Raw genomic sequence first — 57,671 nt, forward strand, 5'->3', positions numbered from 1 at the left:
TGTTACAGCATTAGCTTTTTTGTTAGTAGCATTAATGTCTCCAATTTTGTCTGGGATAGCCGATTATGTTGGAAATAAACTAGCTTTTCTTCGCTTTTTTTGTTATTTGGGAGGGTTGTCTTGTATTAGTTTATATTGGTTTAATGTTGACAATTTCTTTTTAAGTTATACCGCATATCTGTTAGGTCTGATAGGTTTTTGGGGAAGCCTTGTTTTTTATAATTCATACCTTCCGGATATAGCTTATCCAGAACAGCAGGATAAGGTAAGTGCTCGTGGATTTTCTATGGGGTACATTGGAAGTACGATCTTACTAATTTTAAATCTGGCTATGGTAATGTTGGTGCCGGATGAAGAGAAAATAGAAATGATGCGATACTCCTTTGTAATGGTGGGTATTTGGTGGATAGGTTTCAGTCATGTTACGTATCATTATTTGCCTAAGGGAGTAGCTACCGGTCATAAAGTAACCAGAGCCGTGGTATTGGATGGTTATCACGAGTTAATCAAAGTATGGAAAGAAGTGAGGCAAAATTTGGTTTTAAAAAGATATTTGGCAAGTTATTTTGTTTTTATCATGGCGGTACAAACAGTAATGCTTATTGCCACTTATTTTGGAGCCGAAGAAATTGCATGGGAAACGGAGAGTCAAAAAACCACAGGTTTAATTATAAGTATTTTAGTAATTCAAATAGTTGCTGTTTTGGGAGCTTTTTTAACTTCACGAGCTTCCGGTAAATTTGGAAATTTGAGAGTACTTATTTTTTTAAACATGTTCTGGGCTGCCCTATGTGGTTTTGCTTTTTTCGTAGAAACGCCCAATGAATTTTATGCCACAGCAGGTTTTGTTGGATTAGTCATGGGAGGGATTCAGTCCTTGGCGCGTTCTACTTATTCTAAGTATTTGCCTGAGACTCCAGATACAGCGTCTTATTTCAGCTTTTATGACGTTACAGAAAAAATAGGAATCGTAATAGGGATGTCTGTTTATGGGATTATAGATCAGGTTACAGATTCTATGAGAAATTCAATTGTTTTTCTGGGAGTATTTTTTGTGATAGGAGTACTCTTATTACTGAGAGTTCCTGGTAGAAAGCAATAAAATTCAATTCAAACAAATTTTAAATCAAAATAAATGAAAACTAAATTAACTAAACTAGCTTTTGCTTTTTTTTCCGTGTCATTTTTATTCTTGACCTCATGTAGTAATGATGATGCAAATAATGGAACTTCAACCGGAAATTATTTGCCTATGGCAATTAACAATAAATGGTCATATCTGGATCAGAATGATCAAATCGATGAGATGCACATCATTGAGAAAGAAAATTTAAATAATAAAACATACTATAAAATAGACACTCAAAAAGAGTCTGAAGAGTTGGGCTATCCTGTTGAATCGTGGTTTGCTAAATCAGGGGCAAAATATTTTACAAGAACGGCTTTTGAAATGCCAATTTACAATGCAGAGGTTTCCCCCATGGAAGTAATTATTCTGCAAGATGATTTAGAGGTAAATCAAACTTGGACACAAAATTTTAAATTAACAATTAAGGTTTATGGTCAAGGATCTCAATCTTTACCCGTTACAGTTACTGGAAAAATAATTGAAAAAGGAGTTTCGGTAAATGTACAAGATGTGAATTATGATGAGGTAATCCAAACAAATGTCAAAATTGATATTAATGGAACCAAAACAGAAACTAACTATTGGTTTGCTAAAGACGTTGGGGTTGTAAAATCAATAACGACAATAGACGGAACTATCAGCACCAGTGAATTAATTAATTATACATTAAACTAAATTCACAAACGCAATCATTAAAAATTCCGATTAACCTCGGAATTTTTTTATGGCATAGAACTTGACTAATCTTTAATGCTGAAAAACTGCAATGGTTTCATTGCTCTTGATTTTCAGTAGAATGGCTGGTTTTATTGCTCCATTGTTTTAACTAAACCAGTTAATGTTTAATGACAAAATGACTTAAATTATACTATGTCTCAACAAAAAATACATACGCTTGACAGTTTGTCACTTCAAGAGTTAGATCATGAAGCAGATTTAATTCCTCTACTCACTCCAGAAGATGAGGAGGAAATGAATAACGAAAAATTACCGGTTGATTTACCTATTCTTCCATTGCGAAATACGGTTTTGTTTCCTGGTGTTGTAATTCCTATTACGGCAGGAAGAGATAAATCTATTAAATTGATTAACGATGCAAGTAATTCGGATAAAATTATTGGTGTTGTTTCTCAAAAGAATGAAGAAGATGAGGATCCAAACGAAAGTCAAATCCACAAAGTGGGTACGGTGGCACGAATTCTTCGCGTTTTAAAAATGCCTGATGGAAACGTAACGGTTATTCTTCAAGGTAAAAAGCGTTTCGAAATAGATACAGTTACCACAACAGAGCCTTACATCAGAGCGACGATAAAAGAAGTGGAGGAGCTAAGACCTAAGAAAAACGATAAAGAATTTCAAGCTATTATCGATTCGGTTCGTGAATTGGCTATTCAAATTATCAAGGAAAGTCCAAATATTCCAACAGAGGCTACATTTGCTATTAAAAACATAGAAAGCAATCCTTTCCTAGTAAACTTTGTGTCATCTAATATGAATCTTTCAGCAACAGAAAAACAAGCGTTGTTGGAAGAAAATGATTTAAAGGAAAGAGCGCTAAGTGCCTTGAAATTCATGAATATCGAGTTACAGAAATTAGAATTGAAGAACGATATTCAATCAAAAGTACGTTTCGATTTAGATCAGCAGCAACGTGAATATTTCTTGCAACAGCAAATGAAAACCATTCAGGAAGAGTTGGGAGGTGTTTCACATGAAGCTGAAATTGAAGAAATGCGTAAAAAAGCATCCGAAATGGATTGGGATGCTAAAACAAGAAAACATTTCGATAAAGAAATTTCAAAATTGCAACGTACCAACCCTAATTCTCCGGATTTTGGTATTCAACGCAACTATTTAGAATTGTTTTTAGAGTTACCATGGAATAAGTATTCTAAAGATAATTTCGATCTAAAACGTGCACAACAAATTCTAGATAGAGACCATTTTGGTTTAGAAGATGTAAAGAAAAGAGTAATAGAGCATTTGGCGGTTCTAAAACTTCGAAACGATATGAAATCTCCTATTTTATGTTTTACAGGACCTCCGGGAGTGGGTAAAACATCAATAGGAAAATCTATAGCCGAAGCTTTAGATCGTGAATATGTTCGTATGTCTTTAGGTGGTTTGCGCGATGAAGCTGAAATCAGAGGACATCGTAAAACCTATATCGGTGCTATGCCGGGAAGAATTATACAAAGTCTAAAGAAAGCTGGAACATCAAACCCTGTATTTATTTTAGATGAGATAGATAAGTTATCGGTAAGTCATCAAGGAGATCCGTCTTCGGCATTATTAGAAGTACTTGATCCTGAACAAAACAAAGAGTTTTACGACAATTTCCTAGAAATGGGTTACGATTTGTCGAAAGTTCTATTCATAGCAACTTCTAATAACATTGCTAATGTTCAGCCCGCTTTGCGTGACCGTATGGAGATTATCACCATGACAGGTTATACCATCGAGGAAAAAATAGAAATTGCCAAACAACATTTGGTTCCTAAACAGATCAAAGAACACGGATTAACGTCTAAACAATTGTCTATCGGGAAAAAACAAATCGAGAAAATTGTAGAAGGATATACCCGTGAATCAGGAGTTCGTGGTTTAGAGAAAAAGATTGCCCAAGTCGTACGTCATGCCGCTAAGTCTATCGCGTTGGAAGAAGAGTACAACGTAAAATTAACGGATCAAGATATTGTAACGATTCTAGGTGCTCCAAAATTAGAAAGAGACAAGTACGAAAATAACGAAACGGCTGGAGTAGTTACCGGATTGGCTTGGACAAGTGTTGGAGGAGATATTTTATTCATCGAATCTATTATATCCGAAGGTAAAGGTTCTTTGACTTTTACCGGAAATATGGGAACGGTGATGAAAGAATCCATTACCATTGCTATGGAATACGTAAAAGCAAATGCCGAGAGATTAGGTATTAATCCTGAAATTTTTGCGAAACATAATATCCACGTCCATATTCCGGAAGGGGCAACGCCTAAGGATGGTCCAAGTGCAGGTATTGCAATGTTAACGTCGTTGGTATCATTGTTGACGCAACGAAAAGTGAAAAAACATTTGGCCATGACTGGAGAAATCACCCTTAGAGGAAAAGTGTTGCCAGTAGGAGGAATCAAAGAAAAAATCTTAGCAGCCAAAAGAGCTAAAATCAAAGAGATCATTCTGTGTATTGAAAATAAGCGAGATATCGATGAAATTAAACCGGAATATATAGAAGGTTTGACCTTTCATTATGTGAATGAAATGACCGAAGTTCTCGAAATTGCCATAACAAAAGACAAAGTCAAGAACGCAAAAAAATTATAAAAGAGGAAACGGCTAATTTTTTAGCCGTTTTTTTTATAAAAAATAATATCTTCGCCATTGCGTTATCAATAATCATTTGTCAGTAATTCATGCAAAAGAAAATTTATATTCTCTTATTCTTTGCAATATATCATTCGACTTTTGCACAAGTAGGTGGAAAAAGCGTTTTTCAATTTTTGAACAATGCTTCTTCACCAAGACAAGCGGCACTAGGAGGAAAGACTATTACTAATTACGATTACGACGTTAATCAGCCATTGTTTAATCCAGCAACGATAAATGATGAAATGCATGGTAAGTTAGGATTAAATTATGTAAATTATCTTGCAGATATAAGTTACGGCTCGGCTGCCTACGCTTATACTTACGATAGGCACTTGCAAACTTTTCATGCTGGAATAACTTATATTAATTACGGAAAATTTGATGGAAGAGATGAAATGGGTAATTCCACCGGAAGTTTTTCAGGTAGCGAAGTAGCCTTATCTCTTGGCTATGCTTACAATGTTCCGTATACCGATTTATATCTTGGTGCCAATGCTAAATTTATTTCTTCCACTTTAGAAACCTATAATTCTTTGGGCATCGCTACCGATTTGGGCGCAATTTTCAAAGACGAAAAAACCAATACCAATTATGGATTGGTAATACGTAATCTCGGTACACAAATCACAACCTACAACGGAATGCGAGAAAAACTCCCTTTAGAAATTATTGCTGGAGTTTCTCAAGAACTCGAAAATGTACCCATTCGCTGGCATTTAACCTTAGAAAATTTACAACAATGGAAAGTAGCTTTCTCTAATCCGGCGCGAGAGGAAGAAACTATAGACGGAGGAGTTCAGGAAGAAAAAGTTACTTTTTTAGGAAATACATTTCGTCACGTGATTCTTGGAGCAGAAATATTACCTACAAAAGGAATTAATTTTCGTTTGAGTTATAATTTTAGACGTGCTGCCGAATTGAAATTGGTAGAACAAAGAACATTTGCGGGAATTTCTGCCGGTTTCGGACTTCGTTTCAGTAAATTCAGATTCGATTATTCGTATTCAAGATACACTTTGGCTTCTAGTACCAGTCAGTTCGGATTAATGATTAATTTGTAGCCAAACCATAGAAAAAAAATAATTGTAGTTCCCGCTGTTCGTGCTACGAGGTAGCTTACTTCCATCGGGGCTATTGTCAAACTTTTAGGCATTTTTTAAATGAAAAAAATTACTATAGCTATCGATGGATTTTCATCGACAGGAAAAAGCACTTTAGCCAAACAAATTGCTAAAACTTTAGGATACGCTTATGTAGACACGGGAGCTATGTATAGGGCTGTAACGTTATATGCAATGCAAAATGGTTTTATAGACGAATTCGAATTCAATAAAACAGCGCTGATCAATAATTTATCAGAGATTCATCTACAATTTCAATTCAATCCAGCATTGGGTTTTGCAGAAATCTACCTAAATGGGGTTAATGTCGAAAAGCAAATACGCTCTTTAGAAGTTTCTAATTTTGTAAGTCAAGTAGCTGAGGTTTCCGAAGTACGCGCGATGTTGGTGAGACAACAACAACAAATGGGTAAAGACAAAGGGGTAGTTATGGACGGGCGCGATATCGGAACTGTGGTTTTTCCGGATGCGGAACTAAAGGTGTTTATGACGGCCAGCCCAGACGTAAGAGCGCAACGTCGTTTTGACGAATTAACCGAAAAAGGACAATTGGTTTCCTATGATCGCGTATTGGAAAACGTTTTGCAAAGAGATTACATTGATACGCACCGTGAAGATTCTCCTTTGGTAAAAGCACAAGATGCTATAGAAATTGACAATTCGCAGTTAACCAGAGAGCAACAATTTCAAAAAGTATTGGATTTGGTTAATAATATTTAACCTTATTTTCTTGGTAGGTTTAATTTTATTATTAGATTTACGCCCCTTTTAAAAATCAAACAAAAACCAAAAACAAAATTATGAATATTAAACTTAGACTAACCTTAATGAGTTTCCTTCAGTTTTTCGTGTGGGGAGCTTGGTTAATTACTATTGCGAATTTCTGGTTTGGAACAAAACAATGGGAAGGTACTCAATTTGGACTCGTATTTGGGACAATGGGTATCGCTTCACTTTTTATGCCTACCATTACCGGTATTATTGCGGATCGTTGGGTTAATGCGGAAAAACTTTATGGAATATTGCATATCTTGTATGCTGCAGTATTGTTTTATCTTCCACAAGTAGCAACGCCAACCACATTTATATATGTCATGTTGCTAGCTATGTGTTTTTATATGCCAACCATTGCGTTGTCTAATTCAATTTCATACACGGCTTTAAAAAATAGTCCAGATACTGATGTGGTAAAAGATTTCCCGCCTATTAGAGTTTGGGGTACAGTTGGTTTTATTGCAGCGATGTGGTTGACCAACCTTACAGGGAATAAAGCGACAGCATATCAATTTTACATAGCGGGAATTGCAGCTCTTTTATTAGGGTTGTATGCTTTTTCTTTGCCAAAATGTAAACCACAACATTTGAAAGAGGATAGCGATTCATTAATTAAATCATTAGGATTAGAGTCTTTCAAATTATTCGCGAACTATAAAATGGCGTTGTTTTTTATTTTTTCTATGTTCCTAGGAGGTGCATTGCAGTTGACTAACGCTTATGGAGATGTATTCTTGGATGAATTCAAAAAGGTGCCAGAATATTCGGATTCGATTGTAGTGAAGTATTCTACCATCATTATGTCGATTTCTCAAGTATCTGAAACGCTTTTCATTTTAGCAATTCCTTTTTTCCTAAAACGTTTTGGGATTAAACAAGTAATGTTGATTTCGATGTTGGCTTGGGTATTGCGCTTCGGATTGTTTGCTTACGGTGATCCGGCGGGAGGATTATGGATGATTATTTTATCGTGTATTGTTTACGGTATGGCGTTCGATTTCTTTAATATTTCTGGATCTTTGTTTGTAGAAACGACTACCAATCCTAAGATTCGTTCCTCTGCCCAAGGATTGTTTATGATGATGACCAACGGATTTGGAGCAGTATTGGGAAGTTTTACCTCAGGTTGGGCTATAGAAAAATATTTTACGCTTAATGGTGAAAGACAATGGCATGATATCTGGTTGGCTTTCGCGGCTTATGCCTTAATTATTGCAATTGCGTTTGCGATTTTGTTTAAACACAAACATAATCCTAACGATGTGAAAAACATTGCTCATTAATATAGAAAGCCCGATCATTGCATCGGGTTTTTTGTTGGCAAAAATTCAATACAATACCCCATTAGCCCCGATGGGAGCTAGCTACCTTGTAGCGCGGACAGCGGGAACAAGGTTGGCAAAAATAACCGAACCATTCGCTCCTTAAAGAAAAAGCTAACAACTGATTACTAAAAGCATATTGCTAAAATTTTGGTAGTTAAATAATTATTCTTAATTTTGCACACCTTTTGGCGAGTAGGGTTTCCTTAAGGTAATCAAATACTTATATGTAAAACGCTTCTGTTTTTTCTATTGCATCATGAAACCCAAGAAAATCAGAATACAAATTATTTATCAGACATGTCTGAATTAAACAAAACACAAGAACAATTTTTAGCTGACTTTAACTGGCATAACTATGCTGAAGGTATTGATGCAGTTGATGCTAAAAATTTACAGGAATTTGAAGATTTAGTAGCAAAAACTTTCATCTCTACAGATGCAGAAGAGGTTGTTGAAGGAGTTGTAGTGAGAATTACTGAAAGAGATGCTATTGTTGATATCAATGCAAAATCTGAAGGTGTTATTTCATTAAACGAGTTCCGTTACAATCCAAACTTAAAAGTAGGGGACAAAGTTGAAGTATTAATCGACATCCGTGAGGACAGAACTGGACAATTAGTTTTATCTCACAAAAAAGCGAGAACTATCAAAGCTTGGGATAGAGTTATTGCTGCTAATGAAACTGGAGAAATCGTTAATGGTTTCGTAAAATGTCGTACTAAAGGAGGTATGATCGTTGATGTATTTGGTATTGAAGCTTTCTTACCAGGTTCTCAAATCGACGTTAAACCAATCCGTGACTACGATCAGTATGTAAACAAGATGATGGAATTCAAAGTGGTTAAAATCAACCATGAATTCAAAAACGTTGTTGTTTCTCACAAAGCGCTTATCGAAGCAGATATCGAAGTACAGAAAAAAGAAATCATTGGTCAATTAGAAAAAGGACAAGTTTTAGAAGGTGTGGTTAAAAACATCACTTCTTACGGTGTATTTATTGACTTAGGAGGTGTTGACGGATTAATCCACATCACTGACTTATCTTGGTCAAGAATCAATCACCCAAGTGAAGTTCTTGAATTAGACCAAAAATTAAACGTGGTAATCCTTGATTTCGATGATGAGAAAACAAGAATCCAATTAGGTTTAAAACAATTACACCCTCACCCATGGGATGCTTTAGATCCAAACTTAAAAGTGGGTGACAAAGTGAAAGGTAAAGTAGTAGTTTTAGCTGATTACGGTGCTTTCATTGAAGTTGCAGAAGGAGTAGAAGGTTTAATCCACGTTTCTGAAATGTCATGGTCTACACACTTACGTTCAGCACAAGATTTCGTGAAAATCGGTGATGAGGTAGAAGCGGTTATCTTGACTTTAGACAGAGAAGAAAGAAAAATGTCTTTAGGTATCAAGCAAATGACGCAAGATCCTTGGACAGATATTACGGCTAAATATCCAGTAGGTTCTAAACATACAGGAACCGTAAGAAACTTTACTAACTTTGGTATTTTCGTTGAATTAGAAGAAGGTATTGATGGTTTAGTATACATTTCTGACTTATCTTGGACTAAAAAAATCAAACATCCATCTGAATTCATCAATGTAGGTGAAAAATTAGATGTAGTAGTATTAGAGTTAGACGTTGAGGCTCGTAAATTGTCTTTAGGTCACAAACAAACTACTGCTAATCCTTGGGACAAACATGAAGGTGCTTTCGCGGTTGGAACTATTCACAACGGAACAATTTCTGAAATCGTTGACAAAGGAGCTACTGTTGATTTCGGTGATGATGTAGTTGCTTTCATTCCAACTCGTCACTTAGAAAAAGAAGATGGTAAAAAATTGAAAAAAGGAGATACTGCTGACTTCAAAGTAATTGAATTCAACAAAGAATTCAAAAGAGTTGTAGCTTCTCACACTGCAATTTTCCGTGAGGAAGAAGAAAAAGTAGTTAAAGAAGCTGCTAGCTCTTCGACTTCTACACAAGCTGAGAAATCAACTTTAGGAGATATCGATGCTTTAGCAGAATTAAAAGCTAAAATGGAAAAAGGAGAAAAATAATTTTCTTTTTTGAATAATTAAAAGAGGCTGTCTCAAAAGGACAGCCTCTTTCTATATAGTTTAAAATATATCGATTTTAATTATATTTGTTTATCATACAAATTTAGAAAATGACAAAACTTGAAAAGAAAATAACAGTCATCAGCAACTGGTTTTTATCGAGACCTAAAACAACGGGAGTGATGGTGTTTTCTGTTTTTTTTGTCATTTTAAATTTAAGTATTTTTTTTAAATATCAGATTTCGAAAGAAAATGAAGAGCATGAAATGGTAAATCTGCTCCACGTGGTTAAAAAAAATATAGAACAGGCTTTCAAAAATAATTATGCAGCCTTAATCACTTTGGCTTTATCGATAGATGATTCAGGAGAACCCAAAAATTTTGAGAAGATCTCCGAAGAATTACTGAATAAATACGAAAATATAGACTTACTTCAATTGGTTCCTGATGGTGTGATTAAATATACTTATCCGTTAAAAGGAAATGAAGCGGTTATCAATTTTAATATTTTAAATGATTCTCTAAACAGAGAAGCTGCTCTAAAAGCTATTAAATCTAAAACAGTTTTCTTTTCAGGTCCCTTGAAACTCAGACAAGGAGGATTGGGGATTGTGGGAAGATTGCCTATTTTTAAAAAAGGAAAGTTTTGGGGTTTTTCTGCCGTGGTATTAAAATATGACAACTTTATTAAATCAACTGGAATAGCAAATTTCAAAAGTGATAAATACTATCTGCAATTGTCCAAAGTAAATCCTTTGACACGCAAAACTGAATTTTTTCTAGAAAACAAATCCGATTTTTCGAATAAGAAATTCAAAGAGGTTTATTTGCCAGAAGGGAATTGGAAGTTATATGTAATTTCAAAAAATAACTCTGATTTACATGAAATTATACCTTTAATTATTTTGGCTTTCTTGTTTAGTTTGCTTTCGGGTTTATTAACGAATACATTGTTGAAAAGACCTGCAGAATTGCAACGTTTACTATTAGCTCAAAAAACAAAAATTGAGGAAAGTGAATTATTATTCAAATCTATTTTTGAACATGCAGGTTTAGGAATTGTACATACTAATTCTAGCAATGGTAAATTTTTATATGGTAATGATAAGTTTTGTGAATTGATTGGATATAATCATGACGAAATAAAGGATTTAGATTTTATGCGCCTTACTCATCCAGAAGATTTACCGAATGATTTGTATTATTTGGAAGAACTTCGAAAAGGAAACATAGCGCAATATTCCTTAGAAAAAAGATTTTATCATAAAAGTGGGAAACAAGTTTGGGTAAGAATAACTATTTCTCGTTTGTCAGTCATAGATCAAAATCTAGTGAGTCATATTGCAATTATCGAAGATATTTCTTGTAGGAAAGAGGCCGAATTTGAGAGTTTAAAATCCAAGAAAAAAATCAATGACATTATTGATAGTATTGATGGTGTGGTTTGGGAAGGTAATTTAGAAAAACCAGGTGTGAGCTTTGTTAGTAAAAAATCAGAAATTATTCTGGGTTATACTCCCGAAGAATGGTTGAATAATCCTTTGCTGTGGAGAAAAATACTTCACCCCGAAGATAAAGAGTGGGTGATTGCCTTCACTGATCAGAACGCTAAGAGCTTAAAGCCAATTGATTTTGAATATCGATTGATCCATAAAAACGGCAATGTTGTTTGGGTTCGAGATATTGTTAGTGTTTATCATGAAGAAGAGAATATAAAAAAGTTCAGAGGAATTTTAATCGATATTACTAAGTCAAAACAATTCGAATTAGACTTGAACAATTCGCTTCAATTGGTGACTGAACAAAACAAAAGATTGCTCAACTTTTCACATATTGTATCGCATAATCTCCGTTCTCATACTAGTAATATAGAATCATTGATCGATTTAATAGAAATTACGGAAGAAGAACAGGAACGAAAAGAATTGATGGAATTATTGAAATCCGTTTCAAAGACCTTGAATCAAACCATGGATAACCTTAATCAGGTGGTTTCAATCCAAACGGATATGAATACTGTTTTAGAAAAGTTAAATCTGAATCAATATATCAAAAAAACCATAGAAGTTCTTCGTCATAAGATTATTAAAAATGACGTTTCGATAATAAATAACGTTTCAAATGAGACATTTGTTAAGTTTAATCCGGCTTATTTAGAAAGTATTTTATTGAATTTTTTCTCTAATGCTATTCGATATAGACATCCTGATAGAAAACCACAAATAATTTTAGATTCTTACATAGAAAATAACTATATTGTGTTGGAAATTAAAGACAATGGAATAGGGATAGATCTCAATAAAAATGGAGACAAACTATTCGGATTGTATAAAACATTTACTTCTTATAAAGATTCCAAAGGTGTAGGATTGTTTATAACTAAAAATCAGATAGATGCCATGAAAGGTAGAGTGGAGGTAGAAAGTGTTTTAGATGTTGGCTCTAACTTTAAAATTTATTTTAACAATGCAACAGAAGAAAATTTACATCATAGATGATGATCCTATATACAAGTTAGTGACTAAAAAACTAATTGAAAAATCAAGTCTTTTCAGTGAAACTAAAGAATTTTCGAATGGTTCAGAAGCATTGAATTATTTTGAAAATACTACAGATTTGCCGGATATTCTTTTGTTAGATTTAGAGATGCCCGAGATGGATGGTTGGGAATTTTTAGAAGAGTTTTGTTCTCTAGAAAATAAAATTCACAAATATAGTTCCATCTATATTGCGAGTTCTTCAATTGCTGTAGAGGATAAGGAAAAATCTAAAAAATACAAATGCGTAAAGGAATTTTTGAGTAAGCCCATAAATATGGATAAATTAAAGCATATTGCTCATAAAGATTAGTCTATATTTGTGCTAAATTTTAGTTATGGGTGCCGAATTTATTTTCGATAAAGAATTCCGTGAGATTACATTTTCTACATACGAAATAACCAACAACGAATACGAAAACTGTACATTTAGTCATTGTGATTTTACTTCAAGTAATTTTACGGGTGCTATTTTTGTCGATTGTACGTTTAATCACTGTAATTTTAAAGATGCCAAAATTGGTCACGTAGCTTTCCGTGGCGTTCTTTTTGTGGATTGTGATTTTACGAGTGTTAATTTTGCTATGACGGATCAAAAGATTTATGAATTTCATTTTACTAATTGTTTGTTGGATTATGCGATGTTCTATAAATTAAAGCTCAAAGGCATTCAATTTACGAATTGCAGTATGGTTTCGGTAGATTTCATGGAAACCGATTTAACCGAAGCCTTATTTGATAATTGCAACCTTCGTTTGGCTGTTTTTTCGGATACCAATCTTACCAAAGCAGATTTTTACAGTAGTCATAACTTCTCCATTAATCCTGAAAAGAATAAAATTAAAAAAGCTATTTTTTCTAATGACAATGTGAGAGGATTATTGGATGCTTTTCAAATTATAATTAAATAATTCTTCCATCTTCCATAGTAATTGTTCGATGGGTTCTGGCGGCAAAATCGTTGTCATGAGTGACCACAAGTAGAGTTTGTTTTTTTTCTAATGCTAATTCGTTGAAGATATCAAAAACCAAATCACTGTTTTTTTTATCTAAATTTCCCGTTGGTTCGTCACCCATGATAATCAACGGATTATTGATTAACGCACGAGCTATTGCTACTCTTTGTTTCTGGCCACCACTTAATTGATTGGGCATTTTTAAAACTTGATCCGTCATGTCCAAGGTGCGTAAATGCTCCATTGCGTTATGTTCGACTTCCTCCTTCGATAGTTTACCTAATTTTAATCCGGGCAACATGACATTTCGTAAGACATCATATTCAGGAAGCAAGTAATGAAATTGAAAGACAAAACCTATTTTCTCGTTTCTAATTTGTGCCAATTCTTGGTCGGATTTTCCAGTGATTAGTTGATCATCCATAAATAATTGACCTTCATAATCGGTATCCATTGTTGATAGTAAATACAGTAAAGTCGATTTTCCGCACCCCGATTTTCCTACAATCGATACAAATTCTCCATGATTTACTTTCATGCTGACCGATTTAAGAACCTGAATTTTCACAGGGTCATAAAAATATTTTGTCAAATCTTTGGTCTCCAGAACAATATTACTCATCTTTATTTTCCTCTGATAATTTCTACGGGATCAACTTTACTCGCTTTCAGAGCAGGAAACAATCCGGCAATAGTACTTGTTAACAAAGCAAAAGTAATTCCTATAATATAAAAAAATGGGTTGTAATTTATAGGGTAAGTGGTGACGGTTGGAAGTGATGCAGTTTCAAAAGGAATTGAATCAATAATGGTAGATAATACTAATCCTAGCAACAACCCCAAGATACCGCCTACGATTCCGATAATCAGCGATAAAGAGATAAATATCCATTTTACATCTTGCCCCGAAAAACCTGTGGCTTTGAGAATAGCAATACTATCCATTTTTTCAAAAATCATCATATTCATGATATTGTAAATTCCAAAGCCAGCGACAATTAATAATACGATACCAACCGCATAGGAAATGATACTTCTTACAGAACTTCCGGTTTCAAATTGTGAATTAGCCGTTTCGTAATCAATTGTGTCTACATTAAAACGGTGTTGAAATTCTTTGGCAACCACAGAAGCAGTACTAATATCATATAATTTGACTTGAATGTCAGTGATATAATTGGTTGGTTTTCCCAATATTTTTTGAGCGGTGTCTAAAGAAGTATAAGTTAATGTATTGTCTATTTCGGCTATACCAATTTGAAAAATCCCTACAATTTTAAGGGAAGCTAAATCTCCCTTGGCTGTAGTCACTTTAATGATATCACCAGTGGTTAACAACATTTTCTCAGATAATCCTTTTCCAATCATGATGCTGTTGTTTTGCAAAAGATTATTAACAGATCCTTCGATCATATAATCAGTTAATTGGAATAATTTATCTTCAGCTAAAACATCTACCCCATTGATAATTCCTGAAATTTCAATTGTTCCGGAGTTAAAAAAAACGGGTGTAGTAATTTTTGCAGAAACATCGATGACGCGTTCATCTTGTTTTAAATTTTGGATAATAGCCCGACTGTTGTATATGGCGAGACCTTCGTCTTTAGGTTTTATAGAACGAATAAAATGAGTATTCTTTTGAAATTGTTCCGATAGCACAACGGGTTGTTGTTCCGTAGGTTTAATTTCGTTATATAAACGAACATGGGCAGTTCGATTAAGCATTAAATTATCCAACAAATCATTTAATCCGTTCATGAATCCCAATAGTGTTACAAACATAGAAATCCCAAATGTGACTCCTGCCGCTGCAACAATAGATTGTTTTAATCGCGCTCGAAGCAAATGAATTGCAATATTTAAAATAAGCTTAAAATTCATTATTCTAGTAAATAAATCGTTTCCCCAATCTGTAATCCTTGAGTAATTTCTGCATTCTGATAGTCGGAAAGACCAATAGTGACCTTTCTTTTTTCTTTCCCATCGACTAAAACATATTCGTTATCAATCAAATATTTTTTTGGAATGGTAATCACGTTACTTTTGGTTTGAATGATGATATTTGCTTCTGCCGTTAGATTAGGAAATAACTTTTTGGGTGGTTTAATAAAGTGTGCTTCAATTTTAAAAGTTCTTGAACGTTCATCCATGATAGGGTAAATTTTATCAACGGTAGCTTCAAATAACTGGCCTTTATAGCTATCCATAGTGACTAAAATTCTTTGCCCTAATGCAATGCGTACCATATCGTTTTCGTCTACATCTAATTCTAAAATGTAAGCATTCTTTTTACCGATGATAGCCAAAGGAGTCTGCGGACTTATTAATGTTCCTTCTTTGACTAAAACGTCGTACAATTCGCCTGAAAAGACACTTTTGACAGTAAAATCACTTTGAGATTTCTGACTGATTTTTAGATTGATCTGGTTTCGAGATTGCTCGTTTTGAAGTTGTGTTTTGAGTTGTGCTAATTGTTTTTGTACCGAAAAATAAGCCGATTTAGAGTTTTTAAAGGCTAATTCGGTCTTTTGAAATTCTACTTCCGAAATTCCATCATATAGGCGAGCATTTTTACTACGGTTGTATATCGATTCGTCTAAAGCTAGTTTGTCTTTGGCTGTTTGAACTTTGAGTTCCATTTCAGCAATTTTATCTTGGATATATTGACTGTTTCCTTGGCTTATTTCGTAGGCCAAACGGGCATTGTCGGTATTGAGTTGCGCTTTTTCACTTTCAATTTGAAATAACGATTGTCCTTTGCTGATATTTTGTCCAGCGGTGACCATTATTTTTTGTAAAACGCCATTAACAGTAGGGTAGACAGTATATTGATTCTCAGCTTTTACAATTCCTGAAGCGTAAACACTTTCGGTAACTTCTCCGGCTTGAACCTGGAAACTATTTTTGCTTTCTTTTTTACAAGAAAATAAGCAAAACAAAATGTTCATTGACAATACGATTGATTGTTTTTTCATTTCTAAACAGAGAATAATGTATTTAGGGCATTAAAAGTAAGTATAAATATTTTTTTTTAATGTTTTTTGTCCGTATTTCTTTTCATTAGTGTTGTGATCTCGCGAACGAATTCTTTATTTTTGATTTGTTGTACAAATCTTTAAATACAACTACTTTTACTAAAAAGAAAACACATTGGACTATTTACTTTATTTCGTTTTGTTAGCCTTAATTGCTGAAATTATTGGCACTGTAGGCGGTTTTGGATCTTCATTGTTATTTGTGCCAATTGCAAGCTATTTTATGGATTTTCAGTCGGTATTGGGGATTACTGCATTATTTCATTTATCAAGTAATATTACCAAAATTTATCTTTTCAGGGAAGGTTTTGATAAAAAACTGGTAATGAATATGGGGATTTCGGCTGTTTTTTTTGTGATTATTGGTGCCGTACTCAGTAAGTATTTTTCACCTAAAATTTTAGAATTGGCATTGGCTTTTTTTCTGATTCTGTTGAGCTTGGTTTTTCTTTTATTCAAGAATTTGACTGTTAAACCTACATTTCAAAACTCAGTATTAGGAGGTGCTATTTCAGGTTTTATTGCTGGTTTAGTGGGAACAGGCGGAGCAATACGAGGAGTGGTTTTGGCATCCTATAATTTGAAAACTAGTGTTTTTATTGCTACTTCTGCCATTATAGATTTAGGTATCGATTTGAGTAGAAGTGTAGTTTATACGATGAATGGATTCGTACATTATGATGATTTGTACTTGATTCCTATTCTGTTAATGGTGAGTATTGTAGGGAGTTTTATAGGTAAAAAAATCTTAAATAGTCTTACAGAAGCTCAATTTAAAAATATTGTTCTTTCTCTAATATTGTTAACAGGAACGATTACCGTTTTTAAAAGTTTAGGAGCAATTTAAAAAAACGAATTTTTAGAACAAACTGAAATAAAAATGAGCCCAAGAATATTGGGCTCATTTATTTTTATTCTAACTTAGATTTTATTGCAAACCCGCTAAACTTTGTTCTAAAGTTGCAATTTTGGCTAAAGCATCGGCTTCTTTTTTGCGCTCGTTGGCAATTACTTGTTCTGGCGCTCCACTAACAAACTTTTCGTTAGCTAATTTTCCTTGTACCGAACGTAAGAATCCTTTGGTGTAATTTAATTCTTCCGTCAATTTTGCAATTTCAGCTTCAACATCTACATTTCCACCTACAGGAATGAAATATTCATTAGATTTTACACGATAAGATAAAGCACCATTTACTTTTTCATCCACGTAAACTAGATCCACAATATTACCTAATTTCATGATTACTGAATCAAAATGGGTAGATGCTTTTTCATTGTTCACCACTTTTAATTCAATGGTTTCTTTAAATGGAATGTTTTTATCTTTTCTAATGGTTCTAATACCTGAAATAACTTCTGTTGCAAAATCGAAATCTGCAATTAATTGTTCATTAAAAGCTTTCATTTCTGGCCAAGAAGCGATGATTAACGCCTCTTCTGGTGTTCTTTCTGCAATGTGTTGCCAAATTTCTTCTGTTAAGAATGGCATAAATGGATGCAATAACTTCAAGTTAGCTTCTAACATTTCAATGGCTTTATCGAAAGTTGTTTTATCAATTGGTTGTTGGTAACCTGGCTTGATCATTTCTAAGAACCACGAACAAAAATCGTCCCAAACCAATTTATAAATAGCCATTAACGCATCAGAAATACGGTATTTATCGAAATTATCTTCAATTTCAACCAATGTTTTTTGCAATTTTGCCTCATACCATTCGATAGCTACTTTTGAAGACTCTGGTTGAGCGATATCCGCTACTTCCCAACCTTTAATTAAACGGAAGGCATTCCAAATTTTATTGGCAAATCCTTTCCCTTGGTTACATAATTCTTCATCAAATAAAATATCATTTCCAGCAGAAGAACTCAATAACAATCCTACACGAACACCATCGGCACCAAATTTTTCAATTAATCCCAATGGTTCTGGTGAATTTCCTAAGGATTTTGACATTTTACGTCCTTGTTTGTCACGTACTAATCCGGTTAAATATACATTTGAAAATGGTTTTTTTCCGGTATATTCATATCCAGCAATGATCATACGTGCTACCCAGAAGAATAAAATATCTGGTCCTGTTACTAAATCATTTGTAGGATAATAGTATTTGAACTCTTCATTTTCTGGGTCTAACATTCCTCCAAAAACAGAGATAGGCCATAACCAAGAAGAGAACCAAGTATCCAATGCATCAGGATCTTGACGTAAATCCTTCGTTGTTAAATTAGCATTGGATGTTTTTTCTTTTGCTAAAACTAACGCGTCCTCAATCGTTTCAGCAACTACAAAATCTTCTTTTCCATCGCCATAATAGTAGGCTGGAATTTGTTGTCCCCACCATAATTGACGTGAAATATTCCAATCACGAATGTTATTTAACCAATGCGCATAGGTATTATTGAAACGAGAAGGATGTAATTTAATTTCATCTGATTCTAAAACCGCTTTGATAGCTGGTTTAACCAATTCGTCCATTTTTAAGAACCATTGATCTGACAATCTTGGCTCAATCACGGCTTTAGTTCGTTCCGAAGTTCCTACGTTATTTACGTGGTTTTCTACTTTGGCTAAAGCACCAATAGACTCTAATTCTTTTTCAATGGCTTTACGAACTTCAAAACGATCTTGGCCTTCATAATGCAATCCAAATGAGTTTAAAGTAGCATCTTCATTGAAAATATCGATGATTTCTAAGCCGTGTTTATCACCTAATGTTTTATCATTTACATCATGTGCAGGTGTCACTTTTAAACAACCTGTACCGAATTCCATATCTACATATTCATCGAAAATGATTGGAATTACACGATTACAAATAGGAACAATGGCTTTTTTTCCTTTTAAATGGAAATATCTTTCGTCTTCAGGGTGAATACAAATTGCGGTATCTCCTAAAATAGTTTCAGGACGCGTGGTTGCAATAGTTACAAACTCTTCGCTACCTTCAATTTGGTATTTTAAGTGATATAATTTACCTTGTCTTTCTTCGTAAATAACCTCTTCATCAGACAAAGTGGTTTTTGCTTCAGGATCCCAGTTTACCATTCGGTAACCACGATAAATCAAGCCTTTGTTGTATAAATCTACGAAAGATTTAATTACAGAAGCCGACATGTCATCATCCATGGTAAATTTAGTTCTGTCCCAATCACAAGAACAACCTAATTGTTTTAATTGTTCTAAGATGGTTCCTCCGTATTTTTCGGTCCAATCGAAAGCGTGTTTTAAAAACTCTTCACGTGTTAAATCGGATTTATTGATTCCTTCCGATTTTAATTTGGCAACTACTTTAGCTTCAGTAGCAATAGAGGCGTGATCTGTTCCCGGTACCCAACAAGCGTTGAATCCTTTTAAACGCGCACGACGAATTAATACGTCTTGAATGGTATTGTTTAACATGTGTCCCATGTGTAACACTCCAGTTACATTGGGTGGTGGAATAACAATAGTGTAAGGTGTTCTATGGTCTGGAGTAGAATGGAAATAGTTGTGTTCCATCCAATAGTCGTACCATTTTTTTTCAACTTGTTTGGCTTCGAATTGTGCTGGTATCATGTTTTTTTTAGTTTAAAGTTTAAGAATTAAAAGATCAACGTTTATCGTTAGTTTCTTTTAAAAATTACAAAAATTTTATGGATTACTCCCTAGCCCTGATGGGAGCGTAATACCGTGTATAGTGAACAGCGGGAATATGGATTACTGATACAAACTATTGACTCGCTCATTGAAGGCAAGTATTGTAGAATATTTTGTATTAAGAATGAATTGGTACACTTTTTGTATTTTGTATGCAAAAGTAAGTAAACTAAGCAAATATAAAAAGTCAGTTAAAATATTTGTTTGTTTAGGAAAACAAAGTTAATTTTACGAATACTAAAACAAGAAAATGATGAAAAAATTATTTACTCTAATAGCAATAGCCGTTTTCGGTATTTCTGCTCAAGCCCAAACTGGAGCTAAAATTGAATTTAAAGCAAAAGACAACACTATTGATTATGGTACTGTTACTAAAGAAAAAGACAATGGTGTTAGAGTTTTTGAGTTTACCAATACAGGAGACGCTCCATTGATTATTACGAATGTACAGTCGACTTGTGGTTGTACAGTACCGAGTAAACCAAAAGAACCAATTATGCCAGGTAAAACCGGTAAAATTGAAGTAAAGTATAATATGAATCCGGGTCCAATCAGAAAAACGATTACTGTAGAATCGAATGCGGTGAATTATGAAGGTGGTAAAGTGCCTTTGAAAATTAAAGGTACTGTAGTGGCTCCTTCGGATGTAAATGTTTTGGAAAAGAAAAAAACGTTAATGACTCAATAAGTATTAATTATTGAATACTAAAGAACCTCACATCATCGTGAGGTTTTTTTATTTGTAAGAATTACAATCCCTTTAAATAAAAGTGTAGAACATCGATTTTTTGTGTATTTAATTGATTATTAGGTTTTTGTGTTTTGTTTTTGTTTTGATATGACTTAAATTTGAGAGAAACGAAATTACTAATTATAAACAATACATTTATGGAAACACTAGTTAGAGGAAATAGCCTTTTTCCTTCGGTTAACACTTTTTTTGATGATGTTTTTTCAAAAAACATGTTTGATTGGAATGAAAAGAATTTTTCAAGTTTGGGAAGCACTTTGCCATCGGTAAATATGAAAGAGACCGATTCTAAAATGGAAATAGAGTTGGCGGCTCCGGGAATGAAAAAAGAAGATTTTAAAATAGAAGTCGATAATGACATTTTATCCATTTCTTGTGAGAAAGAAGAACATAAAACGGAAGAGAATAAAGAAGAACGATATACTCGAAAAGAGTTTAGTTATCAGTCATTTTGTCGCTCGTTTACGTTACCGGATAACTTAAAAAAAGACGAGATAGAGGCAACTTATAAAGATGGATTGCTTCACGTAACGATTATGAAAAATAAAGAGGCAAAAAGTAAGTCAACGAAACTTATCCCGGTTAAATAATTTTTGTTTGTTCTAATAAGACAGGACATTTGTTCCTGTCTTTTGTTTTTTAATTGGTTGGATTAATGTTATATTCATGATTTGTCATTCTACTTGATTTATCCAAAAAAATAATTAATTTTACACTCCAAACACAACTAACTACAATGAGTCAAAAAACTTTGCTCACATCTACAGAAGTAAATATCATACTTCATCGTTTGGCTTGTCAATTAATTGAAAATCACCTTGATTTTACGAATACTGTCTTAATTGGTATTCAACCACGTGGAACTCAGTTAGCTTCTCGTTTAAAACAAATTTTACAAGAGGAATACAACGTACCAACTGTTGCATTGGGTTTCTTGGATATTACTTTTTTTCGAGATGATTTTCGTCGAGGAGAAACTCTAGAGGCTAATAAGACTCAAATAGACTTTTTGGTAGAAAATAAAAAAGTGATTTTTATTGATGATGTTTTGTACACTGGAAGAAGTATTAATGCCGCTTTATCGGCCATTCAATCTTTTGGTAGACCCAGCGAAGTAGAATTACTAGTTCTTATTGACAGACGCTTTAGCCGCCATTTGCCTATTCAACCCGATTATAGAGGTCGTCAGGTAGATGCCATCAATAATGAAAAGGTAATTGTAAAGTGGAAGGAAACTTCCGAAGAAGATTCAGTAGTCATAATAACAAAATAAAATGAAGGAGTTAAGCGTAAATCATTTACTAGGAATTAAGTATATTACAGAAGAAGATATTCAGCTTATTTTTGAAACTGCCGATCATTTTAAAGAAGTTATTAATCGTCCCATAAAGAAAGTTCCTTCCCTAAGAGACATAACGATTGCTAATATTTTTTTCGAGAACAGTACACGAACTAAACTTTCATTTGAATTAGCCCAAAAACGCCTCTCAGCGGATATTGTTAATTTTGCCGCTTCTAGTTCTTCGGTAACCAAAGGAGAGACATTAATAGACACCGTTAATAATATACTTTCGATGAAAGTTGATATGGTAGTTATGCGACATTCTTCTCCAGGAGCGGGTGTTTTTCTTTCTAAAAACGTAAAAGCAAGTATCGTAAATGCTGGGGATGGTGCTCACGAACATCCTACACAAGCTTTATTGGATGCATATACTATTAGAGAACGTTTGGGAGATGTGGCCGGAAAGAAAATTGTAATTGTTGGCGATATTTTGCATTCAAGAGTTGCTTTGTCAAATATTTATTCTCTACAAAAATTAGGAGCTACCGTAAAGGTTTGTGGACCAAAAACATTAATCCCGAGATATATACAGGATTTGGGAGTTCAGGTGGAGCCTAATCTTCGTAAAGCATTAGAATGGTGTGATGTAGCAAATATGCTGAGAGTTCAAAATGAGCGTTTGGATATTAGCTATTTCCCTTCGACTAGAGAATATGCCATGCAGTATGGTGTCGATAAATCTTTGTTAGATTCTCTAAATAAAGAAATTGTAATCATGCATCCTGGGCCAATTAACAGAGGTGTTGAAATTACCAGTGATGTAGCAGATTCGAAACAATCGGTTATTTTGGATCAGGTTGAAAATGGAGTAGCTGTGAGAATGGCTGTTATTTATTTATTGGCTTCAAAAATTAAATAAAAAAGTTTTTAAATTGGTATTGGTTTCCGTACTTTAGTAAAAGTCAAAAAATAGGAAAAAATCAATGAAAGTAGATCAAAAAGGACATACAACTATTATTAAAGATACAGAAGGTAATTCGAATGTTTTTCTGCAAAAAATTACAGATCAATACAATAGCTTTAAGACAGCAAATCTTATATTAGATATCACACAAGATAAAACCATTGATCTAGCGGCTATAAAACTATTTGAAGATTTATCTAAAAAGCATAAAAAAGGCAAAAAATCATTTGTCTTAGTGGCAGAAGGAATCGATTTTAATGAAGTTCCCGATTCTATCTTGTTGGTTCCTACAGTTTTAGAAGCTCATGATATCATTGAAATGGAAGAAATAGAAAGAGATTTAGGTTTTTAGTAGCGTTAACAGCAATACATTAGAAATATAATATTGATGACCCAAAGTGAATAGTACTTTGGGTTTTTTATTGTAAAATGGCAAAGTATTCTGTTGATTTTACTTGAAAGGACTCAATGAATTTTATTATTCTTCTCTCTAAAGAATAAAAATGAGTTCTATTTATTGGAGTGTTTAAAGGAAAAATTCCCCGCTAAATTAATAACAGGGAATTCCAACAAAAACAATTTAGAAATATTAAATCTGAAAAAAAATTTAATAGACTGATTTTACAAGAGCATTTTGTTTCATACTACTGGTATTCTTAAAACGGGTATGAAAACTAAAAGCTTCTTCAAGAAGGTGAGGTGTGTGGCCACCATGTAGAGAAGCTCTATTGAAATAATCCGTTAATTCTTCTTTATAATCTGGATGGGCACATTTTTCTATGATTAGTTTAGCTCTTTCTCTTGGGGCTAAGCCTCTAAGATCTGCTAAACCTTGTTCGGTTACTAAAATATCAACATCATGTTCGGAGTGGTCTACATGGGAAACCATCGGGAGTACATGAGAAATAGCATTGAATTCTTTAGATGCAGACTGTGATACGAAAATACTTAGGTAAGCATTGCGAGCAAAATCACCCGAACCACCAATACCATTCATCATTTTCGTACCCGAAATATGAGTAGAATTTACGTTTCCGTAGATATCAAATTCAATAGCTGTATTGATAGCGATAATTCCTAATCGGCGGATAACTTCGGCGGAATTACTAATGTTTTGTGGTCGAAGAATTATTTTGTCTTTATAATCATCAAAATGATCTAAAAGGTGTTTGTAGCATCCTTCGGAGACAGTAATCGATGAAGCCGAAGCAAAATCCATCTTTCCGGAGTCAATCAACTCAAAAGTACTGTCTTGCAATACTTCGGAATACATGGTTAAGTTTTTAAAATTTCCTTTGGCTAAACCAGACATCACTGCATTGGCTACTTTTCCAATTCCAACTTGCAATGGCATTAAACTAGTGGTCAATCTTTTTTCTTTGATTTCATTTTCAAAAAAATCGACAAGGTGTTGCGCGATTGCAGTTGTTTTTGCGTCGGGTTGCGAAAGTTGAGCAAAACTATCTGAAAGTTCAGTAAAAACAATTCCTACTACTTTTTCCGGATCAATGATGATGAAGTTTTCCCCGATTCTTGTATCGGAAGCCGTAATGTTTATCGGTTTTCTATTAGGATAGTTTTCTTGTATAAAAATATCGTGTATTCCTTTGAATTTTAAAGGTATAGAAGTGTTTATCTCAATAATGATTTTATTAGCTAACTTGGCGAAAGTAGCTGAATTTCCAACGGAAGTAGTTGGAATAATGTTACCATTTTCGTCGATATAAGTAGCTTCAATTACTGCAAAATCAAGTTGAGGCAAATGTTTGTTTTCTAACAATTCGGCGGTTTCACTCAAATGTTGATCAATAAAGTAGATGTCTCCTTCATTGATTTTGTTTCGTAAACCTGCATCAGCCTGAAAAGGCATTCTCTTGTAAAGAGCATTATTTTGAGCAAGGTCTGTATCTGTAGTTAATCCAAGGGAAGCTCCCGTTATGAGTGTAATTCCAATCGACTCTTTTTCGGCACGTTTTGCAAATGCCGGAAGTACTGCCTTACTGTCCCCGGCTTTAGTGAATCCACTAGAACCAACCACCATTTTATCTTCAAAAAAACTAGCAGCTTGTTGCGCGGAAATTATTTTGTCTTTGTAACTTTGATACAAAATTCTGTCATCTGTCATAAAATCGATTTATTAAAAATTAACTAAAAAGAATAGATAATTTAAAGTTTAATTTTTTGATTTTAAATTTTAATTATTTTGATTTCACAATTTTATGAAAAGAATAAGCTGTAATAATATTATTATAAGCCATAAAAATATTCATTTCAGACACCGTCAATGATGAAAAACAATCAAGAAAAATATTACACTCAAGAAGTAGATGTAGATCCGGAGAGTATTTATTGCCACCACGATTTGATGGGAGAATTACTTATTCCAACACACAAACATGACAAAGCACAGTTGTTGTATGCTGAGGGTGGAATTGTTTATGTAACTACTGAAACTAAAACCTATTTTCTTCCTGCAAGACATTTTATGTGGATTCCTAGTGGTGTTGAACATAGTATTCATCCAAGTTCTGAGGATGTAATGATGCGCAATTTGTATTTTCCGAATGAGATCGATGACGAAGTTTTTTATTCAAAAGAAGGGATTTATCCCGTAAATGATTTGTTGCTTCAAATGATGTTGTTTACCAATCGTTGGAATGGTGATTTGAAAAAAGAGAGTCGAAATTTTAGGATTGCTTTGGCCATCAAGGCTATTTTACCTCAGATTTGTGGTATAAATCTTCCCTTGGCTTTGCCTTTTCCTAAAGAACAACGTTTGGTGAAAATTGTAGCCTATATTGATGATAATTTATCTGAAAATATCCATTTTTCCTCTTTAGCTCAAAAATTTGGTTTCAGTGAGCGCTCTTTGTATAGGTTGTTTCAAAAGGATATGGGGATGTCTTTTATTCAGTTTTTTACCATAAAAAGGATGCTTAGAGCATTAGAACTTCTGATAGAAACCAAACTTACCGTTAACGAAATTGCTTTGGCAGTAGGGTATAACAGCCCACCTACTTTTAGTAATACTTTTTATAAGATATTAGGACAACGCCCTTCTGATTATCTAAAAGGTATGGAGATATTAAAACAAAAATAAAAAGGATTACTTGTTGTAATCCTTTTGTTTAATACGCCACCAATGCCATTTTACACCATCATTTGCAATATATTCTTCCATAAATTGCATGCCTGCTTTATTCAAAATATGATTTGAGGCGTCATTTTGATGATGGGTATACGCATGTAGCTCTTCTATATTCATTTTTTTAAAGGCATGGTCGAACCAAGCAAAAGTTGCTTCTGTGGCATAGCCTTTACCCCAAAAAGGTTCGTTTAGACGATACCCATAATCGTAAAAATTAATATTACTATTTTCGGGTTGTTCTGTAACGAATTTGATTCCTGTCCAACCAATAAATTCTCCTGTATCTTTTAGAATAGTAGCAAAACGACCAATATTATTTTGTTGATATTGCCCTTGTACAAAGGCAATCGTTTTCTTTATTTCTTCAATGTCTTGACTAGGATTTTGCCAAAGATATTGGTGTACCTTTGGATTGCTATCCATTTCGAACATTGCTTCAGCATCGCTCAATTCGAGCGGCCGTAGTATAAGGCGTTTTGTTTCTAAAATAAGATCCATTTTAATTTAAATCGGCAGCATGTTTAGAGGATAAACAAGGTTCTGCATAATCAATTGTACCTTCATTTTGAAGTTTTTCCAAATATTGATTAATGATTTTGTAATCGTTATCATATTTAACTTCAATCACAAAAAAAGTATCTGTTACTCCTTCTGAATCACAATGAAGCTTCACAAATTCGTTTCTTAAATCCTCTACATTAGTTTGATTGTCTACCACAGCGATTTGAATCACAGAATTTCCAGAACTTTCAATAGTATCTTGATAGAATAATGTTTCTCCATCATGACCAATTTCAACAGAAAAAATATCATCAGGAGCAATTAATGCGCCATAAAATGGAATATTAACCAATCTGTATAAGGCTTCTTGTTCATCTATGACTTCGGCCCACATTGTTTCAACTATATTTTCTTCTAAAACATCGCTGTAATAATTGAAACTTACTTTTTTACAATTATCATAAAAAGAGTCGTCCATTATTCGGCCAATTTATCCAAAGTATAAGCAATTAAAGCATCTACGGCTTTGTAAGGATCCTCGCTAAAAGTACCAGTTGCACGGTTGGCGATGATAGCGTTTAAGGATAAACATTGGTGCCCTAAAAGTTTACCTAGCCCGTAAATAGCTCCGGTTTCCATTTCAAGGTTAGTCATTCGAATGCCATTGTAATTGAAGGCGTCCATTTTGCTATTTAGTTCAGGATCTTGAATATCTAAACGTAAAACACGACCTTGTGGACCATAAAAACCTCCGGCAGTTCCTGTAAAACCTTTGTGGATTTGATCACTTTCTAAACGTTTTTCTAAAACTTCGCTACCAGCAATAACATATGGTTTACCTTTTCTCATATCCCAATTGGTTTGCTCGATAAACGCGTTTTCCATTTCAGTTTCAGAAATAGGATCGATTAGATAAGAGCGTAACATATTGTCTAACCCTAATCCGTATTTAGACATGACAAAGCTATCACAAGGAATGTCTGCTTGTAATGATCCAGAAGTTCCGATTCTTACAATATTTAATGAGGTAAGATTTTCTTTGATGGTTCTAGTTTCTAAATCAATATTAACTAAAGCATCTAATTCGTTCATTACAATATCGATATTGTCTGGTCCAATTCCCGTTGACATTACGGTAATGCGTTTGCCTTTGTAAGTACCTGTTTGTGTTTTGAATTCTCTCTTTTGAGTAGAAAATTCAATAGAATCAAAGAATTGAGTGATTTTTTCAACACGGTTTTGGTCTCCAACGAAAATAACATCGTTTGCGACTTGCCCTGGTTTTAAATTGATGTGGTATACACTACCATCTGGGTTTAATATTAATTCTGATGAAGCAATCATAATTTTTTTGTTAAATGGGTTAATCATTTTTGTTTTTGAGTAAAGAACTTATGGTGTTAACCACCAACTCGTTTTACTTTAAAACCTTTATCTTTTAGTATTGTCATTATTTTATCACGATAGTCACCTTGAATAATGATACAGCCTTCCTTAAAACTGCCGCCAACACTCAATTTTGTTTTGATTTCTTTGGCTAAAATTTTAAAGTCTTCGTCTTTACCTTCATAGCCTTCAATGATTGTAATAGGTTTTCCTTTGCGTTTTTCATATTTACAAATCATTGGTGATGCTTGAACATATAACTCGTGTTCTGATTTCAAAATTTCTTCTGGTTCAGATTCGATATGGTCAGGGAATAGGTTTTTTAATTGATCTTTTAAATCCATTCTATAAAATTATAAAAAATAAAAGTACGGATTAATTAAATCCGTACTTCATTTCGTATTTCGTTAGGATTACTTTTTAATTAATCCTAACTCAACCAATCTTTCATGTAAAAACTCTCCAGCTGTGATATCCTCATATAATTTAGGATGATCAGCATCGATACATTCAGGAAGACAGTTTAAAGACATGTCGCTTACTGGATGCATAAAGAAAGGTATAGAGTAGCGAGAAGTACCCCATAATTCTCTTGGAGGATTAACTACTTGATGTATAGTCGATTTTAATTTATTGTTCGTATGACGAGAAAGCATATCACCAACATTGATCATTAATTCATCGTCTTGAGCAATAGCATCAATCCATTCTCCATTGTGGTTTTGTACTTGCAACCCTTTACCTTGAGCACCCATTAAAAGTGTGATCAAGTTAATATCGCCATGAGCAGCAGCACGAACAGCTCCATCTTTTGGCTCATCAGTGATAGGAGGGTAGTGAATTGGACGTAAAATACTATTACCATCTTTGATGTATTTATCAAAGTAAAATTCATCTAAACCGATAAATAATGCTAAAGCTCTTAAAACATAAACACCAGTTTTTTCTAGCATTTGATAAGCTTCTTTACCTACTTCGTTAAAGTGAGGTAATTCAGTAACTGTTACATTTTCAGGGTATTCTCCAGCATATTTTGAACCTTCGGATACATATTGGCCAAAATGCCAGAATTCTTTTAAATCTCCGGTAGAACGGCCTTTGGCTGATTCTTTTCCAAAAGAAACATAACCTCTTTGTCCTCCAATACCTGGGATTTCATATTTTTCTTTCACTTCTAGAGGCAAGTTGAAAAAGTTGCGTACTTCGTTGTACAAATCTCCAACTAATTTGTCATCTAAAAAGTGACCTTTTAATGCTACGAAACCAATCTCTTCGTAGGCTTTTCCGATTTCATTTACAAATTTTTGTTTACGTACCGGGTCATCCGATAGGAAATCACGTAAGTCAACACTAGGAATTTTTTGCATTGTCTTAGTTTTTGTTAATAACTTAAATTTGGCAAATGCCTTGATATCACAAATGTATATATAAAAAAGTTATAACTATTTTAAAAGTTATTAACAATTTAAAAAAATATAACATTTACAGGCTTTGCTGTTATTTTTTTATATTTTTGAGGCATTAAAAATTGTACAGATGAATTTTGAAAGAAAAGAGCTTTCTAACGCTCAATTACTCGATTTATATAAGAAGATTTTAAAGCCTCGTTTGATTGAGGAGAAAATGTTAATCTTAATTCGCCAAGGTAAAGTTTCTAAGTGGTTCTCTGGAATAGGTCAGGAGGCTATAGCCGTGGGAATTACCACAGCATTAGATAAGGACGAATATATTTTACCAATGCATCGAAATCTAGGTGTTTTTACGACTCGTGAAATTCCTTTGCATCGTTTGTTTTCACAATGGCAAGGTAAGCGAAACGGTTTTACTAAAGGTCGTGACCGTTCTTTTCATTTTGGAACTCAGGAATATCATATTATTGGAATGATTTCGCATTTGGGACCTCAAATGGGGGTTGCAGATGGAATTGCTTTAGCAAATAAACTAAAACAAAACGGAAAAGTAACGGCAGTTTTTACTGGCGAAGGCGCTACTTCGGAAGGTGATTTCCATGAGGCACTTAATGTTGCCTCTGTATGGAATTTACCAGTATTATTTGTTATTGAAAATAATGGATATGGTTTATCTACTCCAACCAATGAACAATATCGTTGTGAAAATTTAGCGGATAGAGGAGTTGGTTATGGAATGGAAAGTCATATTGTAGATGGTAACAATATTTTAGAAGTTTATACTTTAATTTCAGAATTAAAAGCTTCGATGAAAGATAATCCAAGACCTATTCTATTGGAATTTAAAACTTTTCGTATGCGAGGCCACGAGGAAGCAAGTGGGATCAAATATGTTCCTCAGGAATTAATGGACGTATGGGCTGAAAAAGACCCTGTCGAAAATTATAGAAAGTATTTGAAATTGACCATGGTGCTTTCTGATCAAGAAGACGAATTGATTCGTGCTGAAATCAAGAAAGAGATTGATGAAGATTGGGCTAAAGTACAAGAAGAACCGGCTATTGTTGCCGATTTAGACGAAGAATTAAATGATGTTTATTGTCCTTGGGAACATGAACAAATTGATCATTTTGAAGAGTTTGAAAACATTCGTTTGATTGACGCTATTTCTCAAAGTTTGAGTCAGTCGATGGAGCGTCACTCTAATCTAGTGATTATGGGTCAAGATATCGCAGAATATGGAGGCGCTTTTAAAATCACCGAAGGTTTTGTAGATAAATTTGGCAAAGAACGTGTTCGTAATACTCCTATTTGTGAAAGCGTTATTGTTTCTGCAGCAAACGGATTGTCTATTAATGGACATAAAGCTGTGGTAGAAATGCAGTTTGCCGATTTCGTTTCTACGGGATTTAATCCAATAGTAAATTTATTAGCGAAACAGCATTATCGTTGGCAGGAAAAAGCTGATGTTGTAGTGCGCATGCCTTGTGGAGGAGGAACTCAAGCGGGACCTTTTCATTCGCAAACTAATGAAGCTTGGTTTACAAAGACTCCAGGTTTAAAAGTAGTTTATCCAGCTTTTCCATACGATGCAAAAGGATTATTAGCTACCGCAATTAACGATCCTAATCCGGTAATGTTCTTTGAACATAAATTGTTATACAGAAGTATTTATCAAGACGTACCTAAGGATTATTATACGTTACCTTTTGGTAAGGCTTCTTTGCTAAAAGAAGGGGAGCAAGTGACCATAGTTACTTTCGGTGCGGGAGTACATTGGGCTTTGGAAACATTGAAAAAAAATCCTGAAATCTCTGCTGATTTATTGGATTTAAGAACTTTACAGCCACTAGATTGGGAAGCAATTTACGCTTCGGTTAAGAAAACAAATCGAGTGATTATACTTCAGGAAGATACTTTGTTTGGTGGTGTAGCAAGTGATATTTCTTCTATGATTATGGAGAATTGTTTTGAGTATTTAGATGCTCCGGTTCGCCGAGTAGGAAGTTTAGAATCAGCTATTCCGTTCATGAAATCGTTAGAAGATCAATATTTACCAAAAGAGCGATTTGAAAAAGAATTGAAAGAACTTTTGGCCTATTAATTAAAAATACACGGAGATTTTAATAAAAAGTAATCCCGTTTAAGCAATTAAGCGGGATTTTTTATTAGTAACAGTTGTTATTAGAATTCGTAAATTATTCAGAATTATATAGATTGTAAAGTATTTTAAATATTCCAATTAAATTTCAAATGAAAATTATGATGTAAAAAAAAGCCCGGTAAAACAATACCGGGCTTTTTTATAAAATAAATTTAAATTTTAAACACAGAGGTTAGTCTATTTAAGTTTATCCTTTTATTCATCATCTTCGTCAGAGTCTTCGTCATCAGAATCAGCAACGTCATTTTCTTCTTCTTCCTCGTCGTCGTCACTGCTTTCGATTTCTAATTCTTTTAATGCGTCCAAAGAAACATCGGTTGTTACCAATTCTTCGTCTTCATCATAGTTTTCAATTCTGTCGGCAAGTTTGGTGCTTACTTTTACTAGGTAGATAGTATCCTCGGTACGAACTTCAACAGCTTCAATCGATTCATTTTTTGCATTTTTAAATCTAATGATGTCTGAATCATCATAACCTTCAGGAAATTTCTCTACCAGTAAGTTTAAAATTTCACTTGTTAATTTTGAATAATCAACGATAACTCTTTTCATAAAATGGGGATCTTCTATATATTATTGACCTAATACGTATGCAAATATAAGAGGTGCAACGATAGTTGCATCAGATTCTACAATAAATTTTGGAGTAGTAATGTCTAATTTACCCCAAGTAATTTTCTCGTTAGGTACTGCTCCTGAGTAAGAACCATAACTAGTCGTTGAATCTGATATTTGACAGAAATACGCCCAGAATGGAACATCGTGCATTTCTAAATCTTGATACAACATAGGAACTACACAGATAGGAAAGTCACCGGCAATACCACCACCAATTTGGAAGAATCCGATTCCTTTTCCTGAGCAATTTTCTCTGTACCAATCGGCTAACCACATCATGTATTCGATACCACTTTTCATAGTTGTAGCGGTAAATTCACCTTTAATACAGTAAGAAGCAAAAATGTTACCCATTGTACTGTCTTCCCATCCTGGAACTACGATTGGAAGATTTTTTTCAGCAGCAGCTACCATCCATGAGTCTTTTGGATCAATTTCATAGTATTGTTCTAAAACTCCTGAATTAATCATTTGATACATGAATTCATGAGGGAAATATCTTTCTCCAGATTTATCAGCTTTGTTCCAAATATCGTATAAATGAGATTGTAAGCGACGGAAAGCTTCTTCTTCAGGAATACAAGTGTCCGTAACACGATTGTAATGGTTTTCTAATAAATCCCATTCCTCTTGAGGAGACAAATCACGGTAGTTAGGAACTCTTTTGTATGAATTATGAGCTACTAAGTTCATAATATCTTCCTCTAAGTTAGCTCCTGTACAAGAAATAATATGTACTTTATCTTGACGGATCATTTCAGCTAATGATTTTCCCATTTCGGCAGTACTCATTGCACCAGCTAATGTGATCATCATTTTTCCGTTGTCTAACAAATGTTCTTCATAGCCTTTAGCGGCATCAACTAAAGCTGCAGCGTTAAAGTGAAGGTAGTGTTTTTCAATAAACTGACTAATAGGTCCTTTGCTCATTTTGTTTGTTTTCTGCTTAGATAGCAAGTTATTACTTTTTGTTGTATCCTAAAATTTCTAAAATATCTTCTGCTTTTTGTTGTTCAGAGAACACCTCGGTTGCAAAAATTCCGTTTTTATCTTTGTCAATCAAGATATGTTTTGGTTGCGGCAAAATACAGTGATGTAAACCACCAAAACCACCAATAGTTTCCTGATAAGCCCCAGTGTTAAAGAAACCTATATAAAGAGGTTTTTCTCTGTTATATTTAGGTAAATACACCGCATTCATATGTTGTTCGGAATTGTAATAATCGTCTCCGTCACAAGTTAAACCTCCTAAAAGTACCCTTTCGTAGGTATCGTTCCAGCGGTTAACAGCCATCATTACAAAGCGTTTGTTGATCGCCCATGTATCCGGTAAGGTTGTGATAAACGAAGAATCAATCATATTCCAGTTTTCACGATCATTTTGTTTCTTTTGGTACAATACTTTATATATTGCTCCTCCAGATTCACCTACGGTAAATGAACCAAATTCTGTAAAAATGTGTGGTACCGGAACATCCGCTTCATCACAAGCAATTTTAATTTGGTTTAGGATTTCATCAACCATGTATTGGTAATCGTATTCAAAAGCTAATGAACTTTTGATTGGGAAACCACCACCAATATTTAAACTATCTAATGTTGGACATTCTTTTTTCAGCGCAATGTATACTTTCATACATTTTAACAATTCATTCCAATAATACGAAGTATCTCTAATACCAGCATTAATAAAGAAGTGAAGCATTTTTAATTCTACTCTTTTATTGTCTTGAATTTGTTTACGGAAAAAAGGAACAATGTCTTTGTAGCCAATTCCTAATCGAGAAGTATAAAACTCAAATTTAGGTTCTTCCTCGGCTGCAATTCTAATTCCGATTTTAAATTTACCTTCAATTTCTTCTTGCAATAAATCTAATTCTTCAAAATTATCTATTACAGGAATCGTGTTTTTATGTCCGTTATTAATTAAGCGCGCAATATTGGTGATGTATTGATCACGTTTAAAACCATTACAAACCACAAAGGTATTTTTATTGATTTTTCCTTCTTCCATTAATCGCTCTACAATATCAATATCGAAGGCAGAAGAAGTTTCAATGTGGATGTTGTTTTTTAAGGCTTCGTTTAAGATAAACTCAAAATGCGAACTTTTAGTACAATAGCAGTAAAAATACTTAGCTTCATAATTGTGTTTTTCCATAGCATTACGAAACCACATTTTGGCTTTGTTGATGTTTTCGGAAATTTTAGGAAGGTAGGTAAATTTTAAAGGCGTACCATATTGTTCTACTAATTTCATTAGATCAATTCCATGAAATTGTAAGTTGTCTTTATTTAAAGTAAATTCTTCTTGAGGGAAGTAAAAAGTTTGATTGATTAAATCGAAATATTTTGTATTCATTTAGTTATCAGTATTTTGTAATTAAAAATAATAAAAATTCTAATACAAAATTTTTCAAACTCTGATATTCGCAAATTCAATTTCTAATTCACTGTAGGTTTTCTGATTAGTTGCGTATAATCTGTGGGCATCCCATTTAATGACAGTCACAATTTTTAAGACAGCATTAGATATTTCCAGAATTGTTTCCTGAAAAGTCTGAAATCTTCTCCAATTATTGTGTTTGTTCATGCGGGCAAATTTAAAAAATTAAATTTCGTATATGAAAACAAAAAAACAAAAAAACGCTATAAATTATAATCACTAAAAGATTTTGTAATTACTTCATTATTAGCGGTTTGATTGATTTTTATATCTCCAATTCTATTTAGTAATGCAAATTGTACTTTTCCGTATTCATTTTTTTTGTCGTGAATTAGTAAATCGATGATAGAATTTTGATCATTAGCATCGAAAAATACGGTTCCATAAATTTGTTGTAAATGGTGTTTGATTTCAAGATATTCTTCTTCTTTTAGTAACCCTTGTTGAAAAGAGATAAAAGATTCTAAAATCATGCCGACTGCAATAGCTTCTCCGTGAAGTAATGCTTCTTTTTCAGGATGTTCTAATAAATAAGTTTCTATGGCGTGTCCTAGAGTGTGTCCAAAATTCAACGCTTTTCGAATTCCGTTTTCGGTGGGATCTTGAGTTACAATAGCATTTTTTATAGAAACAGATTCGGCAATTAATTCATCTAAAGTATCAAAATCGATATCCGAAAGTTTTTTGAATTTTTCCCAATGCGATTTTTTTGCAATCAAACCATGTTTTAGCATTTCGGCTAGGCCAGAACGCATTTCTCTTTGGGATAAAGTTTCAAGAAAAGAAGAATCAATAAGTACCATTTCAGGGTTGGTAATAGTCCCAATCTGATTCTTTAGTCCGCCAAAATCTACACCATTTTTACCGCCTACAGATGCATCGACCATAGATAATAGTGTGGTTGGAATGTTTATAAACGCTATTCCTCTCTTAAAGGTTGAAGCTATAAAACCTCCCATATCGGTTATAACTCCACCACCTACATTAATAATTAGGCTTTTTCTGTCGGCACCTAATTCCAATAAAACACTCCAAATTTGTATGCAGGTTTCAATGGTTTTATTTTCTTCTCCGGATTCAATTTCAATAATTTCAAACGGTGTGTTTGTTTCTACTAGAGGTAAAACTTTTGGTAAACAATATTCATTGGTGTTTTCATCGACAATGAAGAAAATTTTCGAAAAAATTTTCTCGTTTAAATACGAATTAAGTCGCAAATATGCTTCATTATTAAAGTGTATGTCGTAACCGTTTGCCTGAATAGAGTTCATTTCTCAGAGGAGTGTTAAGTGTAGTGCAAAATAACGTAAAAATAGTGTAATATAATAATGAGGAGTTTTATATTTGCATAACCTTATGTGAATAATCATGGATAAAATTTTTAACAATACACAAAACGCTTTTTCACTGAAAAGTGATACCGAATTAGAAAGAGCTTATTTTCTTTTTAAATTAATAGATTCAGAACCTTTAGTAAAAATAGGTACTGCGGTTACCAACTTTGCTTTAAAAGCCCATCTTCCAGTAGAAGGATTAATTAGAGCGACTGTTTTCGATCATTTTTGTGGCGGAGTTTCAGAAGACGATTGTATTCCTGTAGTGGATAAAATGTTTACTAAAGGAGTTTCTTCTGTATTGGATTATTCAGTAGAGGGGAAAGAGGATGAAGCTGCTTTTGATGAAGCAATGAATAAAACGTTGAAGATTATCAATTTTGCTAAAGAAAAAGATGCTATACCTTTTGCCGTTTTCAAACCGACTGGTTTTGGTAGATTCGAATTGTATCAAAAATTAGGTGAAGGAAAATCTTTAAATGAAACAGAGCAAGCGGAGTGGAATAGAGTAGTAGAACGTTTTGATAGAGTTTGTAAAGCCGCTCACGATAACGATATTGCTTTGTTAATTGATGGTGAAGAGAGTTGGATGCAAGACGCAGCCGATAATTTGGTTGCTGATATGATGCGTAAATACAATAAGAAAAAAGCAATTGTTTACAATACGTTACAAATGTATCGTTGGGATCGTTTAGATTATTTGAAAATCTTACACCAACAAGCGCAAGAGGAAGGCTTTCATATCGGAATGAAACTAGTTCGTGGCGCTTACATGGAAAAAGAGAACAAACGTGCCGAAGAAAAAGGATACAAATCGCCAATATGTGCTTCTAAACAAGCTACAGATTATAACTACGACGATGCAGTAGCATTTATGGTAGAACACATAGATACTATGGCTATTTTTGCAGGCACTCACAACGAAGAGAGTTCGTATAAATTAATGGAATTAATGGCTCACCGTGGTATTGCCAAAAACGATTTTAGAGTTTGGTTTGGTCAATTATACGGAATGAGTGATAATATGAGTTTTAATCTTGCGGCCGAAGGGTATAATGTGGCTAAATATTTGCCTTTTGGACCAGTGAAAGATGTGATGCCTTACTTAATCCGTCGTGCCGAAGAAAATACTTCAGTGGCAGGACAAACTAGCCGCGAATTGACTTTAATTAAAAACGAAAGAGAGAGAAGAAAAGGAAAAAGATAATGAATTTAACCATTTTAGGTTGCTACGCTGCTACACCCAGAACATTTACCAATCCGACTTCGCAAGTTTTGGAAATAAATAATCGATTGTTTTTAATCGATTGTGGTGAAGGAACTCAGGTGCAGTTACGGAAAAATAAAATCAAATTTTCGGCAATTAATCAAATTTTTATTTCGCATTTGCATGGAGATCATGTTTATGGTCTGATTGGTCTGATTTCTACATTCACATTACTGAATAGAGTAACACCATTAACCGTTTTTGGTCCGGTAGGTATAAAAGAAATGATTAAGTTGCAATTGAAACTGGCAAATTCTTGGCCCCAATATGAACTCACTTTTGTGGAATTGTCTTCTACAGAATCAGAAGTAATCTTTGAAGATGATAAAGTGTTAGTTAAGACCATTCCGCTGAAACACAGAGTGTACACCAATGGTTTTTTGTTTCAGGAAAAACCAAAAGAGCGTAATTTGAACATTGATAAGGTTCGAGAATATGAAATTGAGACCTGTTTTTTTCAAAATATAAAAAACGGAAAAGATATTACTTTAGACGATGGACGAGTAATTCCCAACTCAGTTTTAACGTTCGATCCGCCATCTCCTAAAAGTTATGCCTTCTGTTCTGACACATTATACAATGAAGATGTAATACCTATTATTTCAGGTGTTGATGTGTTGTATCATGAAGCTACCTTTTTAGAATCGGAATCTCATTACACAGAACGAACGATGCACAGTACCGCAAAAGAAGCGGCTCGCATAGCCCTTAAAGCAAATGTAGGACAATTAATTTTAGGACATTATTCTACGCGATATGAGTCGATTCAATTGTTTAAAGAAGAAGCGGTCACTGTATTCGAAAATACACTTTTGGCAGATGATGGCGTCTTTTTTGAATTTTAGACAAAGTGTCTTTCGTGGTTTTGACAGCTGTTCAATTTAGTTTTATAACAAAATCAGTACATTATGGAAGATTTGAGCAATTATAGAAAATCGTACGAGAAAAGTGAATTATTGGAAGCCAATATTCCAGAGGATCCAATCAATTTATTCAATGTATGGTTTCATGAAGTAGAGGAGTTTGGTGGTGTAGAAGAGGTGAATGCGATGACGGTTTCAACGATTGGATTGGACGGTTTTCCAAAATCTCGTGTGGTTTTGCTCAAACAATACACTTACGAAGGCTTTATATTTTATACCAATTATAATTCGGAAAAAGGAAAAGCTATTGAAGCAAATCCTAATATATGTCTGTCTTTTTTTTGGCATTCATTAGAGCGTCAGGTAATTATAAAAGGAAGAGCACAAAAGGTAGCCGAAAATATTTCAGATGGTTATTTCGAATCACGCCCGGAAGGAAGTAAACTGGGAGCAATTGTTTCTAATCAAAGTGAAGTCATTCCGTCTAGACTGTTTTTAGACGAAAAATTAAAACAATTAGAAATCGAATACCAAGGAAAAAAAATTTTAAGACCCAAACATTGGGGAGGGTATTTGGTTGTACCTCAGGAAATTGAATTTTGGCAAGGACGCCCTAATCGATTACATGATAGAATTCGGTATCAATTATTAGAAGACTTTTCATGGAAAATTGAGAGATTGTCTTCTTAAAACGTAAGTATTATCTTTAATTTATATAGAAAAAACGCATTTCATCGATTTTTTTTGGTACTTCATCGATAATTGATGTATATTTGAACTATCAAAATGATTCAAAAACAAGTTTGATACCCAAATTTCCAAAAACATTCTAGGGATAGGATGTTTTTAAAAGAAATTACACACAATTTAATTATTGTGTTTTAAAATAGTTAGTTTTTTAGTTTGTTTATTTGATTGTTAAAGTGCCAAAGGTTCCCCAAACTATGGCACTTTATCTTTTTAGTACCTTTTAGTACCAACGCTTCTTGTTCTTTTTAGCGTTTTCAGATTTTCTAGAATTTTTTGCCTTTGATTTTCCGCTACGGTTATTAGAATTCGCCTGAGGCTTTGCAGCTTTGTCTTCTGTAGTTTTTTTAACCGTTCCTTTCCAAGGAAAAGGATGGTCTTCCATAGTTTTTACTTTGGCTTTGGTTAGTTTCAGAATGTCTTTCCAATATACTTCTTCGTCTTTTGAACAAAAAGAAATAGAAAGGCCACTATTTCCGGCTCTTCCGGTTCTTCCTATACGATGAACATAGGTTTCTGGAATATTGGGTAAATCAAAATTAATGACATAAGGAAGAAGTTCGATATCAATACCACGAGCTGCCACATCAGTAGCAACTAAGATATCGATTTCTTTATCTTTAAAGGCGTTTAAGACCCTTTGTCTAGCATTTTGTGATTTATCACCATGAATAGCTTCTGCTTTGAAGTTATTCTTTTGTAACGATTTTACAATGTTATCTGCTCCATGTTTGGTACGGGCAAAAATAAGTACATTTTTAAGGTCTTCTGTTTGTAATAAATGCAATAATAATTGCTTTTTTTCGGGTTTATCTACAAAATAAATTTGTTGTCGAACCATTTCTGTCGTAGATGAAACAGGAGTAACCTGAACTGTGGCAGGATTATGTAAAAATTGATCGGCTAATTCTCTAATGGCTAGAGGCATAGTAGCAGAAAATAGCAAGGTTTGTCTATTACTTGGCGTAAGTTTTATAATTTTTTTTACATCATTGATGAAACCCATGTCAAACATTTGGTCCGCTTCATCTAAAACTAAATGGTGTAAATGATCTAAATCTATAAATCCTTGCTTGTGTAAATCCAATAATCGACCAGGGGTTCCTATTAATATATCGACTCCTTTTTTAAGTTGATCCACCTGAGCGTTTTGAGAAACACCTCCGAAAATGGTTAATTGAGTTGTATTTAAATATTTTCCATAGGTTTCAAAAGCTTCACCAATCTGAATTGCCAGTTCGCGAGTAGGAGTAACCACAAGAGTTCTAATTTTTTTTCCTTTCGATGATTTACTCACTAAAGGATGCAATTGACTGAGGATAGGAATGGCAAAAGCAGCAGTTTTACCGGTTCCGGTTTGAGCGCAACCTACTAAATCGTTGCCTTCCATGATAATTGGAATCGCTTTTTCTTGAATAGGAGTTGGAGTTGTGTAACCTTCTTCGGTAACGGCCAATAAAACGCTTTTGGAAATAGATAAATCTTGAAACTGCATATAAAAATTTTATGCAAAGATAGTCTAAATTAGTTTGTCGAATACGCTTTAATGAAATCGGTTACCAGATAGCCGATGAGTTTACCTATTAAATGATTGTTTTTGTCTTCTCCCAATGAAGGTGCACCTTCGCAAATATGAAGATACGCCGCATTTTTGTGATTGCCAAAGTAATGAATAAATTGTCTTAATTCTTCAACGGAAAATCCACTAAGCGTCATTGCACTGGAAGCAATACCAGGAATAGCATCCAAATCGATTTCTATTCCGAATGCCTCTTGTTTGATGAATTCTAAGGCTTGGAATAGTTCTTGTGAAAAACTTTTTTGAGAGCGTATTTTAATTTCGTCGTAAGTATTGTATTTGACTCTGTCTTTTAATGATTTTAAATTATCTAAAACATTTTTGGAAGAATAACTTTCATGTAATCCGAAAATGAAATAATTTTTCAAAAAACCTTCATCATACGCATACGAAAAGCCGTTTCCGCTATGTCTTCCTTCTAAAATTCTAAAATCAGAGTGAGGATCAAAATTAATAGCATTTATGGGTTTTCCTTTAGCAAGGGCAGTTCCCTTAATGTTTCCATAAGCATTATTGTGTCCACCACCAATGATTATGGGGGTTTTACCAGCTTTTACAATATGAAAAATGATATGTGATACTTCTTTGTCTATTTGCTCAACTATTTTAAAAAGCTTTTTTCGATCTTCGGGATTATTTTCATCAAGTAGTGCAGCAGCTTCTATTTCTTGTGAAGTATCAACCTGTCCTAAGACTAAAATAGAATTTCCTTTGCAAAATTTATTGTGTTGAATGTTAGCAATGCTCGCAATGGCACTTTTCCAAGCCGATTCGGCACCAGCTCTTCCTAAATTAGCTCTAACTCCCACATCTTCAGGGATTCCAAGGATAACGAATTGGGCTTCACAATTTTTTATAAACTCAAAGACGTTTTCATCTTTGGGGACAATTAGCATCTTTTCTCCAAATTTTATTTCTCCGTTTCTAAAGTTTGTAATTTTTGCTAAATCAGATTGTTTAAATCGAATTAAATTGTCCATTGATGTAATTTCTGTTGATTCAAAAATACTATTTTTATGGAAACTTACGTTATAATTTGCAAACTGAAATAAAAAATATAAATTAGCGATTCAAATTAATTATAAATTACCTTAATTCTAGTTATGGAACAACCAGTTAGTAAAGAAAAACAAAGTAACAGTAATTCAAGTTTAAAAGCAATTATAGCAGTTTTAGCATTGTTATTGATTGGTAGCCTTGGATATATGTATAAGTTAAGTACCGATAATAAAGAAACAATAAATGTTTTAGAGACCGAAAAATCTGCTGTAATGAAAGATTTGGAAGCTTCTAAAGCCTCTTTGGACGAAGCTATTGCTAATAATACAAGCATGTCTGAGGAGTTAATTGCTGAACGTGATAAAGTTCAGAAATTAATGGAAGAAGTTGAGAAATCTAAAGGAGATGCTCAGAGTTTAGCCAAATACAAAGCAGAGGCTGCAAAACTTAGAGAAAAAGTAGCTGCATTAATGAAAGATGTAGAAGTTCTTAAACAAGAGAATTCTAAGTTGACTACCAAAATTGACAGTACTAATGTTGTATTAGCAGATTCTAGAAGAGCTAATGATACTTTGGTTTCTAAAAATGATTACTTGGCTAAAACTGTAGAAAAAGGATCTAAATTATCAGTATTGAATTTACAAACTACTGCGGTTAAGCAAAAAAGTTCTGGAAAACAAGTAGAAACGGATAAAGCTAGTAGAGCAGATGTTTTGAAAGTTAGTTTTATGATTGCTGAAAATCAAATTGCTAAATCGGGAGATAAAACGTATTATGTTCAAATCATTGATAGTAAAAACAATGTTTTAGGAGATAAAAAGACAGAGACTTTTGGCGATAAGACTTTAACATATAGTTTTATTTCAACGGTTAAGTATGAAAATAAAACGGTAAAAGTTGAAAAAGATCTTCCAGTGAGTAATATTACAGAAGGTACTTATTTTGTTTACATTTTTGATAAGGCAGAATTAGTTTCGAAATCAAGTTTTATTTTGAAATAAAAGATATCTATAAAGACAGATTTTCTAAAATTTAAAAACCACCTAACCAATTTTGGTTAGGTGGTTTTTTGCGACTACTTAAAATTAATGAAGAGTGTTTATTTAAACGATAATTTTGTGCTTTATATCGAATTTATTTAAGAGTAAGACTACAAAGCTATACATTCGTTAGAAGTTTGCTTGGTTTTAATAATATAAAACATAAATATTATTATGGGTTTAAAAAACGGTCTCAAAAGAGACCGTTTTTTTTTTATTAAATAAGTTCTAGTGATAATAGCAATAACTTTATTGTGTAATAATAAATTATTAGGATAGGTTTTTATAGACTGTATACTGTACAGCATAGATGATCGGTAAAGTGAAAATAATCCCTACGCAAAAAGCAATTAATCCTACAAAAGCAAAAATATAACCCAATAGTAATAAAATTAATACCGTAAAAAAGTTCTTAGAAACTAATTGAGTACTTTTTGAAATAGCTTGTATAGCATTAAGCCTTTCAAATAATATAAGTGGTAGCATGATAAAGGTTAAAACACTTATAGGGAAAGTGATACAAATGGCTAAAATATTACCAAAAAGAGGCATGCTGCTCGTTAAATAATTGTTGATTGCGGTAGTGATAAGGGTAATTAGCGAAGTGGCTAATACAATATGAATGAATCTATCGGAGTTCACATAAAACCAAATAGAAGAAAACTTTACTTCTTCATTGTGATCCACTTCATGACACATTTTTTGTATTCCGGCAATAAAGGGACTAATAAGTGCTGTGATGATAGTAATAACGCCAATGTAAATTAAATTGTCTTGAAATGATAAGGTTTCAGGTTTAAAGTTTTTCATTTTTTCTGAAAAACTTTCAATATCCACAAAGAAACCAATACCGGAAATAGATGCAATAGAAAGAATAGCCATGATTAACAATAATCCTAGGCCACCGGGTAATGCAATTTTTTTATATATTTCAAAAGATTGGTTAATAGCTTCTCCTAAATCAAACGCTTTTTTTTGTTCTTTCTCAAATGATTCAAATTCTGACATTTTTTTTAATTTTAATTTTTATACCCAGTTTAAAATTCGTTTTATAAGTTTAAGTTTTCCTCCGTACGGAGCATAACGCAAAGGAACATCTAACCAGTTTGCTTTTTTAACTACTGCTTTTTGATGCGAAAAACTGTCAAATCCTAAACGGCCATGATAGGCACCTATTCCGGAATGTCCCACACCTCCAAAAGGCAATTTATGATTGGCAAAATGAATTAAAGTGTCGTTAATACAACCACCGCCAAATGAATAACGCTCGCTAATTTCTTTTATAAATGCTTTGTTCTCCGAAAATAAATATAAAGCCAGCGGTTTTTCAAAACGGGAAATGATTCTCTCAATATCGGTTTTATTTTCATACGACTTTATCGGAAGTATGGGTCCGAAAATTTCTTCCTGCATTACAGGACTATCCAAGTCCGGTTCCTCAATTAGCGTTGGGGCAAGATATAATTCTTCTTCCTGATATTGTCCTCCAAAAATAATGTTTTGATTTTCCAGTAAACCGATTTGTCGTCTCCAGTTTTTTAAATTGATAATTCGAGCAAAGTCTTTTGAATTTTCAGGATTTTCACCCAAGGCTTTTTGAATTTCTTCTTTAAGTAATTCAATAAATTTTTTCTTTACTCTGTAATGAACTAAAATATAATCAGGAGCAATACAGGTTTGTCCAGCGTTGACTAATTTCCCCCAAGCAATTCTCTTGGCGGCCAAAGGAAGATTTGCTGTTTCATCAACAATACAAGGACTTTTGCCTCCTAATTCCAGAGTAACAGGTGTCATATGTTCAGATGCCGCTTTGGCTACAATTTTGCCAACGGGAACACTACCGGTGAAAAATATATAATCCCAACGTTTTTGTAATAAATCTTGAGCAATGGTATGGTCTCCTGTTACGACTAAAGCTTGTCTCACATCAAAAGTTTCTCGGATGATTTTTGAGATTAATGCTGAAGTATATGGAGTCATTTCAGAAGGCTTTAATGTTACGCTATTTCCTGCCGCTATAGCTGCTACAAGAGGAGATAAGGCCAACTGAAAAGGGTAATTCCATGGGGCTATGATTAGTACTTTTCCATAGGGTTCCTTGTAGATATAATCAGAAGACGGAAAATTTAAAAGAGAAGGTAAGACCCTTTGAGGTTTTGCCCACTGGTTTAAATTTTTTATCGTATGCTTTAAATCGTTTATTACGTAAGAAGTTTCGGTGATAACACCTTCAAATCTTGGTTTTTTAAAATCTTTATATAAAGCATCCAAAATTTCTTCTTCGTGAACGATTATATTTTTTAGAAGTTTTCGTAGAACTTCTTTTCTTTCCGAAACAGAAGGGAATGTTCTCATATCATTTTTTGCTAAAGGTAAAGATTAAATCGAATTCCAAATTACATCATCAGGAACGGGAGCCGTAATTTCAAGGGTTTCTTTAGATACGGGATGCACAAACTGGAGTTTTCGAGCGTGAAGATGAATGCCACCATCAGGATTACTACGATCAAAACCATATTTTAAATCACCTTTTATTGGACATCCAATTGCTGAAAGTTGAGAACGTATTTGATGATGACGCCCTGTGTGCAATTGAATTTCTAAAACAAAATAATTTTTTAATTCTTTGATTATTTTATAGTCTAAACTCGCTTTTTTACTGTCTGAAACTTCTTTGCTATAAGCTTTTGAAGTATTATTTTGAGTGTTTCTTTTCAGAAAATGAATTAATAGGTCTTCGTTTTTTGGAGGTCGGTTTTTAACGACTGCCCAATATGTTTTTTGTGTTTCTCTGTTACTGAACATCTCATTAAGACGTGTCAATGCCTTACTGGTTCTGGCAAAAACAACTATTCCCGTAGTGGGTCTGTCTAAACGATGAACTACTCCAAGAAAAACTTCACCAGGCTTGTGGTATTTTTCTTTGATGTATTCTTTAACGACATCAGATAATGGTTTGTCGCCGGTTTTGTCTCCTTGAACTATATCGCCAACACGTTTATTTACCACAATAATGTGATTGTCTTCATAGAGTACTTGAAGGTTGTCTTTGTTGGAAAGAATTTTCATTTATAAAATTTCAAATTAAAATGGTTTCTAATTTGAATTAATATTGTTCATTGATGTTTGGGAAATCTTCTGATTTTACATCGGAAACATATTGTCCTATAGATTTAGTCATATCTTCATATAAGTTCATATAACGACGTAAGAATCTTGGACTGAATTCGTTGTTCATTCCTAACATATCGTGTACCACTAATACTTGACCATCTACACCGCCTCCTGCACCGATTCCTATAACCGGAATGGCAATACTTTCGGCTACTTTTCTAGCTAAGGCTGCAGGGATTTTTTCAAGAACTAAGGCAAAGCAACCTATTTTTTCTAATAATTTAGCATCTTCCAAAAGTTTTTCTGCTTCTGCTTCTTCTTTAGCGCGAACAGTATACGTTCCGAATTTGTAGATAGATTGAGGGGTTAAACCCAAATGTCCCATAACAGGAATTCCAGCTTGAAGTATTTTACGAATTGATTCTTTGATTTCTTTTCCACCTTCTAATTTTACGGCATGACCACCACTTTCTTTCATTACACGAATAGCAGATCGTAAGGCTTCTTTAGAATCAGATTGGTAGGAACCAAAAGGTAGATCTACTACAACTAAGGCTCTTTCGGCACCACGAACTACTGAAGAAGCGTGATAAATCATTTGATCAAGTGTAATAGGTAAAGTCGTTTCATGTCCAGCCATTACGTTACTTGCCGAATCGCCAACTAAAATCACATCTACACCAGCCGAATCCACTATTTTAGCCATGGTGTAATCGTAGGCCGTTAGCATAGAGATTTTTTCTCCGTTAGCTTTCATATCAATTAATGACTTGGTAGTGATTCTTTTATAATCTTTTTTAGCTGTAGACATAATTTTGTGTTTTGTTTGGTTTGTAAAATTACTATAATTTATAAAAAAATTGTAACATATTTACCATTAATACTACTTATTGTCTTAAAAATTGATTTTTGATGAGAGTTTTTTTAGTAATGATAGCATTAGGATTTTCCGTAATGTTACAAGCGCAAAAGGTTGAAGTGGAGAATACGATTAAACAATTTTTCACAGGTTTTCATGCGAAAGACACTGTCAAAATTAAATCGATTTGTGATGAAACTATGATGTTACAGTCTATTTTAGAAAATAAAACAGAGTCTAAATTGAAACAGGAAAAAAGTACTGATTTCTTTAAATCTATTGCTAAAATTCCAAATGAAGTACGTTTTGAAGAAAAAATCTTAAGCTACAAGATAAAAATTGATGGAGCTATGGCTCATGCCTGGACACCATATGAATTTTATTTAAACGGAAAACTTAGTCACAAAGGGGTTAATTCTTTTACTCTTTTCAAGACAGCACAAGGATGGAAGATTGTTCATATTATTGATACCAGAAGAAAATAGTTTTTTACTTACTGAAGAAATTGTTCTGGTGAATTATAAACGATAGACTACTGCCAATAGTATAATAAATCAGGTCACTCCACAAAAAGCCTTCCCCTAATAAGTAATGACCTATCGTGGTTCCTCTAAAAGTTACAAGCCAAGATAAATCGCAAATTTGTTGTATCTCGATTAAATAGCAAATAACTAAACTAATTCCTAAAATAGTTAAGGATTTTGTTTTGGGAAACAACAAGCACACTATAAAGTATACCATCGAAGCATATAAAATATCACCAAAAAACAAAGGAATAAACTCAAATTGACGAGACAATATCCCTAGGATGATGATGTAACAAGTAGTGACAAGATATGTAATGCGTTGCTTTTCTATAGTAAATCGAAATTAACAATCGGCAACATTAACCGCTACAGCTAGGCCTCCTTCAGAAGTTTCTTTGTATTTATTATTCATATCCTTTGCTGTTTCCCACATGGTATTGATAACTTTGTCTAATGGTACTTTAGCATTTTTAGGATCGGTTTCTAAAGCTAATTCAGCAGCATTGATGGCTTTAATAGCTCCCATAGTATTTCTTTCAATACACGGAATTTGAACTAAACCACCAATAGGATCGCACGTTAAACCTAAATGATGTTCCATGGCTATTTCTGAAGCCATTAAAACTTGTTCAGGTGTTCCGCCCATAAGTTCACACAATGCACCGGCAGCCATTGCAGAGGAAACACCAATTTCTGCTTGACAGCCACCCATAGCAGCTGAAATCGTGGCTCCTTTTTTGAAAATACTTCCAATTTCTCCAGCAACCATTAAGAATTGTTTTACCTGTTCTTCGTTAGCCTGATGGTTTTCAATTACCATATAATACATTAAAACAGCTGGTATAACTCCCGCACTTCCATTGGTAGGAGCGGTAACTACTCTTCCTAAAGAGGCATTAACTTCATTAACAGCTAAAGCAAAACAACTTACCCATTTTAATATTTGCCGGAATTTTACTTCGGTTTTACGTATGGTTTCTAGCCATTCTTGTGGTGTAGAATAATTGGCCAAACCGATTAAATTCTGATGCATATCAAAAGCTCTTCGGCGGACATTTAATCCACCAGGAAGAATTCCTTCGCTATGACAACCTATGTACATGCACTCTAGCATGGTATTCCAGATGCGGAGCAATTCACGGTGAATTTCCTCTTCGGAACGCATCGATTTCTCATTATCGTAAACAATTTCAGATATTTTTCGATTTTGTTTTTGACAATAATCTAATAATTCAGAGGCGTAATTTATAGGATATGGGAAAGCACATTGAATAGTGTTTTCACTGGTTTGGACATTATCTTTCTCTTCTTTAACAACAAAACCACCACCGATGGAATAAAACGTTGATTGGTAATTACTGTCATCCTTCAAAAAGGCAGTAAATGTCATTCCGTTGGCGTGAAAAGGAAGAAAATTTTTATTGAAAACGATGTCTCGCTCTATTTGAAAATCAATTAAAAAGGAATTATTAAGATTTAATTGATGGTTGTTACGAATATCTTTTATGATACCGTCTATATCTTGTACCGGAATGTATTCAGGATCCTGACCGCTAAGACCTAACATAACGGCTAAATCTGTGGCGTGTCCTATTCCAGTTAATGACAATGAACCGTATAAATCTACTTTGATTTGTGAGATTTCTGAAAGAATGTTTTTTTCTTGTAGCTCTTTTAAAAATCGTTCAGCAGCACGCCAAGGACCAAGGGTATGAGAACTTGAAGGGCCTACACCAATCTTTAACATGTCAAAAATTGAAATACATTCTTCCATAATATAATTATTGATTTATACTTGCAAAGATAACCGCTATAATCAAACAAAAAAGAGATAATTTTTTAAAAAACACCAATAGATTAGTTCAATATCGTGTTGATGTATTTAATAATTTCATCATTAGGCGTTTGAGTGGTATTAAATCCTATATTATGATTTCCGTAGGGTTCATAAACTGCCATATTGTTGAATTGAAACAACCCAATAGTAGGGGATAGGGAAGCACTAGCGAGATGCATAATACCACTATCGGCACCAATGAAAACATCACAATTAGATATAAAACTAGCAATTTCTCGGACATCTTTACTGTAGAATGATGGAATGGTAAAATTCAATTGAGAAATATTTTCAACTGGAAGCACTTCGATAATGTTATAGTCAGGAAATGCTTGTTTCAATTCTTGATAGAAGGTTTCCCACCATTCTATGCAATAACATTTTTGACCGGTAGCATAAGTGAAAACTGCAATTGTCTTGTGATCATTCTGGATTAAATCTTTCAATAATTGCTTTCCTTTATTTTTTTCAGTGTCATTTAATTTTAAATCCAATAAAGGAATATTTTCAAATGAAATTTTATTTAATATAGACCTAATATCGTAAATTGGTTTTTTAGCAATATGTTTATAGCCAAGGAATTGAGCTTGTAAGGATTCGTTATTCTCACTGAAAATTCGGTATTTGGCATTAGAAAATTTAGTGGCTAATTTTCCAGAAGAAGAACCTGGAGTGACATTGATAGCAATATCATACGAATTAGTAATCAATTTCATCCAACCTTTTACATATTTAAAAAATTCTTTGAAATGCTTTTTCGGTAAGGTGATTACATCGTCTACATTGGTATAATTTTCAAATAAAATCGGTCCTAATCCTCCTTTTAAAAACAAATCTACTTTACTGTTGGGGAATAGAGACTCTAATTCCTGAACTAAAGGAGTGATTAATAACTGATTTCCTAATCGGTGATTAGGTCTAATCACAATAATTTTACGGATTTTCTGAGGATCAATAGTTTCAAAACTTTTATAATTTGTTTTTCCAATATTCTTAGTCAATCCCTTTGTGATTTTTCTTCTGTAGTTATTTATTTTTTTTAACATTTAGTTTAGAATTTAGTTTGCTAAAATAGTTTTTTTATGTAATTATTTCAATTGTGAATAGGAAATAAATCCAATAGCTAAAAGAGAAAGTAAAATTCCTAAATAATTCCATCGATTTACTTTTTCTTTAAAAACCATAATTCCAACTAAACTACCTAAAACAATTACCCCCATGTTCATACTTGCAAAAACCGTCGACGGATTGCTAGACAAGGCTTGATGCGCTTTAATGTAAAGTGAAATATTTCCAAAATTGAGTATTCCTACTCCAATGCCCCATAGAATATTGATAGGATTAAAAGATTCTTTGCCTTTGATTAAATAATAAATCGAAATAATTAAAGAAACGAATAAGGCTCCCGGGAACACTAAAAAGAGCACTTCTGTAAACTGTAATTCCTGTAAAGAAGCTACTTTTTTAAATAGGATATCAATAACACCAAAGCCTAATAAAACAAGAGGTAAAAAGTGCCATTTGTTATTTTTGGTCAATTCAGCATCATTTTTTCTGTAAAAAGTTAGAAAAATCGCTACGAAAGCGAGTAGTATTCCAATCCATTTATAGATGCCAAAGATTTCTTTCGCGATAAAAAAAGAAAACAAAAGTGATAAGAACAAGGACATTCGTTGGGCGATATCTGTTTTTACAATGCCACTATATTTGATTGCTTTAGCTTGGAACACAAAAATTACAGGAAGTAAAATGCTCAAGGCTATAATAATACTAGAAGTGGAAGAACTTAATTGCGTTTTTAATTGGGGTTGATACATCAGTTGAGTTAAACCCCAAGCGATGATATAGTTAATGCTAATAATTTGGTAAAAGCTATAGTGTTTCTTTTTTGCTAATTTCAAAAGAATTCCAACGGAAACACTGCAAATAACACTAAGTACAACGTATAGCATAATTATTTTTTATGCAATGATACAAAAAAAGCCCTGATTTCTCAGAGCTCTTTGTTTGGATTATTTTTGATTTTCGATCCATTTTCTAGCATTCACAAAAGCTTCAATCCATGGAGAAACCTCGTCTTTTTCTTCTCTTTCTGGGTAATACGCCCAGTTCCATGGAAAAATAGAACGCTCAATGTGTGGCATCATCACTAAATGTCTTCCAGTAGTATCGCATAGCATAGCGGTGTTAAAATCAGAACCATTTGGATTGGCAGGATAACCTTCGTAAGCATATTTACCTACAATATTGTATTTTTCTTCAGCATAAGGCAATTTAAATTTACCCTCACCATGTGAAATCCAAACCCCAAGTGTTAATCCTTCTAAAGAAGATAACATCACCGAGTTATTCTTTTGGATTTTAACTGATGTAAACCCACTTTCGTGTTTGTTTGAGGTATTGTGATGCATTTTGCCATGTATTTCGTGTTCAGGATTAATTAATTCTAATTCCATAAACAATTGGCATCCATTACAAATACCAACAGATAATGTATCTTTTCTATTAAAGAAGTTTTTTAAAGCAGTATTTGCTTTTTCATTGTAAAGGAACGCACCGGCCCATCCTTTTGCAGATCCTAAAACATCTGAATTAGAGAATCCACCCACGGCTCCGATAAACTGAATATCTTCAAGCGTTTCACGACCCGAAATTAAATCGGTCATGTGTACGTCTTTAACATCAAATCCTGCCAAATACATTGCATTAGCCATTTCACGTTCAGAATTACTTCCTTTTTCACGAATAATCGCTGCTTTTGGTCTTGAACCAACAGGAGCAATGTCACCCTGAGCTTGACGAAGGGTTCCATCAAAACTACTAGGGAAAACAAATTCTAAAGGTTGGTTTTTGTAGTTCGCATAACGCGCTTCTGCCATACCATTCTTCGATTGTTTAGTATCTAATAAATACGAAGTTTTAAACCAAGTATCTCTTGATTCTGTAATGGAGAAATTAAAGTTGTCATTTCCGTTTTTAATAGCAATGAAATCGCCTTCTAATACTGAACCAATTTTGAATATTTCAATGCCATTAGCTTTGAAAGTTGCTTCCACATCTTCATTCGCTTGGAAAACAACTGCAATATTTTCGTTGAATAAGGTTTTTACGGTATCTGATTCACCTAATACAGATAAATCATAAGCAGCGCCAACGCCCACTTCAGCAAACGATAATTCTAATAAAGTTGTGATTAAACCGCCACTTCCAATATCGTGTCCAGCTTTGATTTTACGATCTTTGATTAATTCTTGTAAGGTGTTAAAGGCTTTTTTAAAATAAGTAGCATCTTTAATCGTTGGTACTTCTGAACCTACTTTGTTTAGAATTTGGTAAAATGAACTACCACCTAATTTGAATCTATCTTGTGATAAGTTTAAGTAGTAGATATTACCACCATTTCTTTTTAAAACAGGTTCTACAACTTTGGTTATATTAGAACAATTTCCAATAGCCGAAATAATTACTGTTCCTGGAGCAATTACTTCATCATTTGGATATTTTTGTTTCATAGATAAGGAATCTTTTCCTGTTGGAATATTGATTCCTAACTCAATTGCAAAATCGGAACATCCTTTCACTGCTTGGTATAAACGAGCGTCTTCACCCTCATTTTTACAAGCCCACATCCAATTCGCAGATAAGGAAACAGACTGTAAACCATTTTTAATTGGCGCCCAAACTAAGTTAGATAAAGCCTCTCCAATTGAATTTCTGGAACCCGCAACAGGGTCAACTAATGCAGAAATAGGCGAGTGCCCAATCGAAGTCGCAATTCCTTCTTTTCCTTTAAAATCTAATGCCATAACCCCGACATTATTTAAAGGAAGTTGTAATGGACCTGCACACTGTTGTTTTGCCACGCGTCCGCCTACACAACGGTCTACTTTGTTAGTTAACCAATCTTTACAAGCCACCGCTTCTAATTGTAAAACTTGATTTAAATAGGTTGGAATTTCTGAAGTTGTATATTCTGGATTGGTATAATTACGTTTTATGCTCTTATCGGTCATGATCGTTTTTGGAGAACTTCCAAAGAAATCTTCCAAAGCATAGTCCATTGGTTTTGCGCCTGTGGTTTTTGATTCAAAAGTAAATCGATGATCATTGGTAACATCTCCAACGGTGTACATAGGTGCACGTTCCCTTTCTGCGATGCGTTGTAAAGTTTCGATATCTTTTTCACCAATCACTAATCCCATTCTTTCTTGCGATTCGTTACCGATGATTTCTTTAGCTGAAAGGGTAGGGTCACCCACTGGTAATTTATCTAAATCGATATGCCCGCCTGTAGCTTCAACTAATTCAGACAAACAGTTTAAGTGTCCACCAGCTCCGTGATCATGAATAGAAACAATTGGGTTGTTATCGCTTTCTACTAACCCACGAATAGCATTTGCAGCACGTTTTTGCATTTCAGGATTGGAACGTTGAATCGCATTTAATTCAATTCCTGAACCAAATGCTCCTGTATCAGCAGAGGATACTGCAGCACCACCCATTCCAATACGATAATTTTCACCACCTAGAATAACAATTTTATCTCCTGCTTTTGGTTCATGCTTTTTAGCTTGATCCAATTTGGCATAACCAATTCCACCCGCTTGCATGATTACTTTATCAAAACCTAATTTTCTGGCTTCTTCTTCATGCTCAAAGGTTAAAACGGAACCAGTAATTAAAGGTTGCCCAAATTTATTTCCAAAATCGGAAGCCCCGTTAGACGCTTTAATTAAAATATCCATTGGTGTTTGGTACAACCATTTTCTTTCTTCCATTCCTTTTTCCCATGGACGTTCTTCGTTTAATCTTGAATAGGAAGTCATGTAAACGGCTGTTCCTGCTAAGGGTAACGAACCTTGACCACCTGCTAAACGGTCGCGAATTTCACCACCCGAGCCTGTTGCAGCTCCATTAAAAGGTTCTACTGTGGTAGGGAAATTATGTGTTTCTGCTTTTAAAGAAAGTACCGAATCAAATGCTGATTCTTGATAGAAATCAGGTTTATCCGCACTTTTAGGAGCAAATTGAACTGCTTTCGGACCTTTTACAAAAGCCACATTGTCTTTGTAAGCAGAAACAATATCGTTTGGATTCGTTTCTGATGTTTTCTTGATTAACTTGAATAGGGAAGTAGGTTGTTCTTCACCATCAATCACAAAGGTTCCATTGAAAATTTTATGTCGGCAATGCTCTGAGTTCGCTTGCGAAAAAGCAAAAATCTCTGAATCAGTTAGTTTTCTGCCAATTTTATTCGATAAATTATGAAGATATTCTACTTCTTCAGGACTTAAAGCCAAACCTTCTTGTTGGTTGTAAGCGTTAATATCTTCAATTTCTAAAATAGGTTCTGGTTGGATATTGATGGTGTAAATGTCCTGATTTAATTCCGAATATTTTTGCGATAACATCGGATCAAAATCAGTGAAATCGGCATTTACTTTTTGGAATTCTTCAATACGAATAATTCCTTCAATTCCCATGTTTTGAGTGATTTCAACAGCATTGGTACTCCACGGAGTAATCATAGCTGCACGAGGTCCAACAAAAAAATCCGTCAATACGGATTTTTCTATTTTATGTGCGTGGCCAAAAAGCCAGTTTAATTTGTTGATGTCTTCTGTCGATAAGTCATGTTGCGTTTGTACCGCAAAAACCGTATTGGATTGGTTTCCGAAGAAATGAATCATGTTGTGTTGTTGTTGTGTTTGTTTTGCAAATTTACTATTTCACTTTTGAAATACGAAGCGCTTTTTAAAAAATTATTTACAAGTATTGATGGGTAAAATTTCCCAATTGCTTTTATTGAAGTTTGTGCTAGGGATAGCGTTGCTTTTTTTTCGCTTTAGGGTCTCATTTTCCGAGAATATTTTGGCGTCATTAAAAGTACCCAAACAATCAATTAATTTGTCATTTAAAAATAAACCAATAGGATCGTTGCCATTAAATTCGAGTTCGGTTGACTCTAATCGTAAGCTATTGGAATAGGAACAATTGAGTTGCGATTTTGGATGCAGTATGATTAAACTTTGGTTAGGCGCTAATTTACTTTTGACTTTTAGTCCGTTAGACCAACCACCTTTGCCATTGGTCTGTTTTTTTATCGTGTAATTTCCTAAATCAATTGACTTCGAAGTTCCATTGGTAATAATCAATGCTTTATTGTTTCCAGAACCTTCAATGTAGGCCGAAAAATATACATTCCCAGTCGTATTATTTGGTGTAGCGATGATAGGAGGAGAGGTTTTAGTTTTCTGAATACTTTTGGTATTGGTTTGATTTATTGTTGTCTTTTTAGAAGTATTGGTTTTTACCACCGAAGCCTTACCCCAAATTTTCTCTACGAATTCAGGATGATCAATAAATGGGTTTCTATTTCCTTGTCTTTTATAAATGGCATTATTTCGTTTCTTCTCTCGTTCACTTACTGGATCCATTTTATGCCATTGAAGCAACATATTTTTGAAGGCTTCTGTAAAAACTTGATGATTCGTACCGTTGAACATATCATAGTTATAACCAGCAACTTTATTTTCATAGCAGGTCGCAAAATAAAAATACATACGAGCGATATCGCCTTTGAATTCATTAATAGGTTCAAAAACGATTCCTTTGTATCCGTTTATGGCGCTGGAGCCCAATTTACTTCCATTTTCTGATGTCCATTTAGCCGAAGCCACGTTTCCGTGTGGAAAATTACTTCGTTTACCGTTTACTTTTCCGTCCGTAGGAGGAATAAAATGAGCATCGGAAACCATAGGAGCAGCAGAATTGAAAACAGATTGCGGGATGATATGTTCTCGATTGTAACAGTCGCCTTCAGCAGAATAAATGCCACATTGGTTGGAACCCATCTTAAAAATGTAAGGATCTTTTCCTCTTGGATTTTCAGAATACATGTCTAAGACAGATTGGTCTTTCTCATAAAAATCATCAATATCAGAAGTTTTATAGGTTTGCCATAATCCACCATAGCCTAAATCTTTATGCTTACTGATTATTTTGTGCAGTTGGGTTTTGAGTGTATAACCAGAGCCAGTAGCCGTATTATAATACCCCGCTGGAGCTTGAGAGTTAGCTAAAAAAAAGCTTAGTAATGTTACTAAGATTAATCTTGGTTTCATTAGGTAGTTTAGTTTAGTTCTTGTTGGTTTGAAATTTATGAAAAAAAGCGGTCTCTACAGACCGCTTTAGATTAATTGATAACAATTTTTTCAACAATTGATTGTGTATTTTTAGAAATTCTTACAAAATATATTCCTTTTTGAACGTTGTTAATTTCGATATTGTTTTTGTTGTTTTCTTTAGCCGAAAAAACCTTTTGTCCTAACGTGTTGAAAATTTCGATACTATAATCACCATATTCTTTAAAGTCGATAGTGAAATTTCCATTTGATGGGTTAGGATAGATAGATGTTTTTTCTTTTAAAGCAAAATTATCATTACTTAGTTTAGTACATTCAGTAGACCAGATTTGACAAACATATTCAGGATGATCGATGAAAGGATTTCTGTTTGATTGATAATTAAATGCTGCATCATTTCTTTTAATTTCTTTTAAACTAACAGGATCTTGTAAATGCCAAGTTAAAAGAATATTGATGAAAGTTGGACTAAATACTTTGTTTGTTGATCCATCAAACATTACTCTAGCATCAACGGTAGTGTATAAACTATATAATTCATCCATATCATCTTCGTAGCGTGTTGCAAAATATAAGAATACACGGGCTATATCTCCTTTAAATTTGTCAATAGGTTCAAAAACAGTTCCTGAATATCCTATAGCATATCCCGAATTAGAAGCATTTCCTAATTTAGATCCATTAGAAGAAGTATAACTTGCTGTATTTCCAACTTTGCCAAAAGGAAAATCAGCTCTCATTCCGTTTACTTTGCCATCGGTTGGATAAACATGTTGAATGTCAGTTTTCATGATTAAATATTTAGATAGTTGTGGTCCTGAATTATTATGGCCAAAATAAGATTGAGGAATTAGATGTTCTCTATTATAGCAATCTCCTTCATTAACGTAGGAGCCACATTGCCCATTATTTCCACCAGATGCAGTATTAAAGTTGAAATTGTAAGTGTCTGGACCATTTGGATTTTCCGTATATATATCAACTATTGTATTGTCATCTTCATAACCAATACCCATATCTCTGTCTGTAGTACCATAAGCTGACCAAAGTCCATTATTCGTGGTGTTTGTTCCTGTTCCATAACCTTTATCTACATGAAAATATTCGGGTGATAAACCGTCATTATTACTGTTGATTATTTTTTTTAATTGGGTTTTAAGAGCCCAGCCTGATAAACCATTTGCAGAATCATAATATCCAGTAGGAATTTGAGCTATCCCAAGAAAGGAACTCAACAAAACGATTAAGAAGTAATTTTTTTTCATAAATATTTTGGTTTTTGGGGTTAAGGTTAAGATTTTCTTTCTAACAAAGCCATATAGAATCCGTCATACCCTGTTTCGTGAGCTAGGATTTTATGGTCTTCTACAAAGGTAAAATTTTTTCCGCTTTCTGTTGCTAGAAATTTTTGTATTTGTTCTTGATTTTCAGAAGGTAAGATAGAACAAGTAGCGTAAACCAATTTTCCTCCCGGTTTTACTATTTTCGAGTAATTTTCTAAAACTTCTGCCTGTACTTTTTTGATGTTGTCTATGAATTCAGGTTGCAATTTCCATTTGCTATCGGGGTTACGTTTTAAAACACCCAAACCGCTACAAGGAGCGTCAATAAGAACTCTGTCCGCTTTTTCGTGTAGTTTTTTAATCGTTTTAGAACTTTCTATCACACGGGTTTCAATGTTGTGCACTCCGTTGCGGCGGGCACGTAATTTGAGCTGATTGAGTTTACTTTCATATAAATCTAAAGCAAT

51 protein-coding genes and 1 pseudogene (2 of these 52 running past the window's edge) are annotated in these 57,671 nt (G+C 33.7%); 23 read left to right on the forward strand and 29 right to left on the reverse strand.

Annotation, left to right across the window (positions count from 1 at the left end):
* The 10 genes from NAT50_RS04560 to NAT50_RS04605 all read left to right on the forward strand — a co-directional run.
* On the forward strand, positions 1 to 1,102 hold the 3' portion of the coding sequence (locus NAT50_RS04560) for an MFS transporter (RefSeq protein WP_250591893.1). 194 nt of this gene lie to the left of the window's left edge; only the last 1,102 of its 1,296 coding nucleotides appear in the window; the start codon falls outside the window, past its left edge; the stop codon is at positions 1,100 to 1,102.
* A gap of 33 nt (positions 1,103 to 1,135) precedes the next feature.
* Entirely contained in the window at positions 1,136 to 1,804 is a 669-nt protein-coding gene (locus NAT50_RS04565) for a hypothetical protein (RefSeq protein ID WP_250591895.1), read from the forward strand.
* Positions 1,805 to 1,999: 195 nt separating this feature from the next.
* Positions 2,000 to 4,450: an endopeptidase La gene (gene lon, locus NAT50_RS04570; RefSeq protein WP_250591896.1), complete on the forward strand. Its 2,451-nt coding sequence runs from the start codon at positions 2,000 to 2,002 to the stop codon at positions 4,448 to 4,450.
* Positions 4,451 to 4,539: 89 nt separating this feature from the next.
* Positions 4,540 to 5,556 carry a type IX secretion system protein PorQ gene (porQ, locus tag NAT50_RS04575; RefSeq protein ID WP_250591897.1) on the forward strand — a complete coding sequence of 339 codons (1,017 nt, stop codon included), beginning with the start codon at positions 4,540 to 4,542 and terminating at the stop codon, positions 5,554 to 5,556.
* 99 nt (positions 5,557 to 5,655) lie between these two features.
* Positions 5,656 to 6,336, forward strand: coding sequence for a (d)CMP kinase (gene cmk, locus NAT50_RS04580; RefSeq protein WP_250591898.1), 681 nt, complete (start codon positions 5,656 to 5,658; stop codon positions 6,334 to 6,336).
* 80 nt (positions 6,337 to 6,416) lie between these two features.
* Complete coding sequence (locus NAT50_RS04585; protein ID WP_250591899.1) at positions 6,417 to 7,673, forward strand: nucleoside permease; 1,257 nt, start codon at positions 6,417 to 6,419, stop codon at positions 7,671 to 7,673.
* A 339-nt stretch (positions 7,674 to 8,012) separates the two neighbouring features.
* A complete protein-coding gene (gene rpsA, locus NAT50_RS04590; RefSeq protein ID WP_250591900.1) occupies positions 8,013 to 9,776 on the forward strand; it encodes a 30S ribosomal protein S1 in 1,764 nt (587 codons plus the stop codon).
* A 110-nt stretch (positions 9,777 to 9,886) separates the two neighbouring features.
* Positions 9,887 to 12,274 (forward strand): sensor histidine kinase, encoded by a 2,388-nt coding sequence (locus NAT50_RS04595; protein WP_250591901.1) that lies wholly within the window; start codon positions 9,887 to 9,889, stop codon positions 12,272 to 12,274.
* Complete coding sequence (locus NAT50_RS04600; RefSeq protein ID WP_250591903.1) at positions 12,243 to 12,626, forward strand: response regulator; 384 nt, start codon at positions 12,243 to 12,245, stop codon at positions 12,624 to 12,626. The genes NAT50_RS04595 and NAT50_RS04600 overlap by 32 nt, the downstream gene beginning before the upstream one ends.
* Before the next feature lie 25 nt (positions 12,627 to 12,651).
* On the forward strand, positions 12,652 to 13,224 hold the full coding sequence (locus NAT50_RS04605) for a pentapeptide repeat-containing protein (protein WP_250591905.1): 573 nt from the start codon (positions 12,652 to 12,654) through the stop codon (positions 13,222 to 13,224).
* Here NAT50_RS04605 and NAT50_RS04610 read toward each other — a convergent pair.
* The 3 genes from NAT50_RS04610 to NAT50_RS04620 are packed head-to-tail and all read right to left on the reverse strand — an operon-like array spanning position 13,217 to position 16,217.
* Positions 13,217 to 13,891 carry an ABC transporter ATP-binding protein gene (locus tag NAT50_RS04610; protein WP_250591907.1) on the reverse strand — a complete coding sequence of 225 codons (675 nt, stop codon included), beginning with the start codon at positions 13,889 to 13,891 and terminating at the stop codon, positions 13,217 to 13,219. The two genes, NAT50_RS04605 and NAT50_RS04610, sit on opposite strands and share 8 nt — an antisense overlap.
* A gap of 2 nt (positions 13,892 to 13,893) precedes the next feature.
* Positions 13,894 to 15,150, reverse strand: coding sequence for an ABC transporter permease (locus tag NAT50_RS04615; RefSeq protein ID WP_250591909.1), 1,257 nt, complete (start codon positions 15,148 to 15,150; stop codon positions 13,894 to 13,896).
* Complete coding sequence (locus NAT50_RS04620; RefSeq protein ID WP_250591911.1) at positions 15,150 to 16,217, reverse strand: efflux RND transporter periplasmic adaptor subunit; 1,068 nt, start codon at positions 16,215 to 16,217, stop codon at positions 15,150 to 15,152. Before NAT50_RS04620 ends, NAT50_RS04615 begins: the two co-directional genes overlap by 1 nt.
* Before the next feature lie 202 nt (positions 16,218 to 16,419).
* Between NAT50_RS04620 and NAT50_RS04625 the strand changes: the two genes are divergently transcribed.
* On the forward strand, positions 16,420 to 17,151 hold the full coding sequence (locus tag NAT50_RS04625) for a sulfite exporter TauE/SafE family protein (protein ID WP_250591913.1): 732 nt from the start codon (positions 16,420 to 16,422) through the stop codon (positions 17,149 to 17,151).
* A gap of 81 nt (positions 17,152 to 17,232) precedes the next feature.
* On the opposite strand, the gene NAT50_RS04630 is transcribed toward NAT50_RS04625, so the two are convergent.
* Positions 17,233 to 19,860: a valine--tRNA ligase gene (locus NAT50_RS04630; protein ID WP_250591914.1), complete on the reverse strand. Its 2,628-nt coding sequence runs from the start codon at positions 19,858 to 19,860 to the stop codon at positions 17,233 to 17,235.
* A gap of 334 nt (positions 19,861 to 20,194) precedes the next feature.
* Between NAT50_RS04630 and NAT50_RS04635 the strand changes: the two genes are divergently transcribed.
* The 5 genes from NAT50_RS04635 (at position 20,195) to NAT50_RS04655 (ending at position 23,290) form a co-directional block, all read left to right on the forward strand.
* A complete protein-coding gene (locus tag NAT50_RS04635) occupies positions 20,195 to 20,629 on the forward strand; it encodes a DUF1573 domain-containing protein (RefSeq protein WP_250592032.1) in 435 nt (144 codons plus the stop codon).
* Between the two features lie 200 nt (positions 20,630 to 20,829).
* Positions 20,830 to 21,282: an Hsp20/alpha crystallin family protein gene (locus NAT50_RS04640; protein ID WP_250591915.1), complete on the forward strand. Its 453-nt coding sequence runs from the start codon at positions 20,830 to 20,832 to the stop codon at positions 21,280 to 21,282.
* Between the two features lie 146 nt (positions 21,283 to 21,428).
* Positions 21,429 to 21,965: a bifunctional pyr operon transcriptional regulator/uracil phosphoribosyltransferase PyrR gene (pyrR, locus tag NAT50_RS04645; RefSeq protein WP_250591916.1), complete on the forward strand. Its 537-nt coding sequence runs from the start codon at positions 21,429 to 21,431 to the stop codon at positions 21,963 to 21,965.
* A gap of 1 nt (position 21,966) precedes the next feature.
* Complete coding sequence (locus NAT50_RS04650; RefSeq protein WP_250591917.1) at positions 21,967 to 22,893, forward strand: aspartate carbamoyltransferase catalytic subunit; 927 nt, start codon at positions 21,967 to 21,969, stop codon at positions 22,891 to 22,893.
* A 64-nt stretch (positions 22,894 to 22,957) separates the two neighbouring features.
* Positions 22,958 to 23,290, forward strand: a complete 333-nt coding sequence (locus NAT50_RS04655) for a ribonuclease Z (protein WP_250591918.1) — start codon at positions 22,958 to 22,960, stop codon at positions 23,288 to 23,290.
* 255 nt (positions 23,291 to 23,545) lie between these two features.
* Here the strand turns inward: NAT50_RS04655 and NAT50_RS04660 are convergent, their stop codons facing one another.
* A complete protein-coding gene (locus NAT50_RS04660) occupies positions 23,546 to 25,063 on the reverse strand; it encodes a succinate CoA transferase (protein WP_250591919.1) in 1,518 nt (505 codons plus the stop codon).
* Positions 25,064 to 25,225: 162 nt separating this feature from the next.
* On the opposite strand from NAT50_RS04660, the gene NAT50_RS04665 reads away from it, so the two are divergent.
* Positions 25,226 to 26,038, forward strand: a complete 813-nt coding sequence (locus NAT50_RS04665) for a helix-turn-helix transcriptional regulator (protein ID WP_317236671.1) — start codon at positions 25,226 to 25,228, stop codon at positions 26,036 to 26,038.
* Positions 26,039 to 26,044: 6 nt separating this feature from the next.
* On the opposite strand, the gene NAT50_RS04670 is transcribed toward NAT50_RS04665, so the two are convergent.
* The 5 genes from NAT50_RS04670 to NAT50_RS04690 form a co-directional block, all read right to left on the reverse strand.
* The gene (locus NAT50_RS04670; protein ID WP_250591921.1) at positions 26,045 to 26,584 is read right to left on the reverse strand and encodes a GNAT family N-acetyltransferase; all 540 of its coding nucleotides are present in this window, start codon (positions 26,582 to 26,584) and stop codon (positions 26,045 to 26,047) included.
* Between the two features lies 1 nt (position 26,585).
* Positions 26,586 to 27,065 carry a DUF4265 domain-containing protein gene (locus tag NAT50_RS04675; protein WP_250591922.1) on the reverse strand — a complete coding sequence of 160 codons (480 nt, stop codon included), beginning with the start codon at positions 27,063 to 27,065 and terminating at the stop codon, positions 26,586 to 26,588.
* Positions 27,065 to 27,931, reverse strand: a complete 867-nt coding sequence (locus NAT50_RS04680) for a nucleoside phosphorylase (RefSeq protein ID WP_250592034.1) — start codon at positions 27,929 to 27,931, stop codon at positions 27,065 to 27,067. Before NAT50_RS04680 ends, NAT50_RS04675 begins: the two co-directional genes overlap by 1 nt.
* A 56-nt stretch (positions 27,932 to 27,987) precedes the next feature.
* A complete protein-coding gene (locus NAT50_RS04685) occupies positions 27,988 to 28,317 on the reverse strand; it encodes a translation initiation factor (protein ID WP_250591923.1) in 330 nt (109 codons plus the stop codon).
* Between the two features lie 69 nt (positions 28,318 to 28,386).
* The gene (locus NAT50_RS04690; protein WP_250591924.1) at positions 28,387 to 29,340 is read right to left on the reverse strand and encodes an isopenicillin N synthase family dioxygenase; all 954 of its coding nucleotides are present in this window, start codon (positions 29,338 to 29,340) and stop codon (positions 28,387 to 28,389) included.
* Between the two features lie 169 nt (positions 29,341 to 29,509).
* On the opposite strand from NAT50_RS04690, the gene NAT50_RS04695 reads away from it, so the two are divergent.
* The gene (locus NAT50_RS04695; protein ID WP_250591925.1) at positions 29,510 to 31,486 is read left to right on the forward strand and encodes an alpha-ketoacid dehydrogenase subunit alpha/beta; all 1,977 of its coding nucleotides are present in this window, start codon (positions 29,510 to 29,512) and stop codon (positions 31,484 to 31,486) included.
* 255 nt (positions 31,487 to 31,741) lie between these two features.
* Here the strand turns inward: NAT50_RS04695 and NAT50_RS04700 are convergent, their stop codons facing one another.
* Genes NAT50_RS04700 through aroB form a run of 5 tightly spaced genes read right to left on the reverse strand, consistent with a single transcriptional unit; the run spans position 31,742 to position 35,881 of the window.
* Positions 31,742 to 32,098: a DNA primase gene (locus NAT50_RS04700; RefSeq protein ID WP_250591927.1), complete on the reverse strand. Its 357-nt coding sequence runs from the start codon at positions 32,096 to 32,098 to the stop codon at positions 31,742 to 31,744.
* 21 nt (positions 32,099 to 32,119) lie between these two features.
* On the reverse strand, positions 32,120 to 33,094 hold the full coding sequence (locus tag NAT50_RS04705) for a deoxyhypusine synthase family protein (protein ID WP_250591929.1): 975 nt from the start codon (positions 33,092 to 33,094) through the stop codon (positions 32,120 to 32,122).
* Positions 33,095 to 33,125: 31 nt separating this feature from the next.
* Positions 33,126 to 34,526, reverse strand: a complete 1,401-nt coding sequence (locus NAT50_RS04710) for an arginine decarboxylase (protein WP_250591931.1) — start codon at positions 34,524 to 34,526, stop codon at positions 33,126 to 33,128.
* Between the two features lie 54 nt (positions 34,527 to 34,580).
* A complete protein-coding gene (locus tag NAT50_RS04715) occupies positions 34,581 to 34,757 on the reverse strand; it encodes a hypothetical protein (protein WP_250591933.1) in 177 nt (58 codons plus the stop codon).
* A gap of 56 nt (positions 34,758 to 34,813) precedes the next feature.
* A complete protein-coding gene (aroB, locus tag NAT50_RS04720; RefSeq protein ID WP_250591935.1) occupies positions 34,814 to 35,881 on the reverse strand; it encodes a 3-dehydroquinate synthase in 1,068 nt (355 codons plus the stop codon).
* Between the two features lie 97 nt (positions 35,882 to 35,978).
* On the opposite strand from aroB, the gene NAT50_RS04725 reads away from it, so the two are divergent.
* From NAT50_RS04725 to pdxH, 3 genes are all read left to right on the forward strand, one after another.
* Complete coding sequence (locus tag NAT50_RS04725; protein WP_250591937.1) at positions 35,979 to 37,151, forward strand: proline dehydrogenase family protein; 1,173 nt, start codon at positions 35,979 to 35,981, stop codon at positions 37,149 to 37,151.
* Positions 37,151 to 38,056, forward strand: coding sequence for a ribonuclease Z (locus NAT50_RS04730; protein ID WP_250591939.1), 906 nt, complete (start codon positions 37,151 to 37,153; stop codon positions 38,054 to 38,056). Before NAT50_RS04725 ends, NAT50_RS04730 begins: the two co-directional genes overlap by 1 nt.
* Positions 38,057 to 38,119: 63 nt before the next feature.
* A complete protein-coding gene (pdxH, locus tag NAT50_RS04735; protein ID WP_250591941.1) occupies positions 38,120 to 38,764 on the forward strand; it encodes a pyridoxamine 5'-phosphate oxidase in 645 nt (214 codons plus the stop codon).
* A gap of 280 nt (positions 38,765 to 39,044) precedes the next feature.
* On the opposite strand, the gene NAT50_RS04740 is transcribed toward pdxH, so the two are convergent.
* Complete coding sequence (locus NAT50_RS04740) at positions 39,045 to 40,316, reverse strand: DEAD/DEAH box helicase (RefSeq protein WP_250591943.1); 1,272 nt, start codon at positions 40,314 to 40,316, stop codon at positions 39,045 to 39,047.
* A gap of 29 nt (positions 40,317 to 40,345) precedes the next feature.
* A complete protein-coding gene (locus NAT50_RS04745) occupies positions 40,346 to 41,380 on the reverse strand; it encodes a formimidoylglutamase (RefSeq protein ID WP_250591945.1) in 1,035 nt (344 codons plus the stop codon).
* 123 nt (positions 41,381 to 41,503) lie between these two features.
* Between NAT50_RS04745 and NAT50_RS04750 the strand changes: the two genes are divergently transcribed.
* Entirely contained in the window at positions 41,504 to 42,400 is an 897-nt protein-coding gene (locus NAT50_RS04750) for a GAS domain-containing protein (RefSeq protein ID WP_250591947.1), read from the forward strand.
* 309 nt (positions 42,401 to 42,709) lie between these two features.
* Here the strand turns inward: NAT50_RS04750 and NAT50_RS04755 are convergent, their stop codons facing one another.
* From NAT50_RS04755 to panB, 4 genes are read right to left on the reverse strand one after another with little or no spacing between them, the layout of a single operon-like run.
* A complete protein-coding gene (locus NAT50_RS04755) occupies positions 42,710 to 43,447 on the reverse strand; it encodes a hypothetical protein (RefSeq protein ID WP_250591949.1) in 738 nt (245 codons plus the stop codon).
* 18 nt (positions 43,448 to 43,465) lie between these two features.
* The gene (locus NAT50_RS04760) at positions 43,466 to 44,794 is read right to left on the reverse strand and encodes an aldehyde dehydrogenase (RefSeq protein WP_250591951.1); all 1,329 of its coding nucleotides are present in this window, start codon (positions 44,792 to 44,794) and stop codon (positions 43,466 to 43,468) included.
* 24 nt (positions 44,795 to 44,818) lie between these two features.
* The gene (locus NAT50_RS04765; protein ID WP_250591953.1) at positions 44,819 to 45,508 is read right to left on the reverse strand and encodes an RluA family pseudouridine synthase; all 690 of its coding nucleotides are present in this window, start codon (positions 45,506 to 45,508) and stop codon (positions 44,819 to 44,821) included.
* 37 nt (positions 45,509 to 45,545) lie between these two features.
* Positions 45,546 to 46,364 (reverse strand): 3-methyl-2-oxobutanoate hydroxymethyltransferase, encoded by an 819-nt coding sequence (gene panB, locus NAT50_RS04770; RefSeq protein ID WP_250591955.1) that lies wholly within the window; start codon positions 46,362 to 46,364, stop codon positions 45,546 to 45,548.
* 101 nt (positions 46,365 to 46,465) lie between these two features.
* Between panB and NAT50_RS04775 the strand changes: the two genes are divergently transcribed.
* Positions 46,466 to 46,897, forward strand: a complete 432-nt coding sequence (locus NAT50_RS04775) for a nuclear transport factor 2 family protein (protein ID WP_250591957.1) — start codon at positions 46,466 to 46,468, stop codon at positions 46,895 to 46,897.
* 4 nt (positions 46,898 to 46,901) lie between these two features.
* On the opposite strand, the gene NAT50_RS12380 is transcribed toward NAT50_RS04775, so the two are convergent.
* The 8 genes and pseudogenes from NAT50_RS12380 to NAT50_RS04810 form a co-directional block, all read right to left on the reverse strand.
* Complete coding sequence (locus tag NAT50_RS12380; protein WP_408610652.1) at positions 46,902 to 47,210, reverse strand: ribosomal maturation YjgA family protein; 309 nt, start codon at positions 47,208 to 47,210, stop codon at positions 46,902 to 46,904.
* Positions 47,211 to 47,282: 72 nt separating this feature from the next.
* Positions 47,283 to 48,713, reverse strand: a complete 1,431-nt coding sequence (locus tag NAT50_RS04780) for an L-serine ammonia-lyase (protein ID WP_250591959.1) — start codon at positions 48,711 to 48,713, stop codon at positions 47,283 to 47,285.
* 83 nt (positions 48,714 to 48,796) lie between these two features.
* Positions 48,797 to 49,822: a glycosyltransferase family 9 protein gene (locus tag NAT50_RS04785; RefSeq protein WP_250591961.1), complete on the reverse strand. Its 1,026-nt coding sequence runs from the start codon at positions 49,820 to 49,822 to the stop codon at positions 48,797 to 48,799.
* Between the two features lie 42 nt (positions 49,823 to 49,864).
* Positions 49,865 to 50,728 carry an EamA family transporter gene (locus NAT50_RS04790; RefSeq protein WP_250591963.1) on the reverse strand — a complete coding sequence of 288 codons (864 nt, stop codon included), beginning with the start codon at positions 50,726 to 50,728 and terminating at the stop codon, positions 49,865 to 49,867.
* Between the two features lie 60 nt (positions 50,729 to 50,788).
* The gene (purL, locus tag NAT50_RS04795; protein ID WP_250591964.1) at positions 50,789 to 54,466 is read right to left on the reverse strand and encodes a phosphoribosylformylglycinamidine synthase; all 3,678 of its coding nucleotides are present in this window, start codon (positions 54,464 to 54,466) and stop codon (positions 50,789 to 50,791) included.
* 189 nt (positions 54,467 to 54,655) lie between these two features.
* Positions 54,656 to 55,900: pseudogene (locus NAT50_RS04800) on the reverse strand (endonuclease); the annotation flags it as partial.
* A gap of 71 nt (positions 55,901 to 55,971) precedes the next feature.
* Positions 55,972 to 57,186 (reverse strand): endonuclease, encoded by a 1,215-nt coding sequence (locus NAT50_RS04805; protein WP_250591966.1) that lies wholly within the window; start codon positions 57,184 to 57,186, stop codon positions 55,972 to 55,974.
* A 26-nt stretch (positions 57,187 to 57,212) separates the two neighbouring features.
* A protein-coding gene (locus NAT50_RS04810; RefSeq protein WP_250591967.1) for an RsmB/NOP family class I SAM-dependent RNA methyltransferase crosses the window boundary here: on the reverse strand, positions 57,213 to 57,671 show its 3' portion. It continues 756 nt past the right edge of the window; only the last 459 of its 1,215 coding nucleotides appear in the window; the start codon falls outside the window, past its right edge; it ends in the stop codon at positions 57,213 to 57,215.

The organism is Flavobacterium luminosum (assembly GCF_023635005.1).
In the GTDB taxonomy this organism is placed as follows: Bacteria; Bacteroidota; Bacteroidia; order Flavobacteriales; family Flavobacteriaceae; genus Flavobacterium; species Flavobacterium luminosum.

Excerpts from the sequence above, each read along its gene's own strand:
- NAT50_RS04565 (WP_250591895.1), top strand. The coding sequence starts at position 1,136 with ATGAAAACTAAATTAACTAAACTAGCTTTTGCTTTTTTTTCCGTGTCA.
- lon (WP_250591896.1), top strand. The coding sequence starts at position 2,000 with ATGTCTCAACAAAAAATACATACGCTTGACAGTTTGTCACTTCAAGAG.
- porQ (WP_250591897.1), top strand. The coding sequence starts at position 4,540 with ATGCAAAAGAAAATTTATATTCTCTTATTCTTTGCAATATATCATTCG.
- cmk (WP_250591898.1), top strand. The coding sequence starts at position 5,656 with ATGAAAAAAATTACTATAGCTATCGATGGATTTTCATCGACAGGAAAA.
- NAT50_RS04585 (WP_250591899.1), top strand. The coding sequence starts at position 6,417 with ATGAATATTAAACTTAGACTAACCTTAATGAGTTTCCTTCAGTTTTTC.
- rpsA (WP_250591900.1), top strand. The coding sequence starts at position 8,013 with ATGTCTGAATTAAACAAAACACAAGAACAATTTTTAGCTGACTTTAAC.
- NAT50_RS04595 (WP_250591901.1), top strand. The coding sequence starts at position 9,887 with ATGACAAAACTTGAAAAGAAAATAACAGTCATCAGCAACTGGTTTTTA.
- NAT50_RS04600 (WP_250591903.1), top strand. The coding sequence starts at position 12,243 with ATGCAACAGAAGAAAATTTACATCATAGATGATGATCCTATATACAAG.
- NAT50_RS04605 (WP_250591905.1), top strand. The coding sequence starts at position 12,652 with ATGGGTGCCGAATTTATTTTCGATAAAGAATTCCGTGAGATTACATTT.
- NAT50_RS04610 (WP_250591907.1), bottom strand. The coding sequence starts at position 13,891 with ATGAGTAATATTGTTCTGGAGACCAAAGATTTGACAAAATATTTTTAT.
- NAT50_RS04615 (WP_250591909.1), bottom strand. The coding sequence starts at position 15,150 with ATGAATTTTAAGCTTATTTTAAATATTGCAATTCATTTGCTTCGAGCG.
- NAT50_RS04620 (WP_250591911.1), bottom strand. The coding sequence starts at position 16,217 with ATGAACATTTTGTTTTGCTTATTTTCTTGTAAAAAAGAAAGCAAAAAT.
- NAT50_RS04630 (WP_250591914.1), bottom strand. The coding sequence starts at position 19,860 with ATGATACCAGCACAATTCGAAGCCAAACAAGTTGAAAAAAAATGGTAC.
- NAT50_RS04635 (WP_250592032.1), top strand. The coding sequence starts at position 20,195 with ATGAAAAAATTATTTACTCTAATAGCAATAGCCGTTTTCGGTATTTCT.
- NAT50_RS04640 (WP_250591915.1), top strand. The coding sequence starts at position 20,830 with ATGGAAACACTAGTTAGAGGAAATAGCCTTTTTCCTTCGGTTAACACT.
- pyrR (WP_250591916.1), top strand. The coding sequence starts at position 21,429 with ATGAGTCAAAAAACTTTGCTCACATCTACAGAAGTAAATATCATACTT.
- NAT50_RS04650 (WP_250591917.1), top strand. The coding sequence starts at position 21,967 with ATGAAGGAGTTAAGCGTAAATCATTTACTAGGAATTAAGTATATTACA.
- NAT50_RS04655 (WP_250591918.1), top strand. The coding sequence starts at position 22,958 with ATGAAAGTAGATCAAAAAGGACATACAACTATTATTAAAGATACAGAA.
- NAT50_RS04660 (WP_250591919.1), bottom strand. The coding sequence starts at position 25,063 with ATGACAGATGACAGAATTTTGTATCAAAGTTACAAAGACAAAATAATT.
- NAT50_RS04665 (WP_317236671.1), top strand. The coding sequence starts at position 25,226 with ATGAAAAACAATCAAGAAAAATATTACACTCAAGAAGTAGATGTAGAT.
- NAT50_RS04670 (WP_250591921.1), bottom strand. The coding sequence starts at position 26,584 with ATGGATCTTATTTTAGAAACAAAACGCCTTATACTACGGCCGCTCGAA.
- NAT50_RS04675 (WP_250591922.1), bottom strand. The coding sequence starts at position 27,065 with ATGGACGACTCTTTTTATGATAATTGTAAAAAAGTAAGTTTCAATTAT.
- NAT50_RS04680 (WP_250592034.1), bottom strand. The coding sequence starts at position 27,931 with ATGATTGCTTCATCAGAATTAATATTAAACCCAGATGGTAGTGTATAC.
- NAT50_RS04685 (WP_250591923.1), bottom strand. The coding sequence starts at position 28,317 with ATGGATTTAAAAGATCAATTAAAAAACCTATTCCCTGACCATATCGAA.
- NAT50_RS04690 (WP_250591924.1), bottom strand. The coding sequence starts at position 29,340 with ATGCAAAAAATTCCTAGTGTTGACTTACGTGATTTCCTATCGGATGAC.
- NAT50_RS04695 (WP_250591925.1), top strand. The coding sequence starts at position 29,510 with ATGAATTTTGAAAGAAAAGAGCTTTCTAACGCTCAATTACTCGATTTA.
- NAT50_RS04700 (WP_250591927.1), bottom strand. The coding sequence starts at position 32,098 with ATGAAAAGAGTTATCGTTGATTATTCAAAATTAACAAGTGAAATTTTA.
- NAT50_RS04705 (WP_250591929.1), bottom strand. The coding sequence starts at position 33,094 with ATGAGCAAAGGACCTATTAGTCAGTTTATTGAAAAACACTACCTTCAC.
- NAT50_RS04710 (WP_250591931.1), bottom strand. The coding sequence starts at position 34,526 with ATGAATACAAAATATTTCGATTTAATCAATCAAACTTTTTACTTCCCT.
- NAT50_RS04715 (WP_250591933.1), bottom strand. The coding sequence starts at position 34,757 with ATGAACAAACACAATAATTGGAGAAGATTTCAGACTTTTCAGGAAACA.
- aroB (WP_250591935.1), bottom strand. The coding sequence starts at position 35,881 with ATGAACTCTATTCAGGCAAACGGTTACGACATACACTTTAATAATGAA.
- NAT50_RS04725 (WP_250591937.1), top strand. The coding sequence starts at position 35,979 with ATGGATAAAATTTTTAACAATACACAAAACGCTTTTTCACTGAAAAGT.
- NAT50_RS04730 (WP_250591939.1), top strand. The coding sequence starts at position 37,151 with ATGAATTTAACCATTTTAGGTTGCTACGCTGCTACACCCAGAACATTT.
- pdxH (WP_250591941.1), top strand. The coding sequence starts at position 38,120 with ATGGAAGATTTGAGCAATTATAGAAAATCGTACGAGAAAAGTGAATTA.
- NAT50_RS04740 (WP_250591943.1), bottom strand. The coding sequence starts at position 40,316 with ATGCAGTTTCAAGATTTATCTATTTCCAAAAGCGTTTTATTGGCCGTT.
- NAT50_RS04745 (WP_250591945.1), bottom strand. The coding sequence starts at position 41,380 with ATGGACAATTTAATTCGATTTAAACAATCTGATTTAGCAAAAATTACA.
- NAT50_RS04750 (WP_250591947.1), top strand. The coding sequence starts at position 41,504 with ATGGAACAACCAGTTAGTAAAGAAAAACAAAGTAACAGTAATTCAAGT.
- NAT50_RS04755 (WP_250591949.1), bottom strand. The coding sequence starts at position 43,447 with ATGTCAGAATTTGAATCATTTGAGAAAGAACAAAAAAAAGCGTTTGAT.
- NAT50_RS04760 (WP_250591951.1), bottom strand. The coding sequence starts at position 44,794 with ATGAGAACATTCCCTTCTGTTTCGGAAAGAAAAGAAGTTCTACGAAAA.
- NAT50_RS04765 (WP_250591953.1), bottom strand. The coding sequence starts at position 45,508 with ATGAAAATTCTTTCCAACAAAGACAACCTTCAAGTACTCTATGAAGAC.
- panB (WP_250591955.1), bottom strand. The coding sequence starts at position 46,364 with ATGTCTACAGCTAAAAAAGATTATAAAAGAATCACTACCAAGTCATTA.
- NAT50_RS04775 (WP_250591957.1), top strand. The coding sequence starts at position 46,466 with ATGAGAGTTTTTTTAGTAATGATAGCATTAGGATTTTCCGTAATGTTA.
- NAT50_RS04780 (WP_250591959.1), bottom strand. The coding sequence starts at position 48,713 with ATGGAAGAATGTATTTCAATTTTTGACATGTTAAAGATTGGTGTAGGC.
- NAT50_RS04785 (WP_250591961.1), bottom strand. The coding sequence starts at position 49,822 with ATGTTAAAAAAAATAAATAACTACAGAAGAAAAATCACAAAGGGATTG.
- NAT50_RS04790 (WP_250591963.1), bottom strand. The coding sequence starts at position 50,728 with ATGCTATACGTTGTACTTAGTGTTATTTGCAGTGTTTCCGTTGGAATT.
- purL (WP_250591964.1), bottom strand. The coding sequence starts at position 54,466 with ATGATTCATTTCTTCGGAAACCAATCCAATACGGTTTTTGCGGTACAA.
- NAT50_RS04805 (WP_250591966.1), bottom strand. The coding sequence starts at position 57,186 with ATGAAAAAAAATTACTTCTTAATCGTTTTGTTGAGTTCCTTTCTTGGG.